We start from the raw sequence: 56,929 nt of genomic DNA, 5'->3' as shown, positions 1-56,929 counted from the left end.
GGCGGCCGGTCCGGCGTTTATTGCGCAGTACAGCAACGGCATGAACTACCTGATGTACGCCTTTATGCAGTCGATTCAGTTCGTGGCCGGGGTGTTTGTGCTCTATAGCGGGGTGCGCCTGCTGCTGAACGAGCTGGTTCCTGCCTTCCGTGGTATCGCCATGCGTGTGGTGCCGGACGCGAAACCGGCGCTGGATTGCCCGGTGATGTTTCCCTATGCGCCAAATGCGGTGATTGTGGGCTTCCTCGCCACTACGCTCGGCTCCATTGTCGGCATGCTGGTCTTCCCGATGTTTGGTCTGGCGATGATCCTGCCCGGCCTGCTGACTAACTTCTTTGCCGGTGGCACCGCCGGGGTCTTCGGCAATGCGATGGGGGGCCGTCGCGGCGCAATGATCGGCGGCTTCGTACACGGCCTCTTTATCACCATTCTGCCCGCCATTCTGGTGCCGATGCTGGAGAGCTACGGCTTCACCGGCGTGACCTTCAGTGACTCCGACGTTATCAGTACCGGCCTGGTGCTTGGCCACGCTTTCCAGAATAACTGGCTGTTCGTCGCGCTCTTTATTGCCTTTGTCACCGCCATCGCCTGGTTCGTTAACGGTAAATCCACCCATCCTCAGGAGGAAAAAATCCATGAAACTTTATAACTTCGCCGAGCTGCTGAAGCTGGCTAAACAGCGTGATTTCAAGGCTGTCGGTTCGTTTAATCTTCACTGTCTTGAGATGCTGCCCGCCTATTTCAAAGCGGCAGAGAAGACCAACAGCCCGTTAATGATTCAGATCTCGACCGGCACCGCGAAGTATCTTGGCCATAAGCTGCTGGTGGATGCCATTAAATCGCTGTCGGAAAGTATGAATGTGCCCGCCTGTCTGCACCTCGATCACTGTTCCGATCTGGCGGCGATTCAGACGGCGATCGACGCCGGATTCAGCTCGGTAATGTATGACGGTTCACATCTGCCGATTGAGGAGAATATCGCCAATACCCGCCGGGTGATTGATATGGCGCGCCCGCACAATGTCTCGGTGGAGGCCGAACTGGGGGCGATTGGCGGCTCGGAAGATGGCCTCTGCGTGGAGATGGACGCCATCGCTTTTACGCCGGTGGAAGATGCACGCCGCTTCGTGGAAGAGACCGGCGTCGATATGCTGGCGATCTCTATCGGCACCGTGCATGGTCTCTACACCGGTAAAGCCCACATTCAGCACCAGCGGCTGGCAGATATCACCGCGGCTACCCACACGCCGCTGGTGCTGCACGGCGGCACCGGGGTCAGCGACGAAGATATGCGCCTGGCCGTCAGCAGCGGGATCGAGAAGGTGAACGTTGGCACCGAGATGAACGTTCAGTGGGTGGCGCGCTGCAAATCCACCTTTGAGAAAGGCAAGGTCAACGACAGCGTGCGCAATTTCCTGGTTCCTGCCAACGATGCTGTCACCGATGTCCTGGTCGAAAAGATGCAGTTATTCCGGTAAGCGCAGACCCGCCGCTGTCCGGTTTTTATCCTCCCTTTACGCTGAGTAACCCCGACAGAGCCGGGGGCAGGAGAGCTTATGTTCGGATTTTTAAAAAAGTCAGCGGCGGTGGACACCGCTGACGAGCAGCAGCAGGATCATCTGGCAGAGATCAGTCGCGAAAAAATCACGCAGCTGGAGCAGCAGCTGGCCAGTAATCCGCGGCACGGCGAAACGCAGAAAGCGCTGATGCTGGAATATAACCGGGCATTGAGTTTATTTGCCAAAAGCCGCCGCTACCGCAATGAAATTGATGGGCTGTTTGTCAAAATCGATGAACTGCGCAACGTGGTTCGCCAGTCGATTTAAGGAGTGCTGATGACGATTAAGCAGTTATTGCAAGAGGCCAATGCCATCCAGATCGGGATTGACGCCACGGACTGGCGTCAGGTTATCGCGCTGGCCGCGGCCCCGCTGGTCAGCGGGGGGTATCTGGCGGCCTCCTATCCTGACGCCGTGATCGCCAATACGCTGACGCATGGCGCCTACTATGTTTTTGAAGAGGGGATCGCGATCCCCCATGCGCGACCGGAAGCCGGGGTCATCCGCGACTGTTTCAGCATGATCCTGCTGAATGAGCCGATCTCGTTTGACGGCAGTGAAAAGGCGGACATTGTGATTATGTTCGGCGCCCGCGACAGCAACGCGCATATCGAAGAGGGGATCCGGGCGATTGTGTCGCTGCTGGAGGATGAGCAGACGCTGGTCAGACTCCGTCAGGCCGGTAGCGTTGCGGAGGTCATCGACATCCTATGACGCTGAAAACTTCCCCTAAACGTGTGGTGCTGGTGAACGGCATTCCGGCGTCGGGCAAAAGCACCCTGACGCACGCGCTGTCGCACCACTTTGGCTGGCCGGTGCTGACGCTCGACAGCCTCAAGGAGCCCTTTATGGCCTGCTTTGCGCCGGTCGACCGCCAGCGTAACCGGCAGCTGGGCTGCGCGGCCTATCAGGCCATCTGGAACATTGTCGGGCAGTCACCGGCCTCGCCCATCTGGCTTATTGATGCCTGGTTTGGCTTCCAGCCGCGCGCGCTGCTGGAGCAGGGCGTGAAACAGGCGGGCGTCGATGAGGTGCTGGAGCTGTGGCTGAAGATCGAGCCGGACGTGGCGGTGGCGCGCTATCAGGCGCGGCTGTCGCAGCGGCAGCCCGGCCATCCGGGGGCGGAATATCTGCCGGAGCTGCACCAGCTGGCGCAACGGGCGCGGCCGATGGCGCTGGGCCCGCTCTATGAGGTCAACGCCTGCGCGCAGGATCACGCGGCTGTCTTTCACTGGCTGCAACAGCAACTCAGCAGAACCCGCTACACTTCAGCTCATCATCTGAAAAGTGAGGCGCTGCAGGATGTCGTCACCCCCCTATCTGCAAACCGGTGAAAGCGCCGTGCTCTATGACGGCGTCTGTAAGCTCTGCAATGGCTGGGTTCAGTTCCTGCTGCGCCACCATCTGGCGCGGCAGGTTCGTTTTGCCTCGGTGCAGAGCGAGCAGGGCAAAGCGCTGCTGCGCTGGGCCGGGCTGCCGGTAGAAAACGTCAGCACCATTGTCTACATTGCCGGTAATCAGCACTGGCTGCGGGCGCAGGCGGTGTTTCGGGTCATGCAGCATCTCCCGGCGCCCTGGCGTGGTCTGGCGGTGCTGCGTCACTTTCCGGATGCCATCAGCAACTTCGCCTATGACCGCATCGCCCTGAACCGCTACAGGCTGTTTGGCCGCTACAGCAGCCAGCACGCCATCACGCCCGATTATCCCGGGCGTTTTCTGCATGAGGTAGAGTGATCGCAACGCTCACTGACGGGTGGCCATGAGCAATGCTGAAATCAATGATATCCTTACTGTTATTGCTTAGATTCCGGCGCGTCATGGCATCGCAGTGACAGGACAGAAACCGGGATGACAGAAAAGGATAAAAGGGACTATGCCGGTCAATTTCGATCTCAACGATCTCTACGCGTTTCGCGCGCTGGTGGAGTTTGGCAACTTCCGTCTGGCGGCGGAATCGATCTGCCTTTCCCAGTCGGCGCTGAGCCGCCGGATAGACAAGCTGGAAACCGCGCTGGGCATCAGGCTCTTTGAGCGAACCACCCGTCGCGTCACGCTGACCCTGAAAGGGCATGCGTTTGCGCAGCGGTCGGACAAGCTGCTGGCCGATTTCGAAGAGGTGATGGCCGATCTCAGTGAGGTGAGTTTAGCCCGAACCGGGCTGATTACCGTGGCCTGCGTGCCGTCCGCCGCCTACTACTTTATGCCCAGCATCATCCGGCTGTTTCAGACGCGCTACCCCAGGGTGCGGGTCAAACTGATCGACAGCAGTGCGGCTAACGTCTATGACGCGGTGATCGGCGGGCAGGCTGACTTCGGTATCAGTTTTTCCGGCCGCTCGCAGCCGGATGTCCACTTTCAGCCGCTGATGGAGGACCCCTATGTGGCCGCCTGTCGCCGCGATCATCCCATCGCAAACAAAAAGAGTCTGAGCTGGCGGGAGTTCTATCAGTCAGAGTGGATCGGGCTGGATAAAACCTCCGGCAACCGCAACCTGCTGGATCAGGCGTTGCAGGCGATCATGCCAGAGAGGCCCTGTGTCTGTGAAACCCGGCACGTCACGACCATGCTGGGGATGGTAGAGGCGGGGCTGGGCATTGCTGCCGTCCCCGCCATGTCGATGCCGGAATACGATCACGCCCTGCTGATGGCCGTTCCGCTCACTGACCCACAGGTAAAACGCACCGTGGGTCTGCTGCGTAAAAATGGCCGGACGCTCTCCCATATCGCCAGCGAACTGGAGAACCTGATTATTGAACAGTATCAGCGTCTTTAACCGGGGTGGTCGCTTTCACGCTGTGCAGCCCGCTGTCATGCACCGCCTGCTGAGCCTCCGGCGAGGCGAGCCAGTGTAACAGCTTCGCCGCTTCGTCCGGCTGAGCCGACTGGCGCACCACGGCACCGGCGAAGCGGGTGGTGTACTGCACCTTGTCCGGCAGCTCACCGATAAAGGTCACGCCCTGAACCGGCAGCAGTTCGCTCACCTGCTGAAAACCGATGGCATATTTCCCGGCAGCGACTTCGGAGGCCACCGGGATACGCTCAACCTTCACCGCCTTCGCGCTGACCTGATCCGCAATCCCCAGACGGCTGAACAGCTGGCTGCTGACATATCTGCCGCTGGCGCTGTCGGAATAGGCGATAGACTGCGCCTTCAGCAGGGTCGCGCGCAGCTCGCGTTCAGTGCCGATCTTCACCGGCGGTGCCCCCTTCTTAATCACCGCACCGATCCGGGAGTCGGCGAGTTCAACCCGTGAGCCTGGCAGCGTCTTTCCCTGCTTTTGCAGCTCCTCCAGCGCATCGCCGACCATGATCACCACATCAGCCGGTTCACCGCGCGCCAGTCGCGCCGGGATCGCCTGTGGCGTCCTGCCCATCGACGGCCCGGCCACCGTGTTAATGGTGATCCCCTCCTGGCGGGCAAAGCGGGGCGACAGGGTATCCCACGCCGCTTTAAACCCGCCGGAGATCATCACCGTCAGCTCCCTGGCCTGCGCCGGGACGCTGCCTGCCACGCTGGTCAGCAGGGCGGCGTATAACGCAATCTTTTTCAGTTTCATCATCATTCCTTAGCTCACCGTTTCATGGGCAGGCGATACGACACTGCGGGTACGACGATAGAGATAGAGTGTGGCGCCCAGGGCACAGACAGCCGCAAAGCTCATCCAGTAGCCCGGCGAAGCTTTGTCGCCGGTCAGTTCGATCAGACCGGTCGACATCACCGGCGTAAAGCCGCCAAACAGCGCCGTCGCCAGGCTGTAGGCCAGCGAGAATCCAGCCACGCGCACTTCCGCTGGCATGATTTCGGTCAGCGCCGGGATCATCGCGCCGTTGTAGAGGCCGTAGATCATCGACAGCCACAGCAGTACGCCCAGCATCATCGAGAAGCCCGGCGCGGCCGCCAGCAGGCTCAGCGCCGGATAGCTGGTCGCCATCGCCAGCAGGGTCATGGCCACCAGAACAGGCTTACGGCCAAAACGGTCGGAGAGTGCGCCACCAATCGGCAGCCAGATAAAGTTTGAAACCGCCACCAGCAGCGTAACCAGCAGGCTGTCCGAGGCGCTGAGCAGCAGCACCTTTTTGCCAAAGGTCGGGGCGTACACCGTAATCAGATAGAACGCGGTGGTGGTCATCGCGACCATCAGCATTCCGGCGATCACGACCTGCCAGTTGTTCAGCAGGATGCGGAAGACCTGACGCACCTCAGGATGGCTGCGGCGATTGTTAAACTCCTGCGTCTCTTCCAGCTTGCGACGCAGCACGAAAATAAAGGGCACAATCAGGCAGCCAAACAGGAACGGAATACGCCAGCCCCATTCACGGATGGCACTTTCTGCCAGCACGGCGTTGAGGATAAAGCCCATCGCCGCCGCCACCATGATCGCGACCTGCTGACTGCCCGACTGCCAGCTGGTATAGAACCCTTTACGACCGGGCGTGGCGATCTCGGCCAGGTAGACGGAGACGCCGCCCAGCTCCGCACCGGCGGAGAAGCCCTGCAGTAAGCGGCCGATCAGCACCAGCAGCGGCGCCCACAGGCCGATGCTCTGGTAAGAGGGGATCAGCACGATCATAAAGGTGCCCGCCGCCATGATAGAGAGCGTCACGATCAGCCCTTTGCGACGGCCGACTTTATCGATGTAGGCCCCCAGTACCACGGCACCAATCGGCCGCATCAGGAAGCCCGCCCCGAACACGGCAAAGGTCATCATCAGTGACGCGAACTCACTGCTGGCCGGGAAGAAGGTATGTGCGATATAGGTGGCATAGAAACCGAACAGGAAGAAATCGAACTGTTCGAGGAAATTGCCTGAGGTCACACGGAAAATGGCGCCAATCCTGGCGCGATGGGTCATGGGTGAGGTCGTCTGCATCAGTAACTCCAGTAAGGTATGACGCTTTTAGCCGCGCCTGTTGCTGAAGAGTGGATCAGCGTCCGCAGCTAAATAAGTGCAAAAAGAGCATTGATTGATGTTCCGGATGCATGATTCCCGGGCGGTACCATTAAAAATAGAGGTGATTCAGCGGGTTACGCCGGGACGGGTTTTGTCCGGATTTGTAAACTGTGTTGAGATGAGTTTGCGGAAATGTGACAGGATTCATAAGCGACTTGTGCACTGACGGGGCGGATCGATCGCCCTGCCTGACGGATCGCTGTTGACCCGAAGCGGGCAGACACGGGCGCGGTTACCGGATGCGATAGCGGAGAAACCGCCTGTTCCTGAGAGCCGTCAGGAGATGCGAACTGAGTCAGACGGGCGTCACACGCACGGGCCTGCCGGCACGCGGTGAGGGCACTCGCGGTGGGCGCATCAGGGCCGCAAACGGCAGAATTACAAACGGATTGAGGACTAAGAAAGGGGCCACGTCTGAACAGCAGCCGGTTCAGACGTGAAGAGGGGAAAACCCTGATGCCGTCAGGGCGAAGATTCGCCACGGGGAGAAAGCACGCATTATTTTGCCATCAGCATGGTCAGCAGTTCCCGGCAGCAGGCCTCTTCTTCAGCGCTGTCCGCCGAGGCCAGATAGCGCAGCAGCTCCATGCAGCTCTTCTCCTTACCCGCTTCCAGTAACTCTTCGATCAGAAAATTCATTTTCTCCTGCTCAGACGCCGCATAGGAGGAGCTGAACTCATTTTTCACCGGGACGGTGTGATTCCCCGGCAGGGTCAGGGTGTTCTGCATTGGCATATTTTTATCCTTTTTTGGATTAAAAAACGTACTGGTGTTGCTATTAAACTTATACAGCGATCCCTGTTTTGTACAGAAATCTGCTGAATTGATTTTCAGGCTGACGCGAAGCGCAGCGCGGGCTGGCGGTAAATCCCTGCTTATCATTCAGTTAGCGCAGAGGCGCCATTCATAAATTTTTTGCGGTTTTCAATGCGGCGGGGCGGCGGGATAAAACTGACGCTGGCAGGAGAGGAAAATGGCGGCCCGATGAGCCGCTTCGTTCAGGGTGTGGAGAGAAAATCTTCCCGCTGCGGAGTGAAGGTATCCAGCAGCACGCCAGCCTCCAGACAGACACAGCCATGCACCACATCCGGCGCTTTATAGAGCGTGTCCCCGGCGCCGACTTCACGCGTTTCGCCGTGGATAGTGAAGGCGAAACGGCCGCTGAGAACGTACGTCAGCTGCTCATGGGGATGATGATGCAGTGGGCCGATCGCCCCGGTTGCAAAGGTCACTTCGACCGCCATCAGGTTGCCGCCATGCGCCAGTATCCGGCGGGTCACCCCCTGGCCGAGGTCATCGATCGGCTGCGCGTGATGATAGGTAAACATTCTGAACCTCCTGTGATGGCCGGGCGCGCGGTGGTCAAATTGTGATGACACTCACAGCGCGCGGCCGAATTAGTCCATGCACTTTAATCGCTTTTCATTAAAATGAAACAGTGTTTCAATTAATTTATGAGGGCAGATCATGAAAATCGCATTAATGATGGAAAACAGCCAGGCCGCCAAAAACGCCATCGTGCTGAAGGAGCTGGAAGGCGTCGTGCAGCCGCTGGGGCATCAGGTCTTCAACGTCGGCATGCGCGATGAGCAGGATCACGCGCTGACCTATATTCATCTCGGCATTCAGGCCAGCGTGCTGCTGAACAGCCAGGCCGTGGACTTTGTGGTCGCGGGGTGCGGCACCGGGCAGGGTGCGCTGATGTCGCTGAACCTGCATCCGGGCGTGGTGTGCGGCTACTGCATCGATCCGGCGGACGCTTATCTGTTTGCGCAGATCAACAACGGCAACGCGCTCTCCTTGCCCTTCGCCAAAGGCTTTGGCTGGGGCGCAGAACTGAACCTGCGCTTTATCTTCGAAAAAGCCTTTACCGGCGAAAAAGGGCACGGTTATCCGCCGGAGCGTAAAGAGCCGCAGGTGCGCAATGCCGGTCTGCTGAATCAGGTTAAAGCCGCCATGCTGAAAGAGAACTACCTCGACACCCTGCGCGCGCTCGATCCCGAACTGGTGCGGACCGCCGTCAGCGGCCCGCGTTTTCAGCAGTGCCTGTCTGAGCAGGGTAAAAATCAGGAGATCATCGCCTTTGTGCGTCAGCTGACGCACTGACGGCTGCCCTGAGCGGAGGCCGGCGCGACCGGCCTTTATTCGTCCTTCCCGCCCGCCCGGCGCCCGCCGGTGCCGCAAAAACATTTCACCGAATGACTTCCCCTGCCTGCCATTTTAGGTAATAGTACCGCCGCTTTACATTAATAATTCTCATTATCATTTATGTGGGTTTGACGATGAAAAAATGGTTTTTAGCGCTGGGGATGCTCGCGCTGGCAGGGACGGCTTCGGCCCGGATGATCACTGACGTCGCAGGCCGTCAGGTCGAGGTGCCACAGGAAGCAAAACGCATCATTCTGGGTGAGGGGCGTCAGATCTACCTGCTGGCCGCGTTTGACACGGATGCGCCGTTCAGCCGGGTCATTGGCTGGCGTGATGACCTGCCGAAAGCGGACTGGGATGGCTATCAGGCCTATGAGAAACGCTACCCGGAAATCAAAAAATTACCGACCTTTGGCGGTGCGAAAGATGGCACTTTCAACGTTGAGCAGGCGTTAACCCTGAAGCCCGACCTGGTGCTGATGAACCTGGAGTCGAAGGCCGCCACGGATGAGGGCAAGCTGATCGAAAAACTGCAGGCCGTGGGCGTGCCGGTGGTGTTCATCGACTTCCGCGAAGCGCCGTTTGTGAACGCAGAGAAAAGCATCCGCATCATGGGCGAACTGGTGAACAAACCGGCGCGTGCTCAGGCGATCATCGCCTTCCGTCAGCAGCAGATTGAGCGGGTCACTTCACGCCTGAAAAACTTCACCGGCTATCGTCCGAAAGTGATGATCGACCGTGCGGGCGGCTACAGCGATGAGTGCTGCATGTCCTTTGGCAGTGAGAACTTCGGCCAGATGGTGGAGATTGCGGGCGGTCGCAACATCGCGAAAGGCGTGATCCCGGGCACCTTCGGCACCCTGAACCCGGAGCAGATCATCGCCAGCCAGCCGGATGTGGTGGTGGTGACCGGCGCGAACTGGAAAAACTACAACACCGTGGGCAAATGGGTTGGCGTCGGTCCGGGGGCGAATGTCACCGAAGCCACGGCGCGCCTTAAAGCGCTGATGACGCGCGATGCGTTCAAAACCCTGCCGGTGGCGCACAATGGCCATGTCCACGCCATCTGGCATCAGTTCTACGACAGCCCTTATCAGTTTGTCGCGATTCAGGCGCTGGCGAAATGGCTGCATCCCGATCTCTTTGCCGATCTCGATCCGGATGCCACCTTCCGCGAGTTCCATGAGAAGTTCCTGCCGCTGCCTTATCAGCCGGGATACTGGGTCACGCTGCCTGCCGACAAGCCCTGACCGCGCGGGATGACAGGGACGTCATCCGCCTGATGTGCAATTCCTCCTGAATAAACCCTCTGTTTCTCTTCAGATTTACTAATCTTTTACAGGCGCGGGGTCGGTTGCTGTCAGCAGCGCGACGTCTGACCTGGTCCGCATTCACGTAACCAATGGAGAGAAACATGCGCAATACCCTGGGACGATCGGCGTTTGCCGTGACGCTTTATGCTCTGCTGGAGCCGGTACCGCTGGGCTTTTTTGTCGCGGCCTGGCTGTTCGATATTCTCTACATGCAGACCTTTGTGCTGTTCTGGACAGATGCCGCAGGCTGGCTGATTGCGCTGGGGCTGATCCTGGCTATCGTGCCGCGCATCATCGCCCTGGTCTATCTGTTCCGCGGCAGCGACAGCGCAGAAAAGGGCCATTTCTGGCTCTGGCTGGTCGCGATCGTCATCGCCATCGTCAATGCGTTTATTCATAGCCGTGATGCGGCCGCGGTCATTCCGCTGGGCGTTACGCTTTCGACGCTGGTGGTAGCGCTGCTGCTGCTGGCGAATGTGCAACTTGCGTTACGCCACCGTAGCGCTTAAGGAGGAGCCATCATGAAGAGAACGCATAAAACGCTGCTGGCGCTGTCTGTGACGGCCCTGCTGGCAGGCTGCGATCAGGGCGCGCAGGTCGATCCACAGAAACAGATTGGTGCCAATCCCGAACTGCCGCAGGCGCGCAATTTCTTTATGCCGCCGATGCAGGTGCCGGAAGGCACGCCCTGGAAAGCGGGCGAAATGCCAGAAGTGGCGCAGGGGCTGAAAATCGAGAAGATTGCGGAGAATCTGCAGCATCCGCGTCAGGTTTACGTGCTGCCGAATAACGATGTGCTGGTGGCGGAATCGAATGGCCCGCCCAAGCCGACCACCCGGCCGAAACAGCTGATCATGGGTATCGTGCAGAAAGCCTCCGGCAAGGGCGGCGCAGGCGGTAACCGCATCACGCTGCTGCGCAACGTAAACGGCAAATGGGAACAGCATCGCTTCATCGAGAATCTTCACTCGCCGTTCGGGATGCAGCTGATCGGCAACACGCTCTACGTGGCGAATGCTGACAGCCTGGTGAAATTCCCCTATCGCGAAGGCGACACCGAGATCCGCACCGCGCCGGAAGAGGTGACGGAACTGCCGGGCGGGCCGATTAACCACCACTGGACCAAGGCGCTGTTAGCCAGCCCCGATGGCAGCAAGCTTTATGTCGGAGTCGGCTCCAACAGTAACGTGACCGAGAACGGCATCGGCGCAGAGTATCGCCGTGCCGCGGTGCTGGAAGTTGACGCGGCCAGCGGCGCCAGCCGGATCTACGCCAGTGGGTTACGCAATCCCACCGGTCTGCAGTGGGAGCCGCAGAGCGGTAAGCTCTGGGCGGTGGTCAACGAGCGCGACGAGATCGGCTCCGATCTGGTGCCTGACTATATGACCTCGGTGGAGGAGAAAGGCTTCTACGGCTGGCCTTACAGCTACTTTGGTCAGCATGTCGATACCCGCGCGGAACCGCAGCGTCCCGATCTGGTGGAGAAAGCGATCAAGCCTGACTATGCGCTGAGTTCGCACGTTGCGCCGCTGGGCCTGCTGTTCTACGGGGCGGATAACATGCCGCAGTATAAGGGCGGCGCGTTTATCAGCGAGCATGGCAGCTGGAACCGCACGCCGCTGAATGGCTACAAGGTCATCTGGGTGAAATTTGAAAACGGTAAGCCGGTGGGTGAGCCGCAGACGGTGGTCTCTGGCTTCCTGACGGAAGATGAAAAACAGGTCCGCGGTCTGCCGGTCGGCCTGGCCAGCGATAAACAGGGCGGGGTACTGATCGCAGACGATGCGGGCAATACCGTGTGGCGGATCAGCGCCGCCAACTAGCCTCTGCCCACTGGGCGGAAGAGCAGGCATAAAAAAAGGATTTGGCGCGATGCCAAATCCTTTATTTTTTTGTCTGCCAGCCCGGCGGGTAACCGCGTGGCAGACGAGGTGCTCAGCACTCTCCACAAAAGAGAGTGTAAAATGTGCGGCTAAGGATTTCAAGTTTCGCCATTATGCTGTATGTTTATACAGGTGTTGGGCGTTGGGTATCGCCTCATGGTGGACTGGCCGCTCCCAGGGGCAGGTTTTTAAAATCCCGGCAGGCATCAGGTGGTGCTGGCCTGTGGCTTTAACCATGAGTGCCGCTCAGCCCTCTCCACAAGATGTGCTCAGGCGCCCGGCGGGTAGAGTCAAAGCCCTGGTTGCCGAAAAGCGCGCTCCTGAAAAAGGAGAAGGAAAGTGATGGAACTGACTAAGCTGATTCTGGATCTGATCCGGGTCATCTTGCAGATCATCGTTGCCCTTATGCAACTGACCGGTCAGGCAGGTTAACCGGAACTTGAAACAAGGCGGAGCTAACCACTCCGCCTTTTTTCTTTGTCAATTCTCTGTCATCAGAAGCGGATAAGGTGGTGCGGCAAAAGCACGTCGCAGGGGATGTGCTTATCCGGATTGGGAATGCTATGTCCATTGTTGCCGTTATGCCTGCCCCCTTAGCCCACACCAGGATCGACGAGAGTGTGCGGATGCGGGAAACCACCGTGGGTCAGCAGTGTGAAATCCTGGCGCACAGCCTGCTGGAATACAGCGAGCTGGGCGATTTCTCCTATGTCGGCGAGCACTGCTGCCTGGCCGACACCCAGGTAGGGCGCTTCTGCGCTATCGCCAACCAGGTGCGCCTTGGCGCGCCGAACCATCCGATGGATCGCGCCTCTCAGCATCGCTTCACCTACTGCCCGGAGTATTACCATCCCGACGCCCGCCGCGATCGGCCCTTCTTTGCGGCCCGCCGGGCCGATCGGGTGATCATCGGTCATGACGTCTGGATCGGGCATGGCGTGATCGTGCTGCCTGGCGTCACCGTCGGTGATGGGGCGGTGCTGGCCGCGGGCGCGGTGGTGACCCGCGACGTCGCGCCCTACAGCGTGGTGGGCGGCGTTCCGGCCCGGCCGCTGCGGATGCGGTTTTCGCCCGCCATTGCCGCCCGTCTGCAGCGTATCGCCTGGTGGAACTGGCCGCTGGAGAAGCTGATGGCAAATCTGGCCGACTTTCAGAACGACGACATTGAGGCGTTCTGTCAGCGGCACGCGGTATAGCCTCTGAGGCGTCATCAGACGCGCAGGCCGATGCGGCGCGCCAGTCGCGGCCCATAGAGCCCCACGGCCAGTCCGGTCACGATCAGCAACAGCGCAGCGATTTTCTGCGTGGAAAGCGTTTCGCCAAAGATCGCCACCGAACCCAGAATGCCAAAAACGGGCACCAGCAGCGACAGGGGCGCAACCGTGGAGACCGGGTAGCGCTTCAGCAAGCCGTTCCACACCCAGTAGCCCAGCAGGGTATTGGGATAGGCCTGGAACAGAATAGAGAGCAGGGCGAGGCTGTCGGCGTGGCTGTGCAGCGCCCGATAGCCCGCCATGCCGTTGACCACTCCATCCAGCAGAAAGAGCGGCAGGGGCGCAAAGGCGGATGACCAGACCAGAAACGCAAACACCTGCCGGGTGCCCGCTCTCTTGCTGATGATGTTGGCCACGCTCCAGGCTATCGCTCCCGCCAGCACCAGCAGCACGCCGGAGATCGTCACCGAGCCATCGGTGATGAAAAATATCGACAGCAGTCCGGCGCAGGCGATGAACCCACCGGCGATCTGAGAGCGGCTCAGGCGTTCGCGAAAGACCAGGCTGCCGAGCAGCAGGGTAAAGAAGGCACTGAACTGCAACAGCAGCGAAGCGATGCCCGCCGACAGCCCGGCCTGAATCCCCAGGTTCACCAGCCCCCAGAGGCCGATCCCGAACACCAGCCCATAGCCGATCAGGTAGCGCCACGGCACGTCCGGTTTTTTGATAAAGAGTATCGCGGGCAGAGCGCAGAGCGTGAAGCGGATCCCAGCCAGCAGAAAGGGATCGACCGCGTGCAACCCCAGCTTAATCACCGAGAAGTTCACGCCCCAGATGGCCGTGATGAGCACGGCGAGCAGCAGATGAGAGAGTTTCATGCGTGACGGGTTCCTGACCAGTAGAGAAAGGCGGCAGCACTGACGGCGGCCCCGCCAGCGCAGACACCATACCATCCGCAGTGTGCATACAGCTGGGTGGCGGCAAGGGCACCCAGCGCACTGCCGAGGGAGTAAAAGCACATGTAGGCACCGACCAGCCAGCTCGCCGCATCCGGCCGGGCCGCCACGATCAGGCTCTGGTTGATGACATGAACCGTCTGGATCGCGAAGTCGAGCAGGATCACCCCGACCACCATCAGCAGCAGCGAATGCGGCAGCGCGGCAACGGGCAGCCAGGCGAACGTCAGCAGCGCCAGTGCAAAGCCGGTGGCGCGCTGGCCCCGTCCCTGGTCAGCCCAGGCGCCCGCGCTGGCGGCCGCCAGCGCACCGGCCAGCCCCGCCAGGCCAAACAGGCCGATCTGAGTCTGCGACAGCGCCATTGTTGTCAGCGGCAGCGCCATGGAAGACCAGAGCATGCTGAAGGCGGCAAAGATCAGCAGAGCGAGGATCCCCCGGCTGCGCAGGCGGGGTTCTGTGCGAAAAAGCAGGAGAACCGACAGCAGGCGCTGCGGCCAGGCCGGTCGCTGCGCCTGACCGGCGGAGGCGGGCAGCACCTTCGCCAGGACCCCGGCGATCAGCAGTAACAGACAGGCGGCCGTAAAGTAGACCGCGCGCCAGCCTGCCAGATCCGCGATCGTCCCCGAAACAAACCGCGCCAGCAGGATCCCGATGACGATCCCGCTGGTGACGCTGCCGACCACCTGGCCACGCTGCGCCGGTGACGCCAGCATCGCGGCCCAGGCGACCATCAGTTGCGTGACCACCGCCATTAACCCCACCAGCAGCATCGCTGCGAGCAGCGTGAACAGGCCGGAGGCGCAGGCCGCTGCGGTCAGCGCCAGCGCGGAAAGCAGCAGCTGGGCAATCACCAGTTTTTTGCGGTTCACGCAGTCACCCAGCGGCACCAGAAGGAGCAATCCCAGGGCATAACCGATCTGCGTGGCCGTCACCACCGCGCCAGCGATGCCGGGCGCGATCCGCAGGCTGACGGCGATCGACGCCAGCAACGGCTGCGCCGAGTACACGTTGGCGACCGCCAGCGCCGCAGTAAGCGAGAAGAGAAAAATCATCCGGGGTGAAAGCACCGGCGTTGCGGGGGCCGGTGGTCCGGCATCCCCGCGCCTGGAGGTCGTTGAGATCATGGTCTGGCCTTCGGGTTTTTATTTGAAACTGGATTGGCCATATCATTAACCGGGATGGTTTTTTTTTGCAACTTCTTTTCGGAGGGGCTAAGCTGGCACGGTTAACGGAGAAAGTGAGAGAAGAGATGGCGAAGCAGGAATCCCTGAGAACCAGCGAGTGTCCGGTTGCCCGCACCCTGGAGTCGATAGGTGAGCGCTGGTGCATGATGATCGTGCGTGAAGCCTTTGATGACGTCCGCCGGTTTGGTGATTTCCAGCGCAACCTGGGACTGGCGAAAAATATTCTGGCGTCGCGACTGAAGCAGCTGGTCGGGATCGGCGTGCTGGAAATTGCGCCCGCTTCCGATGGCAGCGCCTACCGCGAGTATCTCCTGACCGAAAGAGGCCGGGCACTCTTTCCGGTGGTGGTGGCGATGCGGCAGTGGGGTGAGCGCTATCTGTTTGAGCAGGGCGAGACCCACTCGGTGCTGCTGGATAATGCGGAAGGCAGGCCGCTGCCGCGTCTGGAGGTTTACTCGGCGCAGGGTCAGAAGCTCGAACCCGCCGACTGCCATCGTCAGCGGGTGGTGGCGAAGGGGTAACCCCTGGCGTTCTGACGCCGCCCTTTACCCTGCGGAAAAGACCCGGCCGCCCGCATTGCCGATCGTGCGTGCCTGACGCCGCCCTTTACCCTGCGGAAAAGACCCGGCCGCCCGCATTGCCGATCGTGCGTGCCGGTCTGTCGGTGTCATCACATTTTCCAATGACCGCCTGTCTTGTAACTTCCTGCCGCGCGTGACACTCTCCCTGATTGTATAGACATGTCATCTCAACCGGTCATCCGGCCCTGTTCGTTTTCTCTGACTCACTGCATCAGCGAGGGATCTATGTCGGTCAAATCATCTGCTACAGCGTATCCGGACGCGGCACAACCGCGCCTGTCAGAAACCCGCTCCATCGATTACATTCCGCTGCGCGAACGTCATGGGCATCCTTTCAGCCAGTTCACGCTCTGGTTTGGGGGCAACCTGCAAATCACCGCCATTGTCACCGGGGCGCTGGCTGTGGTACTGGGCGGCGATGTTGTCTGGTCGCTTGTCGGCTTACTGGTGGGGCAGATGATCGGCGCCGCGATCATGTCTTTGCATGCGCTACAGGGCCCGCGCCTGGGCTTACCCCAGATGATCACCAGCCGCATGCAGTTCGGCGTTTACGGTGCGGTCATCCCCCTGGTGCTGGTCTGCATCATGTATGTGGGATTCTCCGCCAGCGGCACGGTACTGGCCGGACAGGCGCTGGCGAAACTGATCTCTGTCAGCAATGCCACCGGGATGATCGTGTTCAGCGCCCTGATCGTGGTGATTGCGGTGATGGGGTATCGCGTGATCCATCAGCTGGGCAAGCTGGCGAGCGTGATTGGCGTGCTGGCCTTCGCGTATCTCTTTATCACGCTCTTTGCCACGCATGACCTGGCAGCCGTCTGGCAGAATCGCCACTTTACCCCGGCAAATTTCCTGCTGGCGGTGTCGCTCTCGTCATCCTGGCAGATCGCCTTTTGCCCCTATGTTTCCGACTACTCGCGCTATCTGCCCGCAGACGTCTCCGCGAAGAAACTGTTCGGTTCGGTGTTTGCCGGAACCGTACTCGGCACCCAGGCCTCGATGACGCTGGGGGTGATTGCCGCCGCGCTGGCCGGAAGTGCCTTCGCCGGTAATGAGGTGGGTTACATCGTTGGTCTGGGCAGTACCGCAGGCATGGCGATGGTGATCTACTTTGCCATCTGCTTCGGGAAGATTACCTTTACCACGCTCAACGCCTACGGAAGTTTTATGTCCCTGACCACCATCGTCTCCGGCTTTCGCCGGCAGACGACGCTGAGCCAGGGCGGGCGCATTCTGTTTGTCATCCTCATGGTCTCCGTGGCCTGCCTGATAGCCCTGCTCAGTGAACCGGCCTTCCTGAAATCCTTTACCCACTTCCTGCTGTTCCTGCTGGCCTTTTTTGTGCCGTGGAGCGCCATCAGCCTGACCGATTTCTATCTGATCACCCGCGGCCGGGTGGACGTTCCGGCGCTGGCCGATCCCGACGGCCGCTATGGCCGCTGGAACGTCGCGGGCATCGCCGTCTACGTTCTGGGGGTGATGGTGCAGTTACCCTTTATCGATAACCCGCTGCATCATGGCTCGCTGACCTGGATTTTTGCCGGAAACGATGTCTCATGGATCGTGGGCTGGCTGGTGACGGCGCTGTTATGGTTCGTTGCCAGCCGCTGGGATCGCCGGGGCAGACCCGAACAGAACAGCCGCGCCCTGTAGCGCAAAAAGCCGCCCGGTGGGCGGCTCAGGTTTCTCACGATAACGCTCAGCAGACGCGTTCAGGCGGTCGTCACCTCCGCCGTGGCGGGCTGCGTTTCGGCCACCAATGGCTTTTCCGGCTGCAGCAGCGTCATCGCCAGCATACTGCCAAACGCGATCAGCGCCGTCACCGTAAACATGGCGTTATAGCCGTGATATTCCGCCAGCCAGCCGCAGAGCATCGGCGAGATGATCGCGGCCAGGTTGGCAATCGCCAGCGTCATGCCGCTGTAGGTGCCGACTGAGGCTTTAGGGGTCACATCGATCACCACCGACCAGTAGACATTGTTTACCAGCGCATTCAGCGCATTGCCCAGCGTCATCAGGGCGATGATCCCGGCGGCAGATCCCATATAGGGAATGGCCATAAAGCAGGAGGCGGTGCCGCACAGCGTGACGGCAGCGAACAGATTGCGCGCCAGTCGCAGATTACGGAACCGGGCCAGCAGGGTATCGGCGATACGGCCGCCCAGCAGCACCGTGATGCAGGCGCCGCTCCAGGGGATCATCGCGACGTACCATAGCGAGTGCAGGTCGTAATGGAAATTATCCTGCAGGTACTTCGGCATCCAGGTCACCAGCGTGAAGGTGATGTAGAGGAAGGAGAAATAGCCCAGCGCGTTGCAGACCAGCGTCCGGCTGGTAAAGAAGCGCCACCAGGGCAGAGGCACGCTGTCGCCCGCGCTGCGACGCTGACCGTCCCGGATCAGCGCGCGCTCGGCAGCGTTGGTGAAGCGGCTCCGGTCCGGGCTGTCGCTGAAGGTGCGGGCAAACAGCAGCATCGCCAGCAGGGAGAAGATCCCCAGCAGGATAAACATCATGCGCCAGTCGTGGGTCAGCAGCAGCAGGCCCACCGCGATCGGGGCGGTCAGCAGTGCGCCAACCTGAGTCGAGAGCAGGCCGATCCCCAGCGCGAACCCGCGCTCGTTGTCCGGTGCCCAGTGCGCAATGGTCTTGTTCATCAGCGCATAGGCGGGACCTTCGGCAAAACCAAACAGGATGCGCAGCGCCGCGAAGCCCATAATGGCCGAGCCGCCAAACAGCGCCATGCCCAGCTCACCGGCCCAGGCGGTGGCGATCTCCAGCAGCGACCAGAGCACGCCCGCCAGCAGCCAGACCTTTTTGGTGCCGATGCGGTCGGCAAGAAAGCCGCCGCACAGCGAACCCAGCAGATAACCAAAGCCGAAATAGCCCAGCACGGCGCCGAGCTGGACTTTACTGAAGTGATACTCTGCCGCAATCGCATTAGCAGCAAAGGAGAGGGCGCCGCGATCGATGTAGTTGATCAGCGCGATCAGGAACAGCAGTGAAAACAGGGTGTAACGGTAACGGCTCGGTTTCATTTCACATCTCCTGATGAACGGTGTCAGGAGAGGTAAAGCAAATTTGGTGCCGGAACCGTGACAGACCCCAAAAGGCACGGCTGACGGGGCGGCTTGCCGCCCGGCACGGGCTGAACGGCGGGCGCTGATCCCGCTAATTATTCGCCTGCGCATCAATGCGGTGCAGCCTTTGCCTGCCGATGGGGATCCTCAGGCGGCGTGATGGCCGGTGCGGCCGGGATGCGGCAGGGGAACGACCGCCGCGTCTGCTAACGCCTCGGGCGCTGGCACGGTTCGCGCCGGAACGTCGCCCACATGCTGCAGGATCTGCTGCTGATAGGTGATGTCCGCCACGCAGGTCTGTTCGCCTAACAGAACGCCCGCCTCATTCACATTTTTGCCTTCCACCTTGATTTTGTGGGTGGCACTGGCCAGCATCCACTCATATTCAATATCGACGTGGCCGCTGTCGATACAGCGGATCCCGTGCTGACTTAAATCATGCGCCAGCACCGTGGCGGTCGGCCCTAATGAAATCAGGACCAGATCGAAATTAACGGCATGGGCTAGAACGGCATTAAACAGCGCGTCATAAACGGAAAAGGCATTACGGTTCAGCGTGGTAATTCTTTTCACTTCACGGGCTCCGTCCAGTAAATCGTTGCCTAATCCCAGGCGCGTGCCGCTGCCTTCCACAATTAAAACCCGGCGATGACGATAAAGCTGTTTAAACTTGTCAAATATTTTGGCGGAGAGTTGCTTGCCTTTATAATCGTGATAAGGACGGGTCACCGAAGTATTTCCGTAACGGTACTGTTTATTCAGCAGAGACTCATAATTTTTAAAGTAAAACGATTTATGAAAGAACCAGAACAGGGCCGATCCGCTGCGCATATTTCGGGTAGTGCGAAACGCATCCGGCAGACAGATCAGGCAGTTCGGACTGGCTGCCGCGCCGTGCTGCAGCACGCCCTTCAGCCGCGCTGACAGTTCCGGATTAAAGGGCTGGAAACCGATGTTTTTATAGCGTGTCATTTCCAGTTCGCCGTCGCCATATCGGGCCAGCGATAACGTTGGGTCGCGTAATAACAGATCGATAGTTTCCTCAATTGACATGACGGAATAACGTCTGACGCGCGCCTGCGCAGCAGGGTAGCGTATAGCGGCATGAATGAACTTAAACGGAAAGCGGAACTTGCGATATATCGCGTGAAGTGCGGACATAGTTTACCTGCCTGGTGTATTGCTGCCAGAGAAAATCCCGCCTGACGGCCGGATAAATAATAAGAATATTAACGGACGATAACACAGATATATGCGGCATCCCGCTGCGGAATATCTTAAATCCAAATCAGTGAAAGAATCGCGCGGTTTATTAATCTGTTCTCAATGGTAATTGTCGTTAAATAAATCGCAGGTGAGCAAAATCAACTGCCAGTTTTAATAGGGCAAAAAGCATTGACACCCCGGGGAGGGGGGGTATCTGCATCATTAATCACCGCATCGACATGGCTTTGCCGGTTTCAGCAATAAGAGTCTCTGCGCCACCGAAGCGATAAACCATTACGATTATTTGATACTTATTCCCGCTCTGCGCGCGGACTTAAGCGCGGGTTACTGAAGCGCCGCTTGTCTGATATTTGATCGGCTTTGAACAAAAGATGCGGTCATGTGCCGACTATCGTTAATTTATTGTGATGAATATCGCGATATCAGCCGTTCAGAGGCGAAAAAAAGCCGCCGCAGCCCGCATAACGGCTGAATTTATAATAAATATTTCTAACCATTTACACTTCGGCATGTTTTTACATATTTGATACATAAGTTAAAATCTCGTTGAAAATATGTATGCAAATTAATTTTTGTGATTGCCGCTAATGACCCGAGGATGGATCATGATAAATAAATTAACCAGTATAATCATGGTGATATTTGCCGTTGCCCTGATGTACATGGGAGGAGAGCTTCTGTCAGCCGGCGGCAGCGCGTTTTACGCCGCCATGGGCGCGGGGGTGCTGGTCAGCGCGATACTGCTGCTGCTGAACCGACGCAGTGCGCTGACGCTTTATGCCTTGCTGATGTGGATTACCCTGTTCTGGATTATCCAGGAAGTGGGCTTCGATAAATGGCAGTGGATCCCGCGTGGTGATCTCTTTGGTCTGCTGGGTCTCTGGCTGGCTCTGCCGTGGGTGGTGCGCCCGCTCTATCAGGGACAGCGCCGCTTTCATCCTCTGCTCGGCGGGACGGTCGGGCTGATGGTGCTGCTGGTTATCGGCCTCTGCTTCTACGATCCGCTGCCGCAGCAGGGCACTATCACCACGCCGCGCCAGAGTGCCGCCACCGGCGGTGCTGCTGACGAGTGGAGCGCCTATGGCGGCACCACCGATGGCCAGCGCTTCTCAGCGCTGAAGCAGATTACCCGCGATAACGTCAACAATCTGGAAGTGGCCTGGACCTACCACACCGGCGATCTGCGTCAGGATGACGATGCCACCGAATACACCTTCGAAGCGACGCCGCTGAAAGCCAACGGCATGCTCTACTTCTGTACGCCGCACAACGAAGTCCACGCGCTCGACCCGGAAACCGGGGCGGTGAAGTGGAAAACCGCACCGGATAAAAACCGCTCCTACCTGCAGCAGCATCAGACCTGCCGCGGCGTGAGTTATTACGACGCCGGGCAGGCCCAGGCGCAGACAGATGCTGCGCCGGCGCTGTGCCGCAGGCGTATCTTCAACGCCACGACCGATGCCCGCCTGCTGGCGCTGGATGCAGACACCGGTAAACCCTGCGCGGACTTTGGTGACAACGGTGTGGTCAACCTGCGCGCTGGCATGGGTGAGGTGCGTCCGCACGCGCTGATGCAGACCGCAGCGCCGCTGGTGGCGGGCAACCTGGTGATCCTCGGCGGCTCGGTGATGGATAACGGCTTCCACAGCGGCAACCCGTCGGGCGTGATCCGCGCCTATGATGCCGTCAGCGGTCGTCTGGTCTGGAACTTCGATCCGGCGAATCCGGAGAACACCGCGCCGATCGCCCAGGGCGCGACCTATCCGCAGGATACCCCGGTCGCCTGGGCGACCCTGAGCGCTGACCTGAAGAATGGTCTGGTCTACGTGCCCTTTGGTAACGCCTCGCCGGATGAGGTCGGTTTTGACCGCGATCCCGCCAGCAATACCGAGAAGTTCCGGGATGCGCTGGTGGCGCTGGACCTGAAAACCGGAGCCTTTAAGTGGCGCTACCAGAGTTCGAATCACGATCTCTGGGACCGTGACAACCCGTCGCAGCCGTCGCTGGTGGATATCACCTATCAGGGCACGCCGCAACCGGCGGTGATCCTGCCGACCAAAACCGGCAACCTGTTTGTGCTGAACCGCCTGACCGGTCAGCCGGTCTATCCGGTGGAGCAGGTTAAGGTCTCTGTAGAGGGCATCAAAGGCGAGCAGTATGCGCCGACCCAGCCGGTCTCCAGCCTGAACTTTATTCCGGCGCCGCTGACGGAGAAATCCATGTGGGGCATCACGCCATTTGATCAGATGGCCTGTCGCACCACCTTCCGCAAGCTGCGTTATGACGGCAACCCGTGGACGCCGCCAACGGAAGCCGGCTCGCTGATCTTCCCGGGCAATATCGGCGTCTTTAACTGGGGATCTGTGGCGGTCGATCCGCAGCGTCAGATGCTGATTGCCGCGCCGGTGCGCCTGGCTTACAAGTACAACCTGATCAAACGCACCCCGGAAACCGAAACCCAGCGCACCTTCACCAAAGATGGCACACCGTACTGGAACGAAAACTTCCACGGTGAGTATGCGATTCACATCCAGCAGATGGCGTCGGGCCTGGGGATCCCCTGCGTCGCGCCACCGTGGGGCCGGATGGTCGGGGTGGATCTGACGACCGGCAAAACCGAATGGCTGCGCCGCGTGGGGACGACCCGCAACCTGAAGACCAGCTTCCTGCCTGGCCGTTTCCCGCTCGGCTTCCCGATGGGAATGGTCGCGCACGGCGGCCCGCTGCTGACGGCCGGTGATCTGGTGTTCCACGGGGCCACGGCAGACAACTATTTCCGTGCCTACGACAGCACCACCGGCGAACTGCTGTGGCAGACCGAGCTGAGCGCCGGTGCTCAGGCCACGCCTTCCACCTTTATGGGTAAAGATGGCAAACAGTATGTGGTGATTGCCGCAGGCGGTCACGGCTCACTGGGCACCACGGCAGGCGACAGCGTGGTCGCTTTCCGGCTGAAATAATCCTGATCCGCTGAGCGCCGCCCGGCGCTCAGCTTTTTTCGTCATCGCCGCCAGCCTCTCTTCCCTCCGCTTTTCTGCCGCAACCTGCTGTATTCACAACCGATCCCTCCAGTCTGCCGCGCGGCTGGCTTAATCACGCCCTGAAACTATTTCGTGACAGCTCTCGCAGTTTGGTAATTTGCTCCGCCCGGCAGGCTTGCGCATTCAGTGGCGAGGCGTAGATTAATACATAACTTCACAATTAATCGTGAATATGAAAAGTACTTCACAATACGCTCTCTGAAGGATTGACCCCTATGTCGGAACTGAAATTTGCAACCCGTCTCAACTCATTCGCCTCGGGCGCGCACCTCTACTGGCCCGATCAGCAGGGCAAGCCCTCTGTCCTGCAGATGGTGGCCCGTGCCGGTAAGGTAAAGGGTTTAACGCATCTCGATCTCAATTTTCCACAGCACCTCACCAGCGACATTCCCACGCTGCGTCAGGCGATTGAGGATGCAGGCCTGGCCGTCAACGGCATGCAGATGCGCTGGGACGCCCCGCAGTTCAAAATCGGTGCCTTTACCCATCCGGATGCAAAAGTGCGTCGCGAGGCGATCGAGCTGACCAAACGCGGCATCGATGCGGGTCGGGAGTTCGGTTCACGGCTGATGACGCTGTGGATGGGGCAGGATGGTTTCGATTACTGCTTCCAGGCGGACTATAAGAAGATCTGGGAGGATGCCGTCAGCGCCGTGCGGGAAGTGGCGGAGTATGCGCCGGATGTCGATGTCAGCATCGAATACAAACCCAACGAGCCGCGCGCCTATAGCATCTTCCCTAACGCCACCACCTGCCTGCTGGCAGTGGAAGAGGCGGGCTGCCCCAACCTAGGGATCACGCTCGACTTTGCGCACGTACTGTTTGCCAACGAGGTGCCGGCTTACGCCGCCGCGATGGTGGCACGGCGTTCACGGCTGCTGGGGCTGGACCTGAACGACGGCTGGGGCAAGCGCGACGACGGCCTGATGGTCGGCTCCGTCAACCCGCGCGCCACGCTGGAGTTTCTCTGGCAGATGCAGCGTGACGGCTATCGTGGGGCCTATTACTTCGACACCTTCCCGGACGCCAGCGGGCTGGACCCCATCCGGGAAGCAGAAAGCAACATCGCGACAGTGACCCGGCTGCTGCGGCTGTGCGATCAGCTGCACGGCAACACGGCATTACTGGCGGCCATTGAGCGCCAGGATGCGGTCGCCTCCCAGCAGATCGTCAATGACATTCTGCTGGCGCGATAACGGCTGATCCAGCCGATAACATAAAAAAACCCTACCCAACATGCTGAGAATATAAAAATGAAAAAACTCCTGCTCGCTGTTATCGCCTCCTCACTGCTCTACAGCACCGTCTATGCGGCCGAGCTGGCACCGCTGCAGTCCGACACCGAACCGGATCGCACCGACTGGACCCAGCTCGACAGCAAATATGGCGCACTGCCGAAAGTCGATAAATCGCTGAAGATTGGCGGTGTCTCCAAGACCCTGACCAATGAATACTGGCGTTCGCTCGGCGAGGGCTACCAGAACGTCGCGAAGAAGTATGGCTTCACCGTGGCCTATCAGGCGGCGGCCAATGAAGATGACCAGCTTGGCCAGCTGTCGATCGCCGAAACGCTGATTTCGCAGGGCTTCAACGGCCTGCTGGTGTCGCCTCAGACCGACATCAACCTGGAGCCTGCGCTGGAGAGTGCCAGCAGCAAAAAGATCCCGGTAGTCAACGTGAATGATGCGGTGATGCCGAATGCGCGTTACTACGTGGGTAACGTTCAGAAAGATAACGGCGTGCGGGTGGCGAAGTGGTTTATCCAGCACCATCCGCAGGGTGGCAAGGTGGCGGTAATTGAGGGGCAGCCGGGCGTCTATGCCGCCGGACAGCGTACCCGTGGCTTCAAAGAGACGCTGGCGACGGCCGGTAAGTTCACGATTGTTGCCAGCGTGCCAGCCAACTGGAGCCGCGAGCAGGCCTTTAATGCCGCCTCGACCATTCTTCAGCAGCATCCCGACCTGATCGGCTTCTACGCCAACAACGACACCATGGCGCTGGGCGTGGTGGAAGCGGTGCGCGCACAGAACAAAGCGTCACAGGTTGCCATCTTCGGCACTGACGGCATCTCTGATGCCTACGCCTCCATCAAGCGCGGTGAACTCACCGGCACGGTGGACAGTTTCCCGGTGCTGACCGGCGAAGTGGCGATGGACGTAATGATCCGTCTGATCAACGGTCAGAAGCTGTCGCGCGTGGTATCCACACCGCAGGCGCTGATCACCAAAGAGAACGTCGATGCGTTCTCCACCAAAGACAACAACCGGCTGCGTCAGTTGCTGGCGCAGCAGTAAGTCAGCGGGAGCGGGTATGGAAGAGTTTCGCTTAACGATGCGCGGCATCAGCAAAAGTTACGGTAACGCCGCCGCGCTGCAGGATGTCGATTTCTCGGTGCGGCCCGGTGAGGTGCATGCGCTGATTGGGGAAAACGGCGCGGGGAAATCCACCCTGCTGAATATTCTCTCCGGCGTGCGCGGTGCGGACAGCGGTGAGATCAGCGTCAACGGCAGTCCGGTTCAGATCCGCTCGCCGCTCAGCGCCCGTCAGGCCGGGATCGCGATGATCCACCAGGAACTGCAGCATGTGCCTGAGCTTTCTGTGGCGCAGAACATGTTTCTGGGCCGCCCGCTGACCCGCGCCGGGGGGATGTGGGTCGATAAAAAAGCGCAGCTGGCGCGCGCCACCCTGATTCTGAAGACGCTGGATCCGACCATCGATCCCGACACGCCAATCAGAAACCTCAAGGTGTCGCAGCAGCAGATCGTGGAGATTGCCCGCGCGCTGCTGGATAACGCCCGCATCATCGCCATGGACGAGCCGACCTCCAGCCTGACGCCGCGCGAGTTTGACCGCCTGGCAGAACTGATCGGCGATCTCAAAGCGACCGGGGTTTCGCTGATCTACGTGTCGCACAAGATGAATGAGATTTTCCGGGTCTGTGACCGCGCCACCATCATGCGTGACGGCAGGCAGGTCGGCGTGGTCAACATCAGCGATGAGGATGAGGAGAGCATCGTCGCCAGAATGGTCGGACGGAAGATCGACAAGCTCGACCATCAGGCGTTCGTCAGCGACCGCGAAGTGCTGCGGGTCGAGGATCTGACGCGCGGCAGCGAGGTGGTCTCTGCCAGCTTCAGCGTGCGGGCGGGCGAGGTGCTGGGCGTGGCCGGACTGGTCGGCGCGGGCCGCACCGAACTGCTGAAACTGATCGCCGGTATCGACAGACGAACCCGCGGCACCGTGAGCGTTAACGGCAGGGCGGTCAGGAATCACAGCGTGCGCGCCGCGATTCAGGCCGGCATCGGCCTGGTGCCCGAAGATCGTAAAAAAGAGGGCATCATCAAAGAGCGGGCGGTGAAGATGAACATGGCGCTGCCGTCGATGCATCGCTTCACGGCGGCGGGCCTGATCAGTCAGTCCCGGCTGGGCCGCGAGGCGCTGCGGGTGATGGGCGATCTGCGCCTGCGGCCGCTCGACATCGAAAAGCCCATCGGCACGCTGAGCGGCGGCAACCAGCAGAAGGTGATCATCGGCCGCTGGGTAGCCGCGGATGCGGAGGTGTTCCTGTTTGATGAGCCGACGCGCGGCATCGACATCGGGGCCAAGTCAGAGATCTATCATCTGATTGAAAAACTGGCCCAGGCGGGCAAAGCGATTGTGGTGGTGTCGTCGGAGATGACGGAGATCATCCGCATCTCGGATCGGGTGCTGGTGATGCGCGAGGGACGGATAACCAAAGAGTTAACCGGCAGCGCGATCACCGAAGAGAACATCGCCCGTTATGCCATTAAAGATATCGATCCAGGCGCCTGACCGCTGTCCTGACACTTATTAAGGTGATAATTATGACGACCCAGACCTCCACCGGGCCAGGCACCCGACCTGCACTGCGGCTTAAGTTTAATCTGCGCGATGCGGGCACCCTGATTGGCCTGTTTATTATCATGGTGACATTTTCGTTTCTGTCGCCGGTCTTTTTTACCGTGCCCAATCTGCTGAACATCCTGCAGCAGTCCTCCATTAACGCCCTGATTGCGCTGGGGATGACAATGGTCATCATCTCAGGCGGGATTGACCTCTCGGTCGGTCCGGCGGCGGCGCTCTCGGCGGTGCTGGGCGCAACGCTGATGGCGTCGGGCGTGCCGGTGCCGCTGGCGATCCTCGCGACGCTGGGGGTCGGCGCGCTGTGCGGACTCTTCAGCGGCACGCTGATTGCCTATGCCGGCCTGCAGCCGTTTATCGTGACGCTGGGCGGCCTCTCGCTGTTCCGGGCCATTGCGCTGATTTACACCGGCGGCAATCCCATCTTCGGGATCCCGCTGACGTTTCGCAGCCTGATTAACAGCGACCTCCTGGGGATCCCGACACCGATTGTGATTGTGGCGGTGATTGCGCTGCTGCTCTGGACGGTGATGAACAAGACCCCGCTGGGGGAGTATATTCTGGCCATCGGCGGCAACGAAGAGGCGGCGCGGGTTGCCGGGGTGCCGGTGAAGCGCACCAAGGTCACCGTCTATGTTCTCTCCGGCCTGCTGGCGTCGCTCGCTTCGCTGATCCTGATCGGTCGTCTCGGCGCGGCGGAGCCGACCATCGGTAACCTCTGGGAGCTGGACGCTATCGCGGCGGCGGCCATCGGTGGGGCCTCGCTGATGGGCGGCAAGGGCAGCATCTTCGGCACGCTGATCGGTGTGGTCATCCTGGGCGTATTACGTAACGGTCTGACCTTACTGAACATTCAGGCCTTTTACCAATTGCTCGCTACCGGCCTTATTATTATCATAGCGATGTTGATTGACCGGGCGACCCGAGGCAAGTAATGAAGCAAGATCCGCGAGCCATTGGCGCTCAGATTCGCATGCGTTTGCCCCAGCTGACGCCGTTAGAACGGCGGGTCGCTGAGGCGATCATGGCCCGCACCGACATTACCGAGCAGTCTTCATTAAAGGAGATTGCGCAGGAGAATAATGTCTCTGAAGCGATGATTGTGAAGATAACCAAAAAGCTTAACTTCACCGGCTTCAGGCATTTCAGAAGTGGTCTGATCTACTACAACCAGTCTGAAGTGGCGGGCCTGCATGCGGAAATTGAGCCGGATGATTCGTCGGAGCAGCTGCTGACCAAAGTGTTCAGAACCTCTATCCAGGCGATCGAAGAGACCCTATCGATTCTGGACGTCTCTGAATTCAATCGTGCGGCAGACATCATCTTTAAAGCGCGTCATATCGATCTCTACGCCGTGGGCGGTTCCGCCGCCGTGGCGCGGGATCTGTCGCACAAGATGCTGAAGATCGGCATCAAAACGACCGTCTATGACGACGCCCATATCATGCTGATGTCCGCCGCCGTGTTATCTGACGACGATGTGGTTATCGCCATCAGTCATTCGGGTGCCACACGTGCGGTGAACGATCCGGTCAGGCTGGCGGGAAAGAATGGCGCGAAGGTTATCGCCATCACCAACTACGCCGAATCCCCGATCGCGCAGAACGCCCATGTGGTCCTCAATTCAACCTCTCAGGGATCGCATCTGCTGGGTGAAAACGCCGCGTCACGCATCGCCCAGCTCAATATTCTGGATGCGCTGTTTGTCGCTATCGCCAAGAAAGATCTGAAGCGGGCGGAGAAGAACCTGATGAAAACCCAGCATGCGGTTCAGGATCTGCGGGAATTCTAACTATGAGCAAAATTGCAGTCACCGGCAGTCTTCATTACGACATTATGCTGGATGCGCCTCATCGCCCTGAAAAAGGCGAAACGGTGATGGGCAGCGCCTGTCGCTATAAGTTTGGCGGCAAGGGCGGTAATCAGGCGGTCGCTGCCGCGCACGCGGGGGCTTCGGTCCGTTTCGCCGGTGCCGTGGGTGACGACGCGCAGGGACAGTTCCTGCGGGATCATCTGCAGCAGGCGGGCGTGGAGATCACGGCGGTCAGCGTAATCCCCGCGTCGCCCTCCGGGATGAGCGTCGCCATTACCGACGCCGAAGGGGATTACGGCGCGGTGGTGGTCTCCAATGCCAATCAGCAGATCCCGCTGACGACCTTTGCGCAGCCCGACTTCTGGCAGGACGTTTCGCTGCTGGTGCTGCAGAACGAGGTGCCGGAGGCGGTCAATCTCAGCGCCGCCCGTGCTGCACGGCAGCGGGGGATTGGCGTCTGCGTGAATGCCGCCCCAGCCCGCGATTTGTCGGCGGACTTTGCAGCCTGTATCGACCTGCTGGTGGTGAACGCTATCGAGGCGCGCGATATGTGCGGGATAAGCGTGCAGGATCTGCCCTCGGCGCGCGCAGCGGCCGACGCGCTGGCCAGCCGGTTTGCCCGCGTGGTAGTGACCGCTGGCGAACATGGGGTGGCGTACAGTGAATCAGGAGAGACCCGGACGTTGCCGGCAGAGAAGGTGACGCTGGTGAGTACCCACGGCGCAGGGGACTGTTTTGTCGGGGTGCTGTGTCAGCGCCTGAGCGGTGGCGCGACGCTGGCGGAGGCGGTCAGTGATGCGAATCGTGCGGCCGCCGAACATGTCTCCCGGCCGCCGCAGTAACGATCTCAGGCGTGCCACGTCACCGACGCGGCACGCTTCTGTGATCAGGCGCCGACGTTCACCACGGTCTTACCGAAGTTTTTACCGTTCAGCATATCGATAAACGCCTGCGGCGCATTCTCTAAGCCTTCAATCATATGCTCGCGGTAGTGAATTTTCCTGTTCTCCACCAGCGGCGTCATCGCCTTCAGGAACTCCGGATAACGGTCACCGTAATCCTGGAAGATGATAAAGCCCTGCATACGAATACGGCGCTTCAGAATACCCGCCATGATCAGTGAGGTTCTGTCCGGGCCTTCCGGCAGCTCACGCTGGCTGTACGCGGAGACCAGCCCGCAGACCGGCACGCGCGCGGCGGTATTCAGCAGCGGGAACACCGCGTCAAACACTTTGCCGCCCACGTTTTCAAAATAGATATCAATTCCGTCCGGGCAGGCATTTTTCAGCTGCTCTTCGAAATCGGCGCTGTGGTGATCGATGCAGGCATCAAAGCCCAGGGTATCGACCGCATAACGGCATTTCTCTTCACCGCCGGCCACACCGACTACGCGACAGCCTTTCTGCTTACCCAACTGACCAACCGTGGCACCGACCGGGCCGGTTGCGGCGGCCACCACCAGGGTTTCCCCGGCCTTGGGCTGGCCGATATCCATCAGGCCCATGTAGGCGGTGAAGCCCGGCATCCCGAGAATGCCCAGCGCCCAGGAGGGATGCGGCAGATCGTTGCCCAGTTTTGCGATCTCTTTGCCATCGGAGACGGCATACTCCTGCCAGCCACTCTGTGACAGCACCCAGTCGCCGGTCTTGAAGTCGCTGTGCTTAGAGGCCGCGACCTGACAGACGGTACCGCCGACCATGGGCTGATCCAGCTCGGCGGGCGCAGCATAGGATTTACCCTCATCCATCCGGCCACGCATATAGGGGTCCAGAGAGAGGTAAATGGTCTTCAGCAGCACTTCACCCCCTTTGATTTCCGGCACGGGCTGCGCCACATGGCGGAAATTCTCTTTGGTCGGTTCACCCTGAGGGCGTGAAGCGAGAAGCCAGGCGTGGTTCTGGGTTGCTTGTTCAGTCATCGTTTCTTCCTTTTATAGCCGGGCCATGCACGGGGCATCGCCATTTGAATACCGGAAAGTGTAGATGACCACGGCAGGAATGCGTTTAGCGTGACGAGCGGTAAGCCGCTGAAACCGATGGGCGGGCAGGGCAGGACGGGCGCAGCGTCAGCGCCTCTGCAGGGGGAGGACGGCGCGGATAACCCCACAGATAACATTCACATCCGCTTGCAAAAAAGCACCAGGCAGCGGCTACCGCACCCGGTGACACGGCGCCGGGAACGACGTGTGATAAAGAGTTCTTTTTTTCACGGAGGCGCGTTATGACGATTCAGCATCTGCGTATTGCCCGACCGGTGACGGACCTGGCGCGGAGCAGCCGGGTCTGGTGTCACGGGCTGGGACTGCAGAATATCGGCGGCTTTACCGGTCATCAGGGTTTCAGCGGCGTTATGCTGGGGGCGGACGGGCTGGGCTGGCATCTGGAATTTACCCACTGTCCGGAACACCCGCTTCTGCCTGCGCCCACCGCAGACGATCTGCTGGTGCTCTATCTTCCCTGTCACGCGGAGTGGCGCGAACGGTGTGCCCGCATGGATGAGGCGGGTTTCCGGCGGGTGCCTGCGTTTAACCCGTACTGGGATCGACAGGGCGTGACATTCAGTGACCGCGACGGTTATCGTGTCGTGATACAGCACGCCGCCTGGCCCTCTCAACCTCTCTGATCAACCGGAGCACAATCTGAACATTCTTTGCCTGCATACGGCGGCCAGCAATATCGCGATATTTGATGCGGCCGCCACGACCCTGGCGCAGAGCGCAACGCCGCTGAGCCATCTGGTGATGCCTGAACTGCTGGCGGAGGCGGAGCGCAGCGGCGGGATGACGACACCGCTGCGCCACCGTCTTGCGCAGCTGATCGGCTCGCTGCTGCCGTCGTTCGATGCCATCCTCATTACCTGCTCGACGCTGGGCCCGGTCGCCGACGATTTCCGCCCGCAGGATCGCGTGATGCGAACGGATGCGATGCTGGCCAGCGCGCTGCAACGTTATGCCGGCCCCACGGTAGCGCTCTGCGCCGCAGAATCCACCCTGGCGGCGACGCGGGCGCTCTTCTGTCCGCCTGGCGCTCAGGTTGAGGTCGTGCTGGTGGAGAATGCCTGGGCCGCGTTTAAAGCGGGGGAGATCACCCGCTATTTCTCGCTGCTTGCCACGGCGGCGGAGCAGGCTTATCAGCAGGGTGCCGTAGCGGTAGCGCTGGCACAAAGCTCAATGACGCCGGTCGCACAGCCGTTTCCTGCCGCGCAGCGGCCGCTTACCGCGCCGTTTCTGGCGCTGCAGGCCTGTTACGATCTCAGATGATCGTCACCCCCTGCTGATGCAGCGCCCGGCTCAGCGCCGCGTCCGGCGCGCACTCTGTGACCAGCGTGCTCGCCAGCGACAGATCGCCAATGGCAAAGGCGGAGGCGGCGTTCAGCTTCTCGGCCGACGCCAGCACGATGGTTTCTGCGGCGCGGCCTGCCATCGGGGTAACGGCGCGGTGATCCTGCTTTACAACCCGGATACCCGCCAGTTTCGTTTTCCCGTGTTCCTGAACGGCCGTGACGGTTTTCTGATTGAAGCGGCGGCGGGCCTGCTGGATAACGCCTCACCGGAGACCCACATCGTGGCCGAGGCGGAAGAGGAGACTGGTTTTCGTGTTACCCGGGTAGAGAAAGTGTTTGAGGCTTAATGAGCCCCGGCTCCGTCACGGAAAAGCTCTGCTTCTTTATCGCCGAATATGATGAGCGGCAGCGCAGCGGCATCGAGCAGGAGGGTGAAGATATCGACGTGCTGGAGCTGGATTTCGATCAGGCGTTACGGGCGATCGATCAGGGGGAGATTGTGGATGCGAAGACCATCATGCTGCTGCAGCATCTGCGTCTGAAAGGTTTTTTATAAGGCTAATCCGGGCAGACCGCTGTGCAGGCGGTCCGCCCGTTGAGGCTTACTGATCCTGCGTCAGGATGCCTTTCACATCGTGCGGTTCAGAGCGCAGATACTGCGGCGGCACCTGAACTTTGCCATCCAGCGCGGCGGCGGCGTGCCACGGCCAGCGCGGATCGTAGAGGATGCCACGCGCCAGGGCGACCAGGTCCGCTTCACCCTGCTGCAGCACATCCTCTGCCTGCTGTGGCTCAGTGATCAGACCAACCGCGATCACCGGAACCGACACCTGCTCACGGATATCCCGGGCAAACGGCACCTGATAATTCGGGCCGACATCAATTTTCTGATCTTCCGACAGGCCGCCACTGGAGACATGGATATAGGCACACTGCAGCGTTTCCAGCTCACGCGAGAAGGCGATGGACTGCTTAATCTCCCAGCCGCCTTCCACCCAGTCCGTGGCAGAGATGCGCACGCCCACCGGCACCGAAGCGGGAACGGCGTCACGGACGGCTTTAAAGACTTCCAGCGGGAAGCGCATACGGTTCTCCAGCGAACCGCCATATTCATCACTGCGCTGATTGGACAGCGGCGACAGGAACTGATGCAGCAGATAGCCGTGTGCGGCGTGAACCTCGATAAGCTGGAAACCCAGACGCACGGCGCGCAGGGCGCTGTCGACAAAGGCCTGCGTGACTCGCGCCAGATCGTCACGGCTCATGGCCAGCGGTTTGACCTCATCCGCGCTGTAGCTCAGATCGGATGGGGCGATGGTCTGCCAGCCGCCCGCCTCGGGCGCGATCTGTTTGCCGCCTTCCCACGGCACCGCACAGGACGCCTTGCGTCCCGCATGACCCAGCTGAATACCGATCGGAATCGAGGAGTAGCGACGCACATCGTCGAGCACCGTCTTCAGCGCGGCCTCGTTGTCATCATTCCACAGACCGAGATCGCCGGGAGAGATGCGGCCAATGTCCTCGACGGCCGTGGCTTCGATAATCATCAGGCCTGCGCCGGAAAAGGAGAGCTGGCCAAGATGGATCCGGTGCCAGGCGGTCGCATTGCCCGCTTCAGCGGAGTACTGGCACATCGGCGCAATAACGATGCGGTTATCCAGCGTAAGTTCGCCCAGCGAGACAGTGGAAAAAAGTTGGCTCATGTTATCTCCATGGTGTTATGACTGACGTGACAGGCAATAACTATAGCGGGGGATTGGCAGAGTCGGGGGGAATGCAACGTGACATTTTATGACGGCGCACATTCCTGCGGTCAGGACAGTGGGATTGCGGCGGCGTCTGCACGGCCCGCAAGATACCGATACCGGCTTCAATGCGCTTCGCCAGCATCCTCGCAGTCCGCTGCGTAGCGATGTCGGGAAGTGACGGCAAGAGAGGGGGTAATCCCGCAGCCCTTATCCGCAAGATCTATGCGCAAAACCGGCGTGTCACTCAGCGGCTGCGGCGATTTATCGACAGGCTGGTGGCCTTTTATACGGCAACGGTCGCGGGAGAGGGGAATCCGGCACCTGAGTGCCGGATGAAACGCGATCAGTTACCGCGATAAGTCGAGTAGCCGAAGGGGCTCAGCAGTAACGGAATGTGGTAGTGCTCGCCGTTGGCGTCCATGTTGAACTCCACCGGGATTTCCGGGAAGAAGGTTTTCTGGTTGCTCTTTTTGTAGAAGTCACCGGTTTTGAACACGACGCGGTAGCTGCCTGCGCTGGCCATTTTATCCTGCGGGAAGAGGGCGCTGATGCGACCGTTGTTATCCGTGACGCCGGAAGCCAGCTTCACCCAGTTATCCTGCTGCTTTTGATCCAGCTCAACCTCGATTCCCGCCGTAGGCTGGCCGGTCTGCAGGTTCAGGACGTGGACGCTCAGGGGATTTTTCGCGGCGGCAGGCTGCGCGGCGATAGCGGATGCGCCAGAGATCATCAGTAAAGTGGCAATCAGAGCATGTGACGTTTTCATCAATGTTTCCTTTTATTGACTCGTTGGGTGACAGTGAGGAAAGGGTAAGGTCTCTGATGGCAAAGGGGTATTTATCGGCGGGAAATGTGAAATTTCTGAGAGCCGGAGGCGTCCTGGGTTTTAGTTACATCATACAAATGACCTACTGTTACCTCAGTCCGGCACGCTGCGGTTAAGACGGGTCAGCAACGTAAACGACCGCTCAATCCTGTCAGAAAAAGCGGGGCGGTGAGATGTTAACACTGATTTATATGATTTGAGTCAATAAGTTAACCGCTGGCGTGATGAATATAGTCAACCCGCGCGGCCACGCCAGCGCAGCGCGCTACGTGATTACTCTCTGCTGGTGCAGCACAGCGGGTTATTGCCTGCTGAGGCGACAGGAGCGCTGAGGCAGACAGGCAGGCGCGGCGGGCCGACATCACGCGAAAGATAACCTCTTCAGGACGACAAGCATGAGAATGAATAAACTGGCGCTGGCCATAATGTTACTGGCTGGTGCGACCGGCGCTCTGGCAGCAGAGCAGGCGGGCGACCCGGCGGCTCAGGCCGTAAAACCGGACGGGCCTGCTGCGATTTCATCACCGGATAGCGGGGCGCAGAGCAGGACGGAATCGCACTCTGCGGATCTGCCTGTCGTCTCCGCCGACCCGGCTGCACAATCTTCTTCGTCCAGTCTGGCGGCGACGCCGGGGGTGCCAGCGCCGGTAACGGCCGCGCCATCTTCCGGCCACGCCTCCGACGGCTCCGCATCGGTTGCCGCTACCGCGCCGCCCTCCGACAGTGGTCGGCAGCCTGACGCCATTCCGTCGGATGCCGCCACGCAGCCATCAATGACCACTGCTCCTGCTGCGCAGAACGCAGAGACATCCCTCAAGGCTGCTGGCACGCATTCCGCACCGCAGAAAGCGCCGGCTTCAGCGGTTCCACAACCTCAAACGGAGAGCGGGGCGTCGGATTCCGCTGCCCCGGTGGCGGTAACGCCGTCTGCGGCAGAAAAACCTGAAACGCCTTCTTTAACCCCTGACGCGCAGCAGAAAACGGACGCTGATACCCCATCAGCCAGCGCCCCGACGCCCTCGGTTACCGCCGCCGCACCGTTTACGCCTGAACAGGAAGCGCGTATTGGTGAAGTGGCAAAAGCCTATCTGCTTCAGCATCCGGAACTGCTGATTGAAGTGGATCAGAAGCTGCAAAAAATGCAGTACGACAATCAGATCAACGCGATGACCGCCGCCGTCATCCATCACCAGAGCGCGCTGCTTAACGATCAGAACAACCCGGTCGTCGGACCCGCCGATGCCCGCGTCGCAGTGATTGAATTTTTCGATTATCAGTGCAGCGTCTGCGCCCGTCAGGCTCCGATTATGCAGTCGCTGATGAAAAGTCATCCACAGACCCGGTTTATTTTCAGAGAATGGCCCATCTTCGGCTATCGCTGGAAGGCCTCCTTCCAGGCAGCCGAAACGGGCCTGACTATCTGGCAACAGAAGGGGGCCGATGCCTATCTGAAATACCACGATGCGCTTTTTGCCACCGGCCATATCGAGGGCGCACTGACACAGAAAGACATCAGCCGCGCGGCGTCCGTCGCCGGGGCCGCAAAACTGAAAGCCAGAAGTCAGGCGATGCTGGATACCCTGTCCGGTACGGATGAGCTGGCGAAAAATCTCGGTTTTCAGGGTACGCCGGGCATCGTCGTGATGCCTCTTTCGGGCGCAACCGCTGAGAACGTCACGATTTTTCCGGGCGGCGCGACGGAATCGATGCTGCAGGATGCGCTGAACAAAGCGCAGGGGCAGGCCCGGTAACGCTCATCGCCTGGCGGCGGCCTCTCTGCCAGTGAAACCGGCCGGAAGGAAGAGTCGCCGCCTTCCGGCATCCTCAATCAATGCCCGCCGGGCGCCTCAATGCCTCTCGATGAAATAAGATCCTCTTTCGCCAGAATTTATGTCAATAACGCTTTCGTGCTATCTGCGGTAAATATCCATTCCATTTTTCTACTTTATTTCCGTGCCTGTTTTTACGCCACGCATTGAAGCGGATCAATAATCTCCTGATAATCTGAATAACGCCGCGCGGCGCTGAACGGACGTCCCGAACCCCGGCTGACGGGGGAAAGAAGAGGGCGGCTGGCAACGCAGCGGGACGGTATAGCTGCTGTTTAAGAACTATTTAATATACTCGCCGCGCGCAGAATGACGATCGTTTAAATTAAATAACGGTGCGCAATTAAATAATCAGCCAGCATTGTCTCCTGGTCGCGGCTTTATTTAACCGACAGGGCGCTGCTCTATTATTGCTGGCAACCACAGGCGCATTCGATTGACTTTGTTGCTCGCAGACGCGCGAGCGACGATTGACTGGACAACACTATGAATCACTATTCCCGCCGTCGCGCGCTGAAGATGATCGGGCTGGTCGCTGTCGCTACGGCCTCCGGTCATCTGCTGCCACTGCCGCGGCTCAGTGCGGCCCAGCCTCAGGCACCGCTAACCGGACTGGATGATTTTATCCATGTCTCCCGACTGCTCACCCAGCAGGACGATCTCAGCCCGGCCCTGGCTCACGCGCTGATGCTGGCGCTCACCCAGACCCACAATGCATTTGCCCGTGATCTTACGACGCTGAACGCGCTGCTGCAGAATCAGCCCGGCCTGTTGCAACAGGCGCGCCTGACGTTTGCGCCGGAAGACGCCGCCAGCGAGGCGCTGGCGAAGGCCATTCTCAGCGGCTGGTACACCGGCGTCGTTGGCAAGGGCAAGTCTGCCCTGTATGTCACCTATGTGAACACGCTTTCCAGCCAGCTGGTCAGTGACAAAGTTGTGCCGCCCGGTTTTGCATACGGCCCTGTAGGAAGCTGGGCGAAACAGCCCTGACGAAGAGAGTTCTGCCATCCATGAATAAACAAACTTCCCCCGACGTGGTCGTGATTGGCGCGGGCGTCAACGGTTCGCTGCTGGCTACGCGACTGGCCAACGCCGGCAAGCGTGTACTGTTACTGGAGTCCGGCCCCAGAGTCGGCCGCGACGAGCTGGTCGAACGGTTTCGCGCCTCCGCATTTAAGTCGGACTTTATGTCGCCGTATCCGTTTTCACCGCTGGCCCCGCAGCCGCGTTACACGCCGGAGCCTAACGATTATCTGCATCAGGCGGGGCCGCATCCGTTTGCCGCGCAATATATCCGTATCTTTGGCGGCACAAGCTGGCACTGGGCGGCGCAGCTCTGGCGCTTCGTGCCTAACGATTTCCGTCAGCACAGCCTGTATGGCGTCGGCAAAGACTGGCCGATCGGCTATCAGGAGCTGGAAGAGTACTACTACCAGGCCGAGGCGATCGCGGGTGTCGGCGGTTCACTAGACAACGGTTCGCCCCGCAGCAAGCCATTTCCAATGGAGCGCGTTCCGGCTTCCTGGCTGCAGCAGCGGGTAACCGCGCGCCTGGCCCCCGATTTTACGGTGCTGGATGACTGCACCGGGCGAAACAGCCGAAGCTTCGACGGCCGTCCCGCCTGCTGCGGCAACAATAACTGTATGCCGGTTTGCCCGATCGACGCCCAGTATCACGGCGGACTCGCGGCGCAGCAGGCAGAAGATAGCGGGGTGCAGGTCATCACCCAGGCCGTGGTTTATCAGCTGGAGCATGATGCACAGGGGCGGATCACGGCGGCCCGCTATTACGACTGGAACAAAGTCAGCCATCGGGTGACGGCAGAGACCTTTGTGCTGGCCGCCAACGCGATCGAAACCCCGAAGCTGCTGCTGATGTCCGTCAGCGATACCTTCCCGCAGGGTATCGCCAACGCCCGTGACAACGTGGGCCGAAACCTCTGCGATCACCCGGCGATAAGCGTCACTTTCGATGTGGATGAGGAGATCTGGCCGGGCCGCGGGCCGGTCAGCCCGTGCTCGATAGGTCAGTTCCGCGATGGCGATTTCCGGCGCGAGCACTCGCCGTTCCGCATTGACATCTCTAATGCGTCGCAGGTCGCGGCGGTAACCAAAGAGGTGCTGGCAGAGGGCTACTTCGGCAAAAAACTGCAGGACGAAATCCGCTTCCGCGCGGCCCGGCGTCTCAGCATTAAAAATGCGCTGGAGCAGTTACCCGATCCCGCGAATCGCGTGACCCTGAGCGGCAACAAAGATGCGCTGGGTCTGCCGACGCCGTCGCTTTACTGGAATATTGATGATTACGTGGTCAGAGGCACGGCCAGAACGCGTGAGTGTTACGACGCCATCGCGAAACGGCTGGGTGCGACCAACATCCGGCACAGCAAGACCGGCAAATTCTCCAACCGTCAGCATATTACCGGCACGCTCTCAATGGGCCGCGACCCGGCAACCAGCGTGACCGATGAATGGGGGCGGGCGCACGACCATCAGAATCTGTTTATGGTCGGCACCGGGGTGATGCCGACGGTCGGCACCTGCAATGTCACGCTGACGGCGATGGCACTGGCGCTGCGCACGGCAGACAAAATCCTGCAGGAGACGCAACATGGTTAAATTCTGGCACGCTTTACTGACTGCGGGCACCTTACTGGCCGCCTCAGCCCAGGCGCAGTCGGCCGATCAGAATGAGCTGATCCGGCGCGGTGAGTATCTGGCGATCGCGGGTGACTGTGGCGCCTGCCATACGGAGGAGGGCAAAGCGCCTTTCAGCGGCGGTCACGCCATCGTCAGTCCGCTCGGCACCATCTTCAGCACCAATATCACGCCGTCGAAACAGGCCGGTATCGGTCACTACACGGAAGCCGAGTTCGCGGCAGCGCTGCGTAAAGGGATCCGGGCCGACGGCAGCCGTCTCTATCCGGCGATGCCTTACACTGCCTACGCCAGGCTCACCGATGAGGATATCTCGGCGCTCTATGCCTACTTTATGCAGGGCGTAAAACCGGTGGATGAGCGGCCACCGCAGACGGCGCTGCCATTCCCGTTTAATCTGCGCATCAGTATGGCGGTCTGGGATCTGCTGTTCGCCGACGACAAGGTTTATCAGCCCGATCCCACGCAGAGTGCGGCCTGGAACCGCGGTGCCTATCTGGTTCAGGGGCTGGCGCACTGCAGCACCTGTCATACGCCGCGCAATCTGCTGATGGCGGAACAGCAGAGTCAGTTACTGAAGGGCGCGTCGCTCGGTACCTGGTACGCGCCGGATATTACGGCGCCGGCCCTGGCGGGGAAACCGCACTGGACGCAGCAGATGCTGGCTGAATATCTGTTGACCGGTCATGCGGCCAACGGCGCCACGGCAGGCGGCCCGATGCGGGAGGCGATTGACAAAAGTTTCTCGCGCATGACGGACGAGGATCGTCAGGCGATCGCCACGTATCTGCTGCCCGCCGACGCGGCCGCCCCGAAAACGCCGGATGTCAGGCGATTGCAGCCGGTCACCGGTGACGATCTGCCGCCGACGCTGGCGGCGCTCAGCCAGGGTGAACAGATCTATCGGGATAACTGCGCGTCCTGCCATAACTTATCGGGCCAGGGTCAGAACGGACTGCCGGCACTGCAGAATCATCCCGTGCTGAATAAGCCCGTGGCGGATAACGTGGCGATGGCCATTCTGGATGGCATCTGGCCGGAAAAAGGTCAGGGCATGATCGGGTTTGCCGGTTCACTGAACGACGAGCAGATCGCCGACGTGACTAACTACGTGATGCAGGATATGGGTCACAGTCAGGTGCAGATCACCCCGGAGAGAGTCAGGGTGCTGCGGGCGGGCGGTGACACGTCGCCGCTGAAGCTCCTGGCACGCCTCGGCATGGGTGCAGCGGTGGTCGCGCTGATATTGATCGCGTTCTGGTTCCGGAAGAGACGCGCAGCAAAAGTCTGAGTGTAAATCCCCGCAGACGGTTGTCGCGGGGATTTATTTATCGGCCGGGCAGCGTGGGTTAATTGCCCGCACCTGATTATAGCGATGGCAGATTCAGGATGATGGCGACCAGTGTGGTTATCGCCTTAATGACGAAAGAGAACGAATGACGCGGCAGGGAACAGCAGAGCAGGCTAACCGGTAACCCGATGACCTGTTCTGAGACCTTATTTAACATAATATACATTATGCGCTCTTAAAGATTATGATGGCCGGACATCGCTGAACCCCTGAATTTCGCTGAAAACGGCCTTTTGACCCTGACGGCCGAGCCGTTCCTCGCTTCGGCCCGTTTTCGCTGATGGCTTCACAGTTTATCCCGATGCGCCCGTTAAACCTCTGACTTTCTGTTTTACGCAATGCGCCAGTCCGCCGCCACGGTTCTGACAGATTTTTGCTGCTCGCCTGCCCGCAGCCACGTCTGCTGTGCCGGATGCACTGATTCACTGACGCGCTTTCAACGCCACGCATTCGGTTATGGCCTCCGCTGCTGAATGCACTGATTCACTGACGAACTTTCAGCGCCACGCTTTCGGTTACGGACTCCGCTGCTGAATGCACTGATTCACTGACGAACTTTCAACGCCGCGCATTCAGTTATTGCCTCCGCTGCTGAACGGCTGCACCTTCACAACGCTGCACCGACATCTTCGGTTTTCGTATGTTCTGTGGATGAAACAGAAAAATGCGCCGACGTCTTCCCGCGTTCGCGCCTCTGCCGATGTCCGCTGTTATGCAGACCCGCAGGTTTTCCCGCGCTGAGCCTGAGGCGCTGACCTGCGCGCACGCCTGATGAGTCGCGTTGCTGCTACGGATTCCCGTCCCGTCCGTTTCGGTTCCGGCCGACAGCGACAAACCCGGATCCTGCTCTGGATGGTGCCGCGCACACCCGAAAATGGCAACGCTACGCGAATTCTGAGGCCATTGTGTGGCCCACTGCCCCCGGAATTCATCAGAATGCGCCATTTCAGCCCCCTGTTTTCGGGCCGGAACGGAAAATACCGGTGGCTGCATGACATCCGGTTTCAGGCACGTTAAAGTTGCTGGCTCCGACAGTTTGTTTGATGAGAGAAAATGAAGCGCTTATTTGTCTATGGCACGCTCTGTCCGGGCCGCGAGAACGCCCATATCCTGGAAAAGATTGGCGGCGAATGGCTGGCCGGTTCGGTGAGCGGCACATATTACCCGCGTGGCTGGGGTGCGGCGGCCGATTTTCCCGGCATCATCCTGGACGAAAACGGCCCCGACGTGCCGGGTTATCTCTTTATCTCCGACCAGCTGGAAGCTCACTGGCCGTTGCTGGATGCCTTCGAAGATGGCTATGACCGCGTAAAGGTTCGCGTGCAGACGGCGGAAAACCAGGCGCTGACCGCCTGGGTTTATCAGCTCCAGCCACCGGCCAGTGCCTGAACGACGCCACCGTAACCACGTGCGCGCGCCCTGCGCTTAATATGATGACGCGCGGCGCCGCATCGCGATAAAAGGCACTGAACAGTGCAAAACGCTGATTTTAAACAGGTATAATGCCTCTCCCGATTTCTCCTGTTGTGCGCCCTTTTTCCTGTAAGACCCGATCAGACAGGCACGATGTCAGTCAGGTTTATTATGGAAGATCTAATGTATGATGTAACTAAAAAGAGTGTTTAATGCCCCCCGGCACTGGGTGCTGCTACCCGCGCCTACTCCGGCCAGCGCTGATGGGGAAACAGTGACACGCGGATGTTAAACAGGTGGATCAGCGGCGCAACCGCCGCGCTCTCCCGTCGGGCGATGCGCTCCAGCCGGAGCAGCAGCAGATCCAGCTCTTCCAGCAGATCCTGGTGCGGTGCCAGCTGCAGCGACTTCATTTTCCGCTTAAGATAGAGCGCCAGCTCATGAAACATCTGCCCGCTGTCGATACCGTGGCTCTCCAGCACCTCACGATAACGCGCATAGTAGTCATAGCAGTTCGCCCCCAGCCAGGTTTCATTAATCAGATACCCTCCTGTGACGATATCCGGCACCGGATCGAGCCGTTTACGCGGCAGAATGATGTTTACCCTGTCGAGCATCCGCGCAATAAACTGCTGACGGGACAGCAGCGTGGCGGAATTGCGCTCCACCATTTTGGTAAAGCCCAGCAGATCGCGCAGCCCCCGCTGCACCGCGCGTCGGGCAATCCATGAAGGCCGCTTGTTGCGGATCAGCGCCGTCAGCACCACCGCAAACAGAATCCCCGTCATTGAGGAGATGGCCGCGTTGAGCGTCACGATCAGGTTCGGCACATAGTGATGGCTCAGCCCGATAAAACCGGGGATCTGAATCGCGACGCTCAGCCCGATCAGGTTGGTGGCCGGATTGGCGATAAGCAGACTGAGCAGCATCAGCCCCGGCAGCAGACAGATCATCAGCGCCTGCAGCGTGTTGGCCTGGGGGATCAGGAAGGCGATGTAAAACAGACTGACCACCAGCGCAATCATTACCCCTTTCACAAACAGCTTCATCGGCGTCACCGGGGAATCGACACCCGCGAAAAACGAACTGATGATCGCCGCCATCAGGGGGGCATTTGCGCCGTCGGCCCAGCCGCTGCCAATCCAGAACAGGCTGGAGAGAAAGGTCGCGAGAAACGCCGTCAGCGCCGAGAGCCGCAACAGCCCTTTATCGATATGCCGGTGCTCCCGGATATTGCGGATCGCGGATCCGTCGCCGTGACTGTAGAGATCCCCGGCGCGCGCGCTGACGTTCTCATAGGCATCGGCAATACGCACAAAGTTCGCCATCCGCTCCAGCAGCCCTATCAGCAGCAGACTCTCTTCGGTTGCCAGCTCCCCTGCCCGCCACGCCTGCTCCAGCGTCTCCTGACTGACCGCAATCGCTTCCCGCAATCCGTGAATGTCGTTAACCCGGTCGTGATGCAGCCACAACAGGAACTGCTGAAAGACATCGGTAACGCACGGCGGAAAACGGATGTTCAGCTCAGCCAGCACGTTCAGCCGTGATTCGATGGCGGTCAGGGTTGGCAGAAGATAGGTCAGATGCTGATACTGCACGCTGACCAGACGGATCACGTTGCGGGCGGCCTCGCCCTCATAGACACAGTGGGTCAGCAGCGTTTCCACGCTGAGCGGATAACCGGCCATCTGAATCAGGATATCTTCCCGCTCCAGCGATTTGTTCTTCGCCATCCCGCTAATCAGTTCGTCACGCAACCGGCGGGCGTTCAGGAACCAGAGATTAACGCTCTGCCCCAGCAGATGGTGCATCGACACCGGAAAGACCAGCCGGTGAATCAGCGTACTGCAGAGGATCCCCAGCGTGATCTCTTCGATCCGCGAAACCACCGTATTGATAATGGCGGACGGCGTATCGACATCGGGAAAGCCCATAATCGCCGCGCTGTAGCCCGCCAGCATGAAGATATAGCTCTTAGGCGTGCGGTCATGCAGGGAGAGCCAGAGGCAGACCGTCACCCATAGCGAGACGCAGAGGCTGAAGAGCACCGGCGACTGCACCGTTTCGGGATAGATCAGCAGAATAAAGAGGCCGCCCAGCAGTGTCCCTGTCAGGCGAAACACCGATTTCGAGACGGTCGAGGCGGCATAAAGCTGCGAGGTGACAAAAACGGTCGTCAGCGCCCAGGCCGGTTTTTCAAAGTTAAGAAGCAGTGCGACAGAGAGTGCAATAAACGCGGCAAGGGAGGTTTTGCAGGCAAACAAAACCGCGTTTTTGGTAAACCATTTCATCGAATGAGGGCAGCCAGGAGCGTTCTGAGGCGCGTATCCTGACAGATGCGCCGGCGTTTTTCTCTCAGTTAAATTTTACAAATTATTACCAGCCTGATAACGCCATTTTAGTCTGCATAAAACGATGCTTTACATGAGGAACAGGCGGCAAAAAGGGGCGTCTGTGCCCTCTTTTCCCCGCCGACGCCGGCCGGCTTACCCTGAGGTTGGTCAGGCAGAGTGCCATCCACACACCGCAACGGCAGGGTGTGTACAAAAGATGGCTGACCAGCGAGACGATGTTGCCTGCCGCGTGCAGGCTTTTTTTGCGTGGAGGAGACCAGCAACGTAAAAAAACCCGCAACGATGGACTGACTTATCTGACGGGAACGCCGCCATTCTCCAGCGCTTCAGCCTTTTCGGGATACTGCCCGGCCGTTCCGGCGGTCATGATCACCGCCCCGCAGCGGATGCAGTGATCGCCCTTCACATCCGGTACCACATCGGCCGGATTCCCCGTATTCAGGCTGACATCACGCGTAGCGTAAACGAACGCCTCTCCTTCACATCCCGGACATTTCATAGCGGACTCCCTTGTTGACTCAGTCTGTTAAGCATAGACGACGGCGGCGGTGCCACGGCCGCCCGGCGACGCTTTCAGACTGGGCCCATATTGCCGGTGACCGCCAGGCTACGTCTGATGCCGCAACCGCTCCAGCATAATCAGGGAATGGCTGAAAATGGCGTCGGCGATGTGCTGCGGGAAACCGGACGGCAGCATATCGCGCACCGCCACAACCGCCTGAGGAAACGCCCGCACGAAGAAGTCGAAAATCTGCTGCAGACTGTCCGTATCGAAACTGACGCTTCTGGCCGTGGCGATAAAGTGGCGCGGAAAGATTTTATCGATCTCCGTTTTTTTGCCCCGGCTGGCGCGCAGCCCCATTGCCAGTTTCAGGGCGCGTTTGTTCAGCCCGGTGCCGCCCAGCACCGGATAAGCGGAGATCAGATCATAAAAGGGCGTCAGACGGTAGCTGCCACCGCGCTCGATAAACAGGGAGAAGTTCTTGGCGTGGCCATCGGTCGCGCCGATCAGCCACTGAAACACCTGAAACTGCATAAACCGGTAGCGATCCTCTATGGCGTTACTCGACCCCATCAGTATCTGCATGATCTCCGCAATGCCCGGCCCACCGTCCGACTCATATTTAGTCGAGGACGGCAGCCCCAGCGCCTGACAGAAATCTTCCTGCGGCAGACGGATCAGACGGGTTTTATCGCGTGACCAGCGACGGTCGAAACGTTCGACGGCCAGCGCGCGCATCGTCCCGGCGCGGATTATGGTGGCCTGGGGCACTTCGATACCGAGTTCGCGGGCCAGCGCCAGACAGAGATACTCATTCTCCACGCTTTCGCGCATGTCGAGCGTGGCGGCAGGCTGCTTAATCTCTCCAATCGGCAGCTTAATGATATGGGAGGTGGGCGTTGCGCCAGCTGGAATGCTCCAGCCCGCGTCGGTCAGCAGCAGCGCGGTTTTCTCCTGCGCACCGGCCACTGAGATACGGAAATCGGTCTCTTCCCGCAGCATCCCCAGTGGAATATCGGACTGATAGGCCGACAGCACACTTTCCAGACGGGATTCATCCAGCACCTCATAGCGGGCGTTCAGAGCGGGCAGCGGCATATCGGGCGGCAGCAGCATGGTCGCGCCGACGCTGTCCCGGCCTATCTCCTGCAGCAGATCGAACGGCTGCCGTGAGCGAATCTGGTAACGCGCCACGATCCTGTCACGGATCAGCGGGCTGTCCGGCAGCAGGTTATCGAAGAAATTGATCACCGCGTGAGAGGTGATCGCCTTGACCTGCAGCGGCATCGAGAGTGACAGCGGCCTGGAGAGCGGATTACTCAGCCAGCCGGTGTCATACTGAAACGCATGCGCGCCGTTGCGCTGTCGGGTCAGCACGCCCACCCGCTCGCCATTCATCCATGCGATTAACCGCTGCATTACCACGCATCCTCATCGTCGATCGGGGGCGTCGTCGCCGCCTCTTTTTCCAGCACGTCCAGACTCAGTTCCAGCGACTGTAGCAGTTTAAACAGCGTGGCCAGTGAGGTGTTGTCAGGCGCATTTTCAAAGTGAGAAATGGTGGCCTGTTTCAGACCAACCTTCTTTGCCAGTTCACTCTGGGTCCAGCCATTACGCTGGCGGATCAGTTTCAGCCGGTTTGCCAGCTGAAGCGGGCTGTATATCATGAGACGCTCCTCCGGAAAGCAGACGGTAAGCATAGCGCCGCCGTCTATCCCTTAGCGGGTATAAATCTTATTTTATACCCGGAAGAGGATAAATACAATATTATACCCTTCCGGGGATAACAAACTGTTTATCCCCGGCAGCGGATAAGCCGGAGGATTCACTAACGGACAGAAGAGGAACAGGATGCAGGAATTGACCTTTACCCACGGGATGCACGACGGCGATCGGGCAGCCCTGCTCGCCGGTCTGGGCGCTTATAACCAGACCTTTATTCAGCGGGATAACTGGGGGCCGCTGTCGGTCGCCTGCCATGACCGGCAGGGAACGCTGCGCGGTGGCCTGATCGCATCACGAAAAGGCAACTGGCTCTGTATCGATTATCTCTGGGTGGATGAAACGCAACGGCGTCACGGTGTGGGCGGCGCGCTGATCAAGGCGGCGGAACAGGAAGCGGTAAGAGTGGGGTCGCGGTTTTCGCTGGTCGATACCTTCAGTTTTCAGGCCCTGCCGTTTTATCAGAAACAGGGTTACGCGCTACAGATGTCACTGCCCGACTTCCCGCATGAGGGGATGCAGCGCCACTACCTGACCAAAACGCTGGTTCACGCTGACAGCCTGGCCGTCAGCGTGACAGTGTCACAGTAGGTCAGAGGCCGGCGATACGGCGCAGATCGGCCTCGGCACCCGGTGCCACAGCCAGCACCTGCGCCCCTCTGGTTATGCGGTCGCCTTCAACGTTAAACGGGTGGACCCAGCCGCCCGCCTCTTTCACCAGGCAGTAGCCCGCCAGGCAATCCCAGGCGTGCATGTAAGGTTCGTAGTAGCCGACCACCCGGCCCGCCGCTACCCAGGCGAGCATCAGCGCCCCCGAGCCAATCCGGATAAAGTTACCGCCCGCCGTCAGCAAAGCAGCCACAATCTCGCCCACCTGCTGCGGTGTCACATGGCTGTTAGCACCAAAACCGGTGACGTGATTCTGCAGCGTCCGCGCCGGATCGACGGTCAGCGGGCGGCCGTTCAGCGTGGCACCCTGCCCCCGCGCCGCCACGTAGCACTCCTGATAGGTGGGCGCAAAAATCACGCCGATAACCGGCTCATCGCCGCGCAGCACCGCAACCGACACACACCAGCTCGGCATCCCGTTCAGAAACGGGCTGGTGCCATCGATCGGATCGACCACCCAGGTGTAATCAGATTGTCCCGGCTGCAGACCCGACTCCTCGCCCAGAAAGCCATCCGCGGGAAAAGCCTCGCGGATGCGGCTGGCGATCAGCTGCTCCACATCCCGGTCAGCAATCGAGACAACATCCTGCAGGTCATACTTGGTCTCCACCACCAGCGTCTCCCGGCGGTGAAACCAGGATAAGGCGGTCGCGCCCCCTTCGCGTGCCACGGCTTCAGCTACGGCCAGTCGCGTCATGATTTCGTGCGTTTGCATGCGAACTCCCTGAACTCATCAGATTAACGGGCAATCAGGGCAAGGCCCTGAGGCTTGAAGTTGATACCGACCTGAGTCGCAGGCGGCAGACGCTGTTCCATCTGCGGGTCGATAATAAACAGTGCGCCCAGCTCGGTCGCGACCTCATATTCGATATGGTCGCCCAGCCAGGTGCTGTGGATCACGCTTCCCTGCAGCGCGCCGTGGCCGCTCTCGGACAGCGTGATGAACTGCGGCCGCACGGCCAGCTGCGCGAGTCCGGGCCGGGCAGACGCACTCCGGACCCGGAAACGCTGGGTGCCGAGGCGGATCAGCGCCTCCTCAGCACCGGCTTCCTCCACTTCACACGGCAGGATGTTGGCCTCGCCCATAAAGTCAGCGATAAATACCGAATTAGGCGAGTGGTAGAGCGTCTCCGGCGCACCCTGCTGGGCAATATCCCCCTCTTTCATGACAATAATCTTATCGGAGACCGCCAGCGCCTCCTCCTGATCGTGGGTGACATAGACCGCGGTAAAGCCGAGCCGCTGCTGCAGATCGCGAATGTCGGTGCGCACCCGGCGACGCAGACGCTCATCCAGGTTCGACAGCGGCTCATCGAGCAGCAGCACCTGCGGTTCCAGCACCAGCGCACGCGCCACCGCAATACGCTGCTGCTGTCCGCCGGAGAGTTCCGACGGCAGCCGCTGCCCCTGGTTGTCGAGCCCCACCAGCTTCAGACCCTCGTGCGCCCTTTCCTGCGCCTCGCGTTTATTCATACCCGACGACAGCAGGCCATAGAGAATATTGTCGAGGGCGTTCATGTGCGGAAACAGCGCATAAGACTGAAAGACCATCGCCACATCACGCTGATTAGCGGGCAGATGGGTGACATCTTTGCCGCCTATCAGGATCCGGCCCGACGTGGGATGTTCCAGCCCGGCCAGCAGCCGGAGCGTGGTGGTTTTGCCGCAGCCGGAGGGGCCGAGCAGCGTCACCAGCGTACCCGGCTCCACACTGAGCGACAGATCCGGCAGCGCCGTGAAGCCGTTAAAATGTTTGGTCACATGGTCAAAAACCACCGATCCGGCATGAAGGGTTGTCATACGGCGCTCTCCTGAGTCAGGGGGGATGCAGAGGGTGCGGCCGCAATCACCGCAGGTCGGGTTGCGCGGCGCAGGCGGCGTTCGCCCACCAGCAGCTGGAAGAGACCGATGATCAAAAGCATCACCACGATCAGGACAGAGGAGTAGGCAATGGCCACGCCATACTCCCCGTTCTCCACCAGGCCGACGATATAGGAGGTCGCCATGTTGTACTGCGCGCTGACCAGGAAGATCACCGCGCTGATGGAGGTGATGGCCCGCACAAAGGCGTAAACCAGCGCCGCGCTGATGGCAGGTTTCAGCAGCGGCAGCACCACTTTCCGCAGGGTGCGGAAACTGTCTGCGCCCAGCGTCAGGGAGGCTTCATCCAGGCTTTTATCCAGCTGGCTCATCGCCGCGATGCCGCCACGGACGCCCACCGGCATATTGCGGAAGACAAAGCAGGCGATCAGGATAGTCGCCGTGCCGGTGATCTCCAGCGGTGGCAGGTTATAGGCCATCACATAGCTCACCCCAATCACCGTACCGGGGATGGCAAAGCTCAGCATCAGCATGAATTCAAAGGTCTGACGACCGGCAAAGTTCTGCCGCACAATCAGCCAGGCGGTCAGCAGGCCGACGATGGCCGTCAGCGGCGCAGCGATCAGCGCGATCTCCAGCGTGGTCCAGAATGAATTCCAGGCGACGCCGCGCCAGACCAGCGCGCCCTGCTCAACGGTGACGCTGAAGGCCCGGATGTAGTGATCCAGCGTCAGCGCGTTGTTCAGCCCCCAGGACTGGACAAAGCCGCCGACCATAATCATGCCGTAGATCACCAGCGTGAAGAGACCCCAGGGGATTACCATCCCATAGACGCCATAGCGCACCGGGCGCGGCAGCCGGGCGTGACGGCCGCCGTCGCCTTTCCCGGTCACGGTGGCGAAACTCTTGCCGGAAAGCCAGACGCGCTGCACCAGGAAGGCGATCAGCGTAAAAGCCAGCAGGATCATCGCCAGCACCGCAGCGCGGCTGGGATCGTTCTGCGCGCCGACCACCGAAAAGAAGATCTCAGTCGAAAGCACGCCGTGACTGCCGCCCAGCACCATCGGGTTACCAAAATCAGCCATGCTTTCGATAAAACTGATGAGAAAAGCGTTGGCCAGGCCGGGCGCCATTAGCGGCAGCGAGATGCGGGAGAAGGTGCGCCAGCGGCTGGCGCGCAGGGTCTGCGACGCCTCCTCCAGCGAGGGACTGATCCCCTCCACCACCCCAATCAGCACCAGAAAGGCGACGGGCGTGAAAGAGAGTACCTGGGCGATCCAGATGCCGGTCATGCCGTAGAGCCAGCGGCCCGGCTCGATGCCGAACAGCGTCGCCAGCGATTCCGTTACCACGCCGGAGCGGCCAAACAGCAGGATCAGCGCCAGCCCGATGACAAACGGCGGTGTGATAATCGGCAGAATGGTCAGCATCCGCAGCGCTTTTTTGCACGGCAGCGGCGTGCGGGTAGCCGCCAGCGCAAATGCCAGCCCCAGCAGAGTGGATCCGCTGGCCGTCATCAGCGCCAGTCCCAGCGTACGCCAGGCGGTGCCGCAACTGCCGCCAGTGAAGCAGCCGAGGCTCCAGATGGCCGGATCCTGCAGATTCGCCACCAGCCCGTCGGGCTTAAAGCTGCCGTCGATATCCTGCACCGAGGCGACAAACAGACTCAGGACCGGGTAGATCACAAAGGTGGTCACCAGCGCCACCAGCAGCACAATCGACGCCACCACAAAGGCATCGCCCTTCAGCACGCCGCGCTCGGCCAGCGCAAAGGCGAAGATCAGCAGAAACAGCGTCAGCAACAGCAGTGCGCCTGCGCCCATCGCCGGTTGCCCCTGTGCCAGCGGCCCCGCAAGCTGCTCCAGCCACAGCCAGCTCCAGCCGCTGAAGCCGATGGCATGCCCTTCCAGCACCAGAAACAGGATACCCGTGACGCTGAACAGCAGCAGCAGCGCACTGCGGGTACGGCCGGAGGGCAGAAAAAGGCAGGCCGCCGCGAGCAGCCAGAGGGCCACGACGAGACTGAGCCAGGGGTGTAAGGCAAGCTGCCCCAGCGCAGGGGCGCTGTTCTCATCGCGCCACAGGCTGAAAATCCAGTCACCCGTGAAAAAGCCCTGCTCCAGACTGTACCAGGGCAGCAGCGTCAGCGCGACGACTCCCGTCAGCAGCACGCCGGTTAAGCGACGATTGTACGCATTCATACATCACCTCCATCAGGAAGCGGACATCAGGCTTTCGCCACCGCAAACGGGTACAGACCCGGCTCAGCGCGCCGGGCGCACACCACCGTTACTGCGCGCTGGCCCCGATCTCTTTATCCCAGCGTCCCAGCAGCGCCTTGCGTTTTGCCGAGTCACCGTAGGTTTTGAAGTCATAATCGATCAGTTTGATGTTCTCGAAGCGCGGCGCGTAGTCAGAGATCTCAGCCTGACGGTTAGAGGGCAGCTGGAACGATTTCGCCTCTTTCATGTGCGACTGCGCCTCTGCACTAAGCGCCCAGTCATACCAGCTCCTGGCGTTAGTCAGGTTGCGCGCCCCTTTGATAATGGACATGGAGCCAATCTCATAGCCGGTGCCTTCGCAGGGCGCGACGGGCTTGATGGGGAATCCCTCCACCTCCATCGCCACGGCATCATGCATAAAGACGATGCCGATGGTGGTTTCGCCGCGTGCGGCGGCTTTGACCGGCGCCGAACCGGACTTGGTGTACTGGGAGATATTGGCATTCAGCTTCTTCAGATAGTCAAAGGCCGGGTCTTCGCCCATGATCTGCACCAGCGTCGCCAGGGTGTTGTAAGCCGTGCCGGAGGAGTTCGGGTTGGCGATCTGAATTTCACCCTTAAAAGCGGGATCGAGCAGGTCCGCCCAGCAGGCCGGAACCTTCTGCTTCTTCTCCGCCAGCAGTTTCGTGTTGTAGCCCCAGCCCAGCGCACCCGCATAGACGCCGACGGTGCGATAGCCGGAGATCTCCGCCACCTTTTGTGACCAGGGCTGCTGCTGGTCGAGCAGCGGAGAGTGGTAAGGCTGCGTCAGCCCCTCTTCTGCGGCCTGCATGTGCGGGTCGCCGGTGCCGGCCCACCAGATATCGGTGCGGGGATTTCGCGCTTCGCTGCGGATACGGGCATAGGCTTCTCCGGCGGAGAGTCGCACCATGCTGAGTCTGATATCGGGATGAGACTGGCTGAACAGCGTCGTCATCTGTTCGCACACCACCACATCCGCAGAACAGATCATATTCAGATTGCCCGCCGCCGCCGCGGTAAAGGGCACCGCAGGGCAACTGACAATAACAGCAGCAAGCAGAGAGGAATAACGCATGAGGTTCTCCTGAAGGGCCGGATGACGCAGAGTCGCCACCATTTGCACATGTGTGCAATTAGTACGGCCGCCCTGACAGGCTGTCAATTCTGTTATCCCGCAATTGTCAGGCTCTGTCACAAATTTGAAACATTCGGCCTGCCGTTATCTTTTGCACAGGCTTGCAATTTAGGGCAGACTCACTGCGGGCACCTGCGGGATAGAGGAGAAAAAGATGCAGCAGCTGAAAGCGGTCGTCAGCGCTCAGGATGTGGCGGAACGGGCGGGCGTTTCCCGATCGGCGGTGTCGCGCACCTTTACGCCGGGCGCCAGCGTGTCGGAAGCCACCCGTCAGCGGGTTATGAAGGCGGCAGAAGAGCTGGGGTATCACGTCAATCATCTGGCGCGCGGCCTGGTCAGCCATCGCAGCGGCATTGTCTGCTTAATCGCCTCCGAGGTGGATACCCCCTACCGCGCCAGTCTGGTGCGCTGGATGACGCAGTATCTGCAGGAGGCGGGAAAAGTGGCGATGCTGATCAACACCGACCGCTCCGATGCCCGGGTTTCGGCGGCGCTGCAGCAGGCGATCAATTTCCGCGCCGACGCCTCGATCATTCTCTCCGGCATGCCGGACAGCGGCATCACCCGCCTCTGCTATAAGCACGGTCAGCATCTGGTGCTCATCAACCGTGATGAGTCCCTGCCCGGCACCCTGAATATCAATCTCGACTCCCGCCCGGCCGCCGGGATGGCGGTGAATGCCTTTGTGCGCGCCGGGTGCCGCCGTATCGCCTTTGTCAATTCACTGGCAGGCACGCCGAGCCTGCAGAAACGTGAAGCAGATTTTCTGGCGGCGGCGCAGCGTGCAAACGTGGCCGTGCAGGTTGAGCGGTTCGGTTCGACCTCCTATGAGAGCGGACAAATTCTGGCGCAGCGCCTGCTGACGCGCAACGTGCGGCCCGATGCAGTTTACTGCGCCACCGACCTGCTCGCCTGCGGATTTATGGATGAGGCACGGCATCGCTTCGCGCTGCGCATCCCGGAAGACCTCTGCATCATCGGGCACGACAATATTCCCCAGTCGGGCTGGGCATCCTACAACCTCACCACCTTTGCGCAGCCGGTCGAACAGTTTGCCCGCGACGCCATCCGCTGGCTGGTGGAAACGGAAGCGCAGCCGGACGAACCGATACCAAAAACGGAACAGCAGCAGGAGCGCAGAATATATCCGGTCGATGTTGTCTGGCGGGGATCGGTACGGGGCGCATAAGCGCCCTTCTTTTTATTTTTCAGCGGCACGTTTCCGCGCTGAAATAATTTCCCGACGGTTTTACGCTTCGCTTTAAATAGCACACGCCTGCATCAAAAAATAATGGCCCGCCGCCACCCGCACTCGCGATTTTCTGTCTACGCTTTATCTGCATTATTAATTCACTCTGGTTTTATCTGCTCAATGAATCAGCAGTCAGATGTGACAAATATCACATTTGTGCCAGGCTTACTGTCTCAGATTACTCTGTTCAAGGAGCAAACAATGACAACACCAACGAATAATACGCTCGATGTGAATGACTTCCCAAAACCTCCTTTTGAGGATCAGCCGCAGCAGGCGCCAGGCCTGGCCAGCAAAATGATCCCGGTACCGGATCACGGTGAAACCAGCTACCGCGGGACCGGCCGCCTGGCCGGCCGCAAAGCGCTGATCACCGGGGGTGACTCCGGCATCGGCCGCGCCGTGGCGATTGCCTATGCCCGTGAAGGCGCAGATGTGGTGATCAACTATTTGCCGGAAGAACAGCCGGACGCCGATGAAGTGGTGAAATTAATCGAAGCGGAAGGCCGCAACGTTTTCGCAATCCCCGGCGATATTCGCTCTGAAGAATTCTGTCAGCAGCTGGTTAAAGAGGCTGCGGATAAATTAGGTGGTCTGGATATTCTGGTAAATAACGCCGGTCGTCAGCAGTTTAATGAGTCCATCCGGACACTGAGCACAGAAGATTTCGACGCGACGTTTAAAACTAACGTTTATGCAATGTTCTGGATCACGAAAGCGGCGCTGGAATATCTGCCTCGCGGTGCGTCCATTATTAACACGTCGTCCGTCCAGGCATTTAAACCCAGCGACATTCTGCTCGACTATGCGCAGACCAAAGCCTGCATCGTGGCCTTTACCAAATCGCTGGCCAAGCAGCTGGGCGGCGACGGGATCCGCGTCAACGCGGTTGCGCCGGGTCCGTACTGGACTCCGCTGCAGTCCAGCGGCGGTCAGCCGATGGAAAAAGTGAAACAGTTTGGTGCCGATGCGCCGCTGGGCCGTCCGGGTCAGCCGGTTGAGATCGCCCCACTCTATGTCACCCTGGCCTCGACCGAGAGCAGCTACTCCTCCGGTCAGGTCTGGTGCTCTGATGGCGGCACCGGCACGCTGTAATCCCCTGAAGTGGCCGCCTGGTGCGGCCCTTTTTTTGTCCCGCTTTTGTCATCCCCCGCCACAGAGAACAGAGGAAAACGCGCATGCAGAACCCGATCTTTCATTCGCCCGTCAGAGTGGAGGGCTTTGCGGGGCTGGGCGACTATGCTGCGATTGGCGAAGGCCGCTCGGTCGCGCTGATTGCACCCGATGGATCGATCGACTGGTGGTGCGCGCCCAATCTCGATGCGAAACCGCTGTTTGATCGCCTGCTGGACGCCGGGCTAGGCGGCTACTTTCAGATCGAACCGACCGCGCCTTATCAGGTGTCCCGACGCTACCGTGACAACAGCAACGTGCTGGAGACCCGCTTCGAAACCGAAAGCGGCTCGGTGGTGCTGACTGAATCGATCAACAGTACGCTGGCGGGCCGTCTGCCCTGGTGTGAGCTGGCCCGCCGTATCGAAGGCGTCAGCGGCGAGGTGACGTTAGCCATCACCCTGTGCTTTGGCACCGCGGCCGAAACCCGTTCGCCGTGGGTGGCGGACAATGAGAAAGGCAAGGTGTTTCACATCGCCGACATCATGACGATGTTCCGCACCAGCGACGATATCTGCATCACCCATCTGTCCGACGAACAGGTCTGCGCCACGCTGCGCACCACGCCGGGTTCCCGGTCACTCTGTGCGCTGCTGGTGACCGAGAGCGAGCCGCTGGCGGTGCCGCTGCTGGAGGCGATCGATCAGCGTATTGAAACCAGCCACACTGGCTGGTGCAGCTGGGTTGAGAGCCTGAGCTATGCCGGACGCTACCCGGCACTGGTAAAGCGCTCTGCCCTGTCGCTGAAATTTCTCTGGTACTCCCCGACCGGCGCGCTGGCCGCGGCCGCCACCACCTCGCTGCCGGAGGGGATTGGCGGCGAGAAAAATTACGATTACCGCTACGCCTGGGTGCGCGACGCCTGCCTGATTATCAAAGCCTTCGTCTATATCGGCGCGCTGGAAGATTGCAAGGCCGCGTTTTCCTGGCTCTCCCAGACCATCATGCGGCACGGCGTCAGGCTGCGCGCCTGCTATGCCCTGAATGGTGATGCGGTGCCCGCCGAGCGCTATCCTTCGCTTGCGGGCTATCGCCAGTCCCAGCCGGTCCGGGTCGGCAACAATGCCCGCGATCAGCTGCAGCTCAGTATGTATGGCGACATGCTGGTCACCGCGCAGCACTTTATCGAAGCGGGACACGTACTGGATATCACCACCTCGCGCATGCTGGGCGAACTGGCGAACTGCTGCGCCGATCACTGGCGACAGAAAGATTGCGGCATCTGGGAGCTGCCGGAGCTGCAGCACTATACCCATTCGAAAATGGCCTGCTGGATGGCGCTGGATCGGGCGGTCGCGCTGGCCAGGAGCCAGCATATCGAACCCACCTGGCTGGGCCGCTGGCAGCGGGAGCGCGACCGCATCCGCGACTGGATTGAAACGCACTGCTGGTCTGAACAGCAGCAGGCCTATCTCTTCTATCCGGGCAGTGAGGATCGTCTCGACGCCTCGCTGGCGCTGGTTCACAGCTACGGCAATGCGGTCAATCGCCAGCGGATGCTCGCCACCTGCCACGCTATTCGTAAGCATCTGGGCGATGGCAGCGCCATGCTCTACCGCTACAGCGGCGTCCGGGAGGAAGAGAGCACGTTTCTCGCCTGCGCTTTCTGGCTGGTGGAGGCCTGGGCGGCGCTGGGCGAAACCGGGCAGGCAAACCAGGCGATGCGGGAGATCCTGACGACGCTGGAGGGGCACGGCAACGTCGATATCTTCAATGAGATGTATGATGTGCGCACGCAGAGCTGGCGCGGCAATATGCCGCAGGGGCTGAGCCATCTGGCCCTGATCTGCGCGGCGCAGGCGCTGTCAGAGGCAGACGCGCCGGCCTGAGGCGTGGCGCGTCAGTGGCCCTGCTGCAGCCCGAAGCGCGGGTCGAAGAAGAACGGCTCGATGATCCGCTGGCTGACGATGTCCGCCGCTGCCGGATGACGGGGGTTGAACAGCGCATTCCACCTGCCGGTCAGCGTGCCCGGCACCCGGAGTATCAGGCCGTTTTCCGGGCGGGCGAGCCACGCGTCGCCGATCTGCCGGGTGGAGAGCGGCGCAGGATCGGCCTGCCAGTCCGCGGGAAGCGCCGCCAGCGACAGCTCGGTGATCAGCGATTCCGGTACGCTGATCGCCAGCAT

52 protein-coding genes and 2 pseudogenes (2 of these 54 running past the window's edge) are annotated in these 56,929 nt (G+C 60.0%); 33 read left to right on the top strand and 21 right to left on the bottom strand.

All coding sequences use genetic code 11. The annotated features are described in order from the left end of the window. The 7 genes from J1C59_RS09690 to psrA form a co-directional block, all read left to right on the top strand. A protein-coding gene (locus tag J1C59_RS09690) for a PTS sugar transporter subunit IIC (protein ID WP_140917227.1) crosses the window boundary here: on the top strand, positions 1 to 649 show its 3' end. 719 nt of this gene lie to the left of the window's left edge; the window shows 649 of its 1,368 coding nt (coding positions 720-1,368); the start codon falls outside the window, past its left edge; the stop codon is at positions 647 to 649. Then, positions 636 to 1,478 (top strand): class II fructose-bisphosphate aldolase, encoded by an 843-nt coding sequence (locus tag J1C59_RS09685; protein ID WP_128086728.1) that lies wholly within the window; start codon positions 636 to 638, stop codon positions 1,476 to 1,478. Before J1C59_RS09690 ends, J1C59_RS09685 begins: the two co-directional genes overlap by 14 nt. Before the next feature lie 78 nt (positions 1,479 to 1,556). After that, the gene (locus J1C59_RS09680; protein WP_128086727.1) at positions 1,557 to 1,826 is read left to right on the top strand and encodes a hypothetical protein; all 270 of its coding nucleotides are present in this window, start codon (positions 1,557 to 1,559) and stop codon (positions 1,824 to 1,826) included. 9 nt (positions 1,827 to 1,835) lie between these two features. Beyond that, positions 1,836 to 2,273, top strand: coding sequence for a PTS sugar transporter subunit IIA (locus tag J1C59_RS09675; protein ID WP_128086726.1), 438 nt, complete (start codon positions 1,836 to 1,838; stop codon positions 2,271 to 2,273). Beyond that, positions 2,270 to 2,893 (top strand): P-loop nucleotide/nucleoside kinase family protein, encoded by a 624-nt coding sequence (locus J1C59_RS09670; RefSeq protein ID WP_140917228.1) that lies wholly within the window; start codon positions 2,270 to 2,272, stop codon positions 2,891 to 2,893. The genes J1C59_RS09675 and J1C59_RS09670 overlap by 4 nt, the downstream gene beginning before the upstream one ends. Then, positions 2,862 to 3,293, top strand: a complete 432-nt coding sequence (locus J1C59_RS09665; protein ID WP_140917229.1) for a thiol-disulfide oxidoreductase DCC family protein — start codon at positions 2,862 to 2,864, stop codon at positions 3,291 to 3,293. Before J1C59_RS09670 ends, J1C59_RS09665 begins: the two co-directional genes overlap by 32 nt. A 139-nt stretch (positions 3,294 to 3,432) precedes the next feature. Continuing rightward, positions 3,433 to 4,332, top strand: a complete 900-nt coding sequence (gene psrA / locus J1C59_RS09660; RefSeq protein ID WP_128086462.1) for an L-proline-binding transcription factor PsrA — start codon at positions 3,433 to 3,435, stop codon at positions 4,330 to 4,332. Here psrA and J1C59_RS09655 read toward each other — a convergent pair. The 4 genes from J1C59_RS09655 to J1C59_RS09640 form a co-directional block, all read right to left on the bottom strand. Then, positions 4,307 to 5,122, bottom strand: coding sequence for a substrate-binding domain-containing protein (locus J1C59_RS09655; protein WP_422615474.1), 816 nt, complete (start codon positions 5,120 to 5,122; stop codon positions 4,307 to 4,309). The genes psrA and J1C59_RS09655 overlap by 26 nt on opposite strands. A gap of 3 nt (positions 5,123 to 5,125) precedes the next feature. After that, complete coding sequence (gene tcuC, locus J1C59_RS09650; RefSeq protein WP_208721874.1) at positions 5,126 to 6,433, bottom strand: MFS transporter; 1,308 nt, start codon at positions 6,431 to 6,433, stop codon at positions 5,126 to 5,128. A 576-nt stretch (positions 6,434 to 7,009) separates the two neighbouring features. Further along, positions 7,010 to 7,246, bottom strand: coding sequence for a hypothetical protein (locus tag J1C59_RS09645; protein ID WP_140917231.1), 237 nt, complete (start codon positions 7,244 to 7,246; stop codon positions 7,010 to 7,012). A 263-nt stretch (positions 7,247 to 7,509) separates the two neighbouring features. Beyond that, entirely contained in the window at positions 7,510 to 7,839 is a 330-nt protein-coding gene (locus J1C59_RS09640) for a cupin domain-containing protein (RefSeq protein ID WP_128086465.1), read from the bottom strand. A gap of 139 nt (positions 7,840 to 7,978) precedes the next feature. Between J1C59_RS09640 and J1C59_RS09635 the strand changes: the two genes are divergently transcribed. From J1C59_RS09635 to J1C59_RS09615, 5 genes are all read left to right on the top strand, one after another. Then, a complete protein-coding gene (locus J1C59_RS09635) occupies positions 7,979 to 8,617 on the top strand; it encodes an RpiB/LacA/LacB family sugar-phosphate isomerase (RefSeq protein ID WP_128086466.1) in 639 nt (212 codons plus the stop codon). A 176-nt stretch (positions 8,618 to 8,793) separates the two neighbouring features. After that, a complete protein-coding gene (locus J1C59_RS09630; protein WP_128086467.1) occupies positions 8,794 to 9,909 on the top strand; it encodes an ABC transporter substrate-binding protein in 1,116 nt (371 codons plus the stop codon). Positions 9,910 to 10,073: 164 nt separating this feature from the next. After that, complete coding sequence (locus tag J1C59_RS09625) at positions 10,074 to 10,481, top strand: DUF2231 domain-containing protein (RefSeq protein ID WP_111140357.1); 408 nt, start codon at positions 10,074 to 10,076, stop codon at positions 10,479 to 10,481. 12 nt (positions 10,482 to 10,493) lie between these two features. Next, the gene (locus tag J1C59_RS09620) at positions 10,494 to 11,795 is read left to right on the top strand and encodes a PQQ-dependent sugar dehydrogenase (protein WP_128086468.1); all 1,302 of its coding nucleotides are present in this window, start codon (positions 10,494 to 10,496) and stop codon (positions 11,793 to 11,795) included. Between the two features lie 623 nt (positions 11,796 to 12,418). After that, entirely contained in the window at positions 12,419 to 13,051 is a 633-nt protein-coding gene (locus tag J1C59_RS09615; protein ID WP_140917232.1) for a DapH/DapD/GlmU-related protein, read from the top strand. A 14-nt stretch (positions 13,052 to 13,065) separates the two neighbouring features. On the opposite strand, the gene J1C59_RS09610 is transcribed toward J1C59_RS09615, so the two are convergent. Both J1C59_RS09610 and J1C59_RS09605 read right to left on the bottom strand, forming a co-directional pair. Next, entirely contained in the window at positions 13,066 to 13,947 is an 882-nt protein-coding gene (locus J1C59_RS09610; RefSeq protein ID WP_128086978.1) for an EamA family transporter, read from the bottom strand. Next, complete coding sequence (locus tag J1C59_RS09605) at positions 13,944 to 15,149, bottom strand: MFS transporter (RefSeq protein ID WP_140917233.1); 1,206 nt, start codon at positions 15,147 to 15,149, stop codon at positions 13,944 to 13,946. Before J1C59_RS09605 ends, J1C59_RS09610 begins: the two co-directional genes overlap by 4 nt. A 125-nt stretch (positions 15,150 to 15,274) precedes the next feature. On the opposite strand from J1C59_RS09605, the gene J1C59_RS09600 reads away from it, so the two are divergent. Continuing rightward, positions 15,275 to 15,730, top strand: coding sequence for a winged helix-turn-helix transcriptional regulator (locus J1C59_RS09600; protein ID WP_111140362.1), 456 nt, complete (start codon positions 15,275 to 15,277; stop codon positions 15,728 to 15,730). Between the two features lie 285 nt (positions 15,731 to 16,015). Then, complete coding sequence (locus J1C59_RS09595; RefSeq protein WP_128086826.1) at positions 16,016 to 17,443, top strand: purine-cytosine permease family protein; 1,428 nt, start codon at positions 16,016 to 16,018, stop codon at positions 17,441 to 17,443. Positions 17,444 to 17,502: 59 nt separating this feature from the next. On the opposite strand, the gene J1C59_RS09590 is transcribed toward J1C59_RS09595, so the two are convergent. Together J1C59_RS09590 and J1C59_RS09585 are read right to left on the bottom strand one after the other, a co-directional pair. Then, positions 17,503 to 18,825 (bottom strand): MFS transporter, encoded by a 1,323-nt coding sequence (locus J1C59_RS09590; RefSeq protein WP_128086827.1) that lies wholly within the window; start codon positions 18,823 to 18,825, stop codon positions 17,503 to 17,505. Positions 18,826 to 19,014: 189 nt separating this feature from the next. Next, positions 19,015 to 20,028, bottom strand: coding sequence for a GT-D fold domain-containing glycosyltransferase (locus J1C59_RS09585; RefSeq protein ID WP_140917234.1), 1,014 nt, complete (start codon positions 20,026 to 20,028; stop codon positions 19,015 to 19,017). Between the two features lie 671 nt (positions 20,029 to 20,699). On the opposite strand from J1C59_RS09585, the gene J1C59_RS09580 reads away from it, so the two are divergent. From J1C59_RS09580 to J1C59_RS09550, 7 genes are all read left to right on the top strand, one after another. Continuing rightward, the gene (locus J1C59_RS09580) at positions 20,700 to 23,054 is read left to right on the top strand and encodes a membrane-bound PQQ-dependent dehydrogenase, glucose/quinate/shikimate family (RefSeq protein ID WP_128086629.1); all 2,355 of its coding nucleotides are present in this window, start codon (positions 20,700 to 20,702) and stop codon (positions 23,052 to 23,054) included. Between the two features lie 296 nt (positions 23,055 to 23,350). Next, complete coding sequence (locus J1C59_RS09575; protein ID WP_111140367.1) at positions 23,351 to 24,331, top strand: TIM barrel protein; 981 nt, start codon at positions 23,351 to 23,353, stop codon at positions 24,329 to 24,331. A gap of 57 nt (positions 24,332 to 24,388) precedes the next feature. Next, positions 24,389 to 25,429: a sugar ABC transporter substrate-binding protein gene (locus tag J1C59_RS09570; RefSeq protein WP_128086628.1), complete on the top strand. Its 1,041-nt coding sequence runs from the start codon at positions 24,389 to 24,391 to the stop codon at positions 25,427 to 25,429. Between the two features lie 16 nt (positions 25,430 to 25,445). Further along, a complete protein-coding gene (locus tag J1C59_RS09565; RefSeq protein WP_111140369.1) occupies positions 25,446 to 26,948 on the top strand; it encodes a sugar ABC transporter ATP-binding protein in 1,503 nt (500 codons plus the stop codon). A gap of 32 nt (positions 26,949 to 26,980) precedes the next feature. Then, positions 26,981 to 27,952, top strand: coding sequence for an ABC transporter permease (locus J1C59_RS09560; protein WP_111140370.1), 972 nt, complete (start codon positions 26,981 to 26,983; stop codon positions 27,950 to 27,952). After that, positions 27,952 to 28,809, top strand: coding sequence for a MurR/RpiR family transcriptional regulator (locus tag J1C59_RS09555; RefSeq protein WP_111140371.1), 858 nt, complete (start codon positions 27,952 to 27,954; stop codon positions 28,807 to 28,809). Before J1C59_RS09560 ends, J1C59_RS09555 begins: the two co-directional genes overlap by 1 nt. A gap of 2 nt (positions 28,810 to 28,811) precedes the next feature. After that, positions 28,812 to 29,672: a PfkB family carbohydrate kinase gene (locus J1C59_RS09550; RefSeq protein WP_140917235.1), complete on the top strand. Its 861-nt coding sequence runs from the start codon at positions 28,812 to 28,814 to the stop codon at positions 29,670 to 29,672. A 44-nt stretch (positions 29,673 to 29,716) separates the two neighbouring features. Here the strand turns inward: J1C59_RS09550 and J1C59_RS09545 are convergent, their stop codons facing one another. Further along, positions 29,717 to 30,748, bottom strand: a complete 1,032-nt coding sequence (locus tag J1C59_RS09545; RefSeq protein ID WP_128085461.1) for an NADP-dependent oxidoreductase — start codon at positions 30,746 to 30,748, stop codon at positions 29,717 to 29,719. 302 nt (positions 30,749 to 31,050) lie between these two features. Here J1C59_RS09545 and J1C59_RS09540 point away from each other — a divergent pair, with 302 nt between their 5' ends. Both J1C59_RS09540 and J1C59_RS09535 read left to right on the top strand, forming a co-directional pair. After that, complete coding sequence (locus J1C59_RS09540) at positions 31,051 to 31,452, top strand: VOC family protein (RefSeq protein WP_128085462.1); 402 nt, start codon at positions 31,051 to 31,053, stop codon at positions 31,450 to 31,452. A 118-nt stretch (positions 31,453 to 31,570) separates the two neighbouring features. After that, the gene (locus J1C59_RS09535; RefSeq protein WP_128085482.1) at positions 31,571 to 32,089 is read left to right on the top strand and encodes a glutamate racemase; all 519 of its coding nucleotides are present in this window, start codon (positions 31,571 to 31,573) and stop codon (positions 32,087 to 32,089) included. Here J1C59_RS09535 and J1C59_RS09530 read toward each other — a convergent pair. Further along, positions 32,082 to 32,252 (bottom strand): annotated as a pseudogene (locus J1C59_RS09530) (DeoR family transcriptional regulator); the annotation flags it as partial. The gene J1C59_RS09535 and the pseudogene J1C59_RS09530 sit on opposite strands and share 8 nt — an antisense overlap. Here J1C59_RS09530 and J1C59_RS09525 point away from each other — a divergent pair. Next, positions 32,244 to 32,668 (top strand): annotated as a pseudogene (locus J1C59_RS09525) (GDP-mannose pyrophosphatase); the annotation flags it as partial. The pseudogenes J1C59_RS09530 and J1C59_RS09525 sit on opposite strands and share 9 nt — an antisense overlap. A gap of 46 nt (positions 32,669 to 32,714) precedes the next feature. Here the strand turns inward: J1C59_RS09525 and J1C59_RS09520 are convergent. Further along, on the bottom strand, positions 32,715 to 33,815 hold the full coding sequence (locus J1C59_RS09520; RefSeq protein WP_128085463.1) for an NADH:flavin oxidoreductase/NADH oxidase: 1,101 nt from the start codon (positions 33,813 to 33,815) through the stop codon (positions 32,715 to 32,717). A 388-nt stretch (positions 33,816 to 34,203) separates the two neighbouring features. After that, on the bottom strand, positions 34,204 to 34,626 hold the full coding sequence (uraH, locus tag J1C59_RS09515) for a hydroxyisourate hydrolase (protein WP_128085465.1): 423 nt from the start codon (positions 34,624 to 34,626) through the stop codon (positions 34,204 to 34,206). Between the two features lie 455 nt (positions 34,627 to 35,081). Between uraH and J1C59_RS09510 the strand changes: the two genes are divergently transcribed. The 5 genes from J1C59_RS09510 to J1C59_RS09490 all read left to right on the top strand — a co-directional run bounded on the left by J1C59_RS09510 (position 35,082) and on the right by J1C59_RS09490 (position 41,909). Further along, positions 35,082 to 36,437 (top strand): thioredoxin domain-containing protein, encoded by a 1,356-nt coding sequence (locus J1C59_RS09510; RefSeq protein WP_242281314.1) that lies wholly within the window; start codon positions 35,082 to 35,084, stop codon positions 36,435 to 36,437. 564 nt (positions 36,438 to 37,001) lie between these two features. Then, positions 37,002 to 37,505, top strand: coding sequence for a sugar dehydrogenase complex small subunit (locus tag J1C59_RS09505; protein ID WP_128085468.1), 504 nt, complete (start codon positions 37,002 to 37,004; stop codon positions 37,503 to 37,505). 20 nt (positions 37,506 to 37,525) lie between these two features. Continuing rightward, positions 37,526 to 39,130 (top strand): GMC family oxidoreductase, encoded by a 1,605-nt coding sequence (locus J1C59_RS09500; RefSeq protein WP_128085469.1) that lies wholly within the window; start codon positions 37,526 to 37,528, stop codon positions 39,128 to 39,130. After that, on the top strand, positions 39,123 to 40,460 hold the full coding sequence (locus tag J1C59_RS09495) for a cytochrome c (RefSeq protein ID WP_128085470.1): 1,338 nt from the start codon (positions 39,123 to 39,125) through the stop codon (positions 40,458 to 40,460). The genes J1C59_RS09500 and J1C59_RS09495 overlap by 8 nt, the downstream gene beginning before the upstream one ends. Positions 40,461 to 41,573: 1,113 nt before the next feature. Continuing rightward, a complete protein-coding gene (locus tag J1C59_RS09490) occupies positions 41,574 to 41,909 on the top strand; it encodes a gamma-glutamylcyclotransferase family protein (RefSeq protein ID WP_128085471.1) in 336 nt (111 codons plus the stop codon). Between the two features lie 269 nt (positions 41,910 to 42,178). Here the strand turns inward: J1C59_RS09490 and J1C59_RS09485 are convergent, their stop codons facing one another. The 4 genes from J1C59_RS09485 to hipB all read right to left on the bottom strand — a co-directional run bounded on the left by J1C59_RS09485 (position 42,179) and on the right by hipB (position 46,456). Then, on the bottom strand, positions 42,179 to 44,224 hold the full coding sequence (locus J1C59_RS09485) for an FUSC family protein (protein ID WP_128085472.1): 2,046 nt from the start codon (positions 44,222 to 44,224) through the stop codon (positions 42,179 to 42,181). A gap of 355 nt (positions 44,225 to 44,579) precedes the next feature. Continuing rightward, positions 44,580 to 44,786, bottom strand: a complete 207-nt coding sequence (locus tag J1C59_RS09480) for a type II toxin-antitoxin system MqsA family antitoxin (protein WP_128085473.1) — start codon at positions 44,784 to 44,786, stop codon at positions 44,580 to 44,582. Between the two features lie 108 nt (positions 44,787 to 44,894). Beyond that, positions 44,895 to 46,208, bottom strand: coding sequence for a type II toxin-antitoxin system HipA family toxin (locus J1C59_RS09475; protein WP_128085474.1), 1,314 nt, complete (start codon positions 46,206 to 46,208; stop codon positions 44,895 to 44,897). After that, entirely contained in the window at positions 46,208 to 46,456 is a 249-nt protein-coding gene (hipB, locus tag J1C59_RS09470; protein ID WP_128085475.1) for a type II toxin-antitoxin system antitoxin HipB, read from the bottom strand. Before hipB ends, J1C59_RS09475 begins: the two co-directional genes overlap by 1 nt. A gap of 184 nt (positions 46,457 to 46,640) precedes the next feature. Between hipB and J1C59_RS09465 the strand changes: the two genes are divergently transcribed. Further along, positions 46,641 to 47,102 carry a GNAT family N-acetyltransferase gene (locus J1C59_RS09465; protein WP_128085476.1) on the top strand — a complete coding sequence of 154 codons (462 nt, stop codon included), beginning with the start codon at positions 46,641 to 46,643 and terminating at the stop codon, positions 47,100 to 47,102. A 1-nt stretch (position 47,103) separates the two neighbouring features. Here J1C59_RS09465 and J1C59_RS09460 read toward each other — a convergent pair whose 3' ends face one another. The 4 genes from J1C59_RS09460 to J1C59_RS09445 form a co-directional block, all read right to left on the bottom strand. Beyond that, positions 47,104 to 47,895, bottom strand: coding sequence for an inositol monophosphatase family protein (locus J1C59_RS09460; protein ID WP_128085477.1), 792 nt, complete (start codon positions 47,893 to 47,895; stop codon positions 47,104 to 47,106). Positions 47,896 to 47,918: 23 nt separating this feature from the next. Continuing rightward, on the bottom strand, positions 47,919 to 48,980 hold the full coding sequence (locus J1C59_RS09455) for an ABC transporter ATP-binding protein (protein WP_128085478.1): 1,062 nt from the start codon (positions 48,978 to 48,980) through the stop codon (positions 47,919 to 47,921). Beyond that, positions 48,977 to 51,202 carry an ABC transporter permease gene (locus tag J1C59_RS09450; protein ID WP_140917236.1) on the bottom strand — a complete coding sequence of 742 codons (2,226 nt, stop codon included), beginning with the start codon at positions 51,200 to 51,202 and terminating at the stop codon, positions 48,977 to 48,979. The genes J1C59_RS09455 and J1C59_RS09450 overlap by 4 nt, the downstream gene beginning before the upstream one ends. Before the next feature lie 88 nt (positions 51,203 to 51,290). Beyond that, positions 51,291 to 52,319, bottom strand: coding sequence for an ABC transporter substrate-binding protein (locus J1C59_RS09445; RefSeq protein WP_128085479.1), 1,029 nt, complete (start codon positions 52,317 to 52,319; stop codon positions 51,291 to 51,293). A 214-nt stretch (positions 52,320 to 52,533) separates the two neighbouring features. On the opposite strand from J1C59_RS09445, the gene J1C59_RS09440 reads away from it, so the two are divergent. The 3 genes from J1C59_RS09440 (at position 52,534) to J1C59_RS09430 (ending at position 56,633) form a co-directional block, all read left to right on the top strand. Then, positions 52,534 to 53,568: a LacI family DNA-binding transcriptional regulator gene (locus J1C59_RS09440; RefSeq protein WP_128085480.1), complete on the top strand. Its 1,035-nt coding sequence runs from the start codon at positions 52,534 to 52,536 to the stop codon at positions 53,566 to 53,568. A 264-nt stretch (positions 53,569 to 53,832) separates the two neighbouring features. Then, positions 53,833 to 54,726 (top strand): SDR family oxidoreductase, encoded by an 894-nt coding sequence (locus J1C59_RS09435; RefSeq protein WP_111140512.1) that lies wholly within the window; start codon positions 53,833 to 53,835, stop codon positions 54,724 to 54,726. Between the two features lie 83 nt (positions 54,727 to 54,809). Further along, positions 54,810 to 56,633 (top strand): glycoside hydrolase family 15 protein, encoded by a 1,824-nt coding sequence (locus J1C59_RS09430; RefSeq protein WP_128085481.1) that lies wholly within the window; start codon positions 54,810 to 54,812, stop codon positions 56,631 to 56,633. Positions 56,634 to 56,644: 11 nt separating this feature from the next. On the opposite strand, the gene J1C59_RS09425 is transcribed toward J1C59_RS09430, so the two are convergent. After that, a protein-coding gene (locus tag J1C59_RS09425) for an RES family NAD+ phosphorylase (RefSeq protein ID WP_140917237.1) crosses the window boundary here: on the bottom strand, positions 56,645 to 56,929 show its 3' portion. It continues 195 nt past the right edge of the window; only the last 285 of its 480 coding nucleotides appear in the window; its start codon lies off the right edge, out of view; it ends in the stop codon at positions 56,645 to 56,647.

Origin of the sequence: Pantoea deleyi, from assembly GCF_022647325.1 — a bacterium.
Lineage (GTDB): Bacteria > Pseudomonadota > Gammaproteobacteria > Enterobacterales > Enterobacteriaceae > Pantoea > Pantoea deleyi.
Note: the sequence above shows the minus strand (reverse complement) of the source record. Positions and strands in the feature narration are given on the sequence as shown.

Coding starts and splice junctions, on each gene's coding strand:
- J1C59_RS09685 (WP_128086728.1), top strand. CDS start 636: ATGAAACTTTATAACTTCGCCGAGCTGCTGAAGCTGGCTAAACAGCGT.
- J1C59_RS09680 (WP_128086727.1), top strand. CDS start 1,557: ATGTTCGGATTTTTAAAAAAGTCAGCGGCGGTGGACACCGCTGACGAG.
- J1C59_RS09675 (WP_128086726.1), top strand. CDS start 1,836: ATGACGATTAAGCAGTTATTGCAAGAGGCCAATGCCATCCAGATCGGG.
- J1C59_RS09670 (WP_140917228.1), top strand. CDS start 2,270: ATGACGCTGAAAACTTCCCCTAAACGTGTGGTGCTGGTGAACGGCATT.
- J1C59_RS09665 (WP_140917229.1), top strand. CDS start 2,862: ATGTCGTCACCCCCCTATCTGCAAACCGGTGAAAGCGCCGTGCTCTAT.
- psrA (WP_128086462.1), top strand. CDS start 3,433: ATGCCGGTCAATTTCGATCTCAACGATCTCTACGCGTTTCGCGCGCTG.
- J1C59_RS09655 (WP_422615474.1), bottom strand. CDS start 5,122: ATGATGATGAAACTGAAAAAGATTGCGTTATACGCCGCCCTGCTGACC.
- J1C59_RS09645 (WP_140917231.1), bottom strand. CDS start 7,246: ATGCCAATGCAGAACACCCTGACCCTGCCGGGGAATCACACCGTCCCG.
- J1C59_RS09640 (WP_128086465.1), bottom strand. CDS start 7,839: ATGTTTACCTATCATCACGCGCAGCCGATCGATGACCTCGGCCAGGGG.
- J1C59_RS09635 (WP_128086466.1), top strand. CDS start 7,979: ATGAAAATCGCATTAATGATGGAAAACAGCCAGGCCGCCAAAAACGCC.
- J1C59_RS09630 (WP_128086467.1), top strand. CDS start 8,794: ATGAAAAAATGGTTTTTAGCGCTGGGGATGCTCGCGCTGGCAGGGACG.
- J1C59_RS09625 (WP_111140357.1), top strand. CDS start 10,074: ATGCGCAATACCCTGGGACGATCGGCGTTTGCCGTGACGCTTTATGCT.
- J1C59_RS09620 (WP_128086468.1), top strand. CDS start 10,494: ATGAAGAGAACGCATAAAACGCTGCTGGCGCTGTCTGTGACGGCCCTG.
- J1C59_RS09615 (WP_140917232.1), top strand. CDS start 12,419: ATGTCCATTGTTGCCGTTATGCCTGCCCCCTTAGCCCACACCAGGATC.
- J1C59_RS09610 (WP_128086978.1), bottom strand. CDS start 13,947: ATGAAACTCTCTCATCTGCTGCTCGCCGTGCTCATCACGGCCATCTGG.
- J1C59_RS09605 (WP_140917233.1), bottom strand. CDS start 15,149: ATGATCTCAACGACCTCCAGGCGCGGGGATGCCGGACCACCGGCCCCC.
- J1C59_RS09600 (WP_111140362.1), top strand. CDS start 15,275: ATGGCGAAGCAGGAATCCCTGAGAACCAGCGAGTGTCCGGTTGCCCGC.
- J1C59_RS09595 (WP_128086826.1), top strand. CDS start 16,016: ATGTCGGTCAAATCATCTGCTACAGCGTATCCGGACGCGGCACAACCG.
- J1C59_RS09590 (WP_128086827.1), bottom strand. CDS start 18,825: ATGAAACCGAGCCGTTACCGTTACACCCTGTTTTCACTGCTGTTCCTG.
- J1C59_RS09585 (WP_140917234.1), bottom strand. CDS start 20,028: ATGTCCGCACTTCACGCGATATATCGCAAGTTCCGCTTTCCGTTTAAG.
- J1C59_RS09580 (WP_128086629.1), top strand. CDS start 20,700: ATGATAAATAAATTAACCAGTATAATCATGGTGATATTTGCCGTTGCC.
- J1C59_RS09575 (WP_111140367.1), top strand. CDS start 23,351: ATGTCGGAACTGAAATTTGCAACCCGTCTCAACTCATTCGCCTCGGGC.
- J1C59_RS09570 (WP_128086628.1), top strand. CDS start 24,389: ATGAAAAAACTCCTGCTCGCTGTTATCGCCTCCTCACTGCTCTACAGC.
- J1C59_RS09565 (WP_111140369.1), top strand. CDS start 25,446: ATGGAAGAGTTTCGCTTAACGATGCGCGGCATCAGCAAAAGTTACGGT.
- J1C59_RS09560 (WP_111140370.1), top strand. CDS start 26,981: ATGACGACCCAGACCTCCACCGGGCCAGGCACCCGACCTGCACTGCGG.
- J1C59_RS09555 (WP_111140371.1), top strand. CDS start 27,952: ATGAAGCAAGATCCGCGAGCCATTGGCGCTCAGATTCGCATGCGTTTG.
- J1C59_RS09550 (WP_140917235.1), top strand. CDS start 28,812: ATGAGCAAAATTGCAGTCACCGGCAGTCTTCATTACGACATTATGCTG.
- J1C59_RS09545 (WP_128085461.1), bottom strand. CDS start 30,748: ATGACTGAACAAGCAACCCAGAACCACGCCTGGCTTCTCGCTTCACGC.
- J1C59_RS09540 (WP_128085462.1), top strand. CDS start 31,051: ATGACGATTCAGCATCTGCGTATTGCCCGACCGGTGACGGACCTGGCG.
- J1C59_RS09535 (WP_128085482.1), top strand. CDS start 31,571: ATGCCTGAACTGCTGGCGGAGGCGGAGCGCAGCGGCGGGATGACGACA.
- J1C59_RS09520 (WP_128085463.1), bottom strand. CDS start 33,815: ATGAGCCAACTTTTTTCCACTGTCTCGCTGGGCGAACTTACGCTGGAT.
- uraH (WP_128085465.1), bottom strand. CDS start 34,626: ATGAAAACGTCACATGCTCTGATTGCCACTTTACTGATGATCTCTGGC.
- J1C59_RS09510 (WP_242281314.1), top strand. CDS start 35,082: ATGAGAATGAATAAACTGGCGCTGGCCATAATGTTACTGGCTGGTGCG.
- J1C59_RS09505 (WP_128085468.1), top strand. CDS start 37,002: ATGAATCACTATTCCCGCCGTCGCGCGCTGAAGATGATCGGGCTGGTC.
- J1C59_RS09500 (WP_128085469.1), top strand. CDS start 37,526: ATGAATAAACAAACTTCCCCCGACGTGGTCGTGATTGGCGCGGGCGTC.
- J1C59_RS09495 (WP_128085470.1), top strand. CDS start 39,123: ATGGTTAAATTCTGGCACGCTTTACTGACTGCGGGCACCTTACTGGCC.
- J1C59_RS09490 (WP_128085471.1), top strand. CDS start 41,574: ATGAAGCGCTTATTTGTCTATGGCACGCTCTGTCCGGGCCGCGAGAAC.
- J1C59_RS09485 (WP_128085472.1), bottom strand. CDS start 44,224: ATGAAATGGTTTACCAAAAACGCGGTTTTGTTTGCCTGCAAAACCTCC.
- J1C59_RS09480 (WP_128085473.1), bottom strand. CDS start 44,786: ATGAAATGTCCGGGATGTGAAGGAGAGGCGTTCGTTTACGCTACGCGT.
- J1C59_RS09475 (WP_128085474.1), bottom strand. CDS start 46,208: ATGCAGCGGTTAATCGCATGGATGAATGGCGAGCGGGTGGGCGTGCTG.
- hipB (WP_128085475.1), bottom strand. CDS start 46,456: ATGATATACAGCCCGCTTCAGCTGGCAAACCGGCTGAAACTGATCCGC.
- J1C59_RS09465 (WP_128085476.1), top strand. CDS start 46,641: ATGCAGGAATTGACCTTTACCCACGGGATGCACGACGGCGATCGGGCA.
- J1C59_RS09460 (WP_128085477.1), bottom strand. CDS start 47,895: ATGCAAACGCACGAAATCATGACGCGACTGGCCGTAGCTGAAGCCGTG.
- J1C59_RS09455 (WP_128085478.1), bottom strand. CDS start 48,980: ATGACAACCCTTCATGCCGGATCGGTGGTTTTTGACCATGTGACCAAA.
- J1C59_RS09450 (WP_140917236.1), bottom strand. CDS start 51,202: ATGAATGCGTACAATCGTCGCTTAACCGGCGTGCTGCTGACGGGAGTC.
- J1C59_RS09445 (WP_128085479.1), bottom strand. CDS start 52,319: ATGCGTTATTCCTCTCTGCTTGCTGCTGTTATTGTCAGTTGCCCTGCG.
- J1C59_RS09440 (WP_128085480.1), top strand. CDS start 52,534: ATGCAGCAGCTGAAAGCGGTCGTCAGCGCTCAGGATGTGGCGGAACGG.
- J1C59_RS09435 (WP_111140512.1), top strand. CDS start 53,833: ATGACAACACCAACGAATAATACGCTCGATGTGAATGACTTCCCAAAA.
- J1C59_RS09430 (WP_128085481.1), top strand. CDS start 54,810: ATGCAGAACCCGATCTTTCATTCGCCCGTCAGAGTGGAGGGCTTTGCG.